Below are 56,333 nucleotides of genomic sequence, written 5' to 3' on the forward strand. Positions count from 1 at the left end.
GGTCATGATCAACTCCGAGGTTCTCCGTGACGGCGTGCCGCTCTTCGCCGGCCATGATGATGAGAGTGCTGTGCTCATCTCACCGCACACAGCCTGGGGGCCTCTTTTTGACCTGGGGGTGGACATCATCCAGACAGACTGGCCATGGGTGCTCCGGGACTACCGAGCGTGGAGGGCCGATCATGCCGACTGAACTCTGGGGATCCCCCACGGTGGAAGACGTGGCCCGAGTGGCAGGCGTGTCGAAGTCGACCGTCTCGCGCGCACTCCTCGGCCGCGACCGAGTGTCTGAGGCCACTCAGCAGAAGGTGCGGGCCGCCGCCGCACGCCTGGGCTACGTTCCCAATGTGCTCGCCGCCGAACTCGCGAACCACACCTCCTCGACCGTGGGGCTGCTGCTGCGAGACGCCTCCAACCCCGCCTACGGGCTGATGTTCACCAGGCTGCATGAGGAGGCTCGTGCCGCAGGGCTTCGCATCCTCTCCTCCACCATCCGACCCGGGCCGGAGGACCGTGCGGCGGAAGAGATCTCCACCCTGCACTGGATGATGGGGCTGAAGGTCTCCGGGCTGATCGTCGCCACCGGCGGGGTGGCCAGCGAAGAGCTCCGTCCCTTTCACGCCCAGATACCGATCATCCGGGCCGGCAGGCCTGAACCCACCGGTCAGGTGCACGCGGTCTCCTACGATGAGCGGCTCGCGGCTCGCGCGCTCACGGACCATGTCCTCGTCCATGGTCACCGTCAGGTCGCGGTCCTCACCCCACCGGAGGAGATCTCCTACCCCGAGCACGTGCGGGCGACGTCGATGACGGAGTTCCTGCGTGCGCACGGGGCGGCGGTCACTGTCATCCCCGTGGATCGACTGGAGCGCGGACTCACCCGCACGGTGCAGCTGGTGGGCGACCGTGACGTCAGCGCGGTGATGTGCCCTTCCGACATCCGCCAGCTGGAGGTGATCAGGGTCCTGGACGACGCCGGGTTCAGCGTGCCTGAGGACGCCTCGGTCACCGGGTGCGACGGCATCATGCCCGGACTCGACGTCACGGGACTCACCAGCTACCGAATCGGGGTGGAGGTGCTGGCCGAACGCGTCATCGCGAACCTGTCCCGCCTTCTGGAAGCAGGCGGGTGGTCGGCTGGAATCGAACCACGACGCGCCCTTGACGCCCGAGACACCAGTGGCGCACAGGACATACGCAGCCTGGACGCCCCCGAGAAGGTCCACGAGCTGATCCCCGGCGCGCTGATCCCCGGCCGCACCGTGGCGGCTCCCCTGAGCAGGTGAGCGCTGCGGGAACCACGCCTCCCCTGTCCACCGCCCTTGTCCACCGCCCCTGTCCACCGCCCCTGTCTGCCGAACACCGCTGAACAACTCCGTCTCCCTCTCAACGCCTCCCGTGAAAGGTCTCACCATGTCACTGCGCGCCGCCGAGTACCCGCACCCGCACCACACCTTGGTCCATCTCTCGGACACCCACTTCGTCACGCCTGGGGAGCTGCTCTCCGGCACCGGTCATCCGCGCGACCGACTGGAGGAGATCCTGACCTCGCTCGTCGCCGCGGAGATCAGGCCCGCAGCGCTGATCATCACCGGAGACTTGGCGGATCGCGGTGAAGCTTCCGCCTACCGGGAGTTGAGATCGGTTCTCACTCCGGCAGCCGAGCAGATAGGAACCGAGATCGCGTGGGTCATGGGAAACCACGATCACCGGGAGACCGTTCGGCGAGAGCTGCTCGACGCACCGGCCAGCGACGCACCGTATGACACCACGGTGATGATCGGGGGGCTGCGCCTGATCATTCTCGATTCCACCGTCCCGGGGAAGCATCACGGGGAGCTCAGCGAGGAGCAGCTGGTGTGGCTCGCAGAGGTCCTGCGTGAGCCGGCGCCCGAGGGAAGCATCCTCGCCATGCATCACCCGCCGCTGCCGTGTGTGCAGGACCTCGCCGTCACAGTGGAGCTGCGCGAGCAGCAGCTGTTGGCCGAGGTCGTGCGGGGCACCGATCTTCGAGCGATCCTGGCCGGTCACCTGCACTATTCGACCACCGCGACGTTCGCCGGGATCCCGGTGTCTGTGGCCGGGGCGACGTCGTGCACCCAGGACCTCTTCACGCCCCGCCGCGGCACTCGCGCTCGTGACGCCGCCCAGGGGCTGAACCTCGTCCATGTGTATGACCACACGATCATGCATACCGTGGTGCCCATGGCCGGTGGGGTCACGGTGGGTCGCGACGTCGACGCAGCAGGCACCGCCCGGCTGTTGGCGGAGGATGAGGTCTATATCCCGTCACGGGCCCGGTGAGCAGGACCGCGCACGAAGACGGGGCTCCCTCGCATCTCGGGGGGGCCGGCCGGCTCGCAGAATCAGTCCCGCGCGATCCCAGTCAGGTCGAGAGACTCGCTGAAGTGGCAGGCGGCGCGGCGGCCGGCGTCGGGCTCTCCCAGCTCCGGACGCTGGGAGGTGCAGGGCTCGGCCTGGGCATGCGGGCACCGGGTGACGAACAGGCACCCGTCGGGGGCGTCCTTCGGGTACGGCACCTCGTCGCTGGTGGCACGCTCTGTCGTCCGCCGGACGAAGGTGGGGTCCGGGACGGGCACCGAGTGCAGCAGGGTCTGGGTGTAGGGATGCTTCGGCTGACGGTAGAGCTCCGCAGTCTCCGCCTCCTCGGCGATGCGTCCCAGGTACATGACGTTGACCCGGTCGGCCACGTGCTCCACCACCGAGAGGTCGTGCGAGACGAACAGGTAGGTCAGACCCAGCTCCTCCTGCAGGTCCACCAAGAGGTTGAGGATCTGCGCCCGGACGGAGACGTCCAGGGCGGAGACGGGCTCATCGGCGATGACCAGCCGGGGGTCCGTGATCAGCGCCCGGGCGATGTTCAGCCGCTGCCGCTGGCCGCCGGAGAACGCGTGGGGGTACCGGGGCATGTATTCCGGGCGGATCCCCACCTTCTTCAGCATCTCAGCGACCCGGTCCTCCAGCGTGCTGCCTGAGGCGAGACCGTTCACCAGCAGCGGCTCCCCGACGATCTGCTTCACCGTCATCCGGGGGTTCAGCGAGGAGAACGGGTCCTGGAAGATGGTGCGGATCTGGGTGCGATACTTCCGCAGTCGCTTGCCCGTGATCTGCGCCAGATCGGTCTGGCTGCCGTCCACCTCCCGGAAGAGGATCTGCCCGTCGGTGGGGTCCGCCAGCCGCGCGATGCAGCGGCCCAGCGTGGTCTTGCCGCAGCCGGACTCCCCCACCAGCCCCAGGGTCTGCCCCGCAGGGATGTCCAGGTCGACGCCGTCCACTGCACGGACCTCCCCAGTCGCTCGGCGAAACATCCCTCCGCCGATCGGGAAATGCTTGGTGAGACCCCGGACCTGCAGCAGCGGGCCCGTCGCGGCTCCCGTCCCGACGTCCTCGCCCGGTCGAGACTGGATCTCCACCGGCACCCGCGTACGGACGCCGGACCGCGCCACTGCGTCTGCCGAGACGTCGGCGGCGGACGGCGCCTCCTCCACGGCGTCAGGGATCCCTCCCGGGCCGTCAGCGTGGCTGTAGAGGTGGCAGCGCACCTCCTGGCCTTCCCCCACGACGCTGGAGTCCGGCATGTCGACGTCGCAGACCCCGGGCATCGCGAAGTCGCAACGCGTCCGGAACCGACACCCGGAAGGCATGTTCTGCGGGTGCGGCACCATGCCACGCACGGTCCGCAGCCGCGGGCGCTCCCCGCCGTCGCGCAGCTTCGGGATCGAGTCCAGCAGCGCCCGGGTGTAGGGGTGCCGCGGGGCGGAGAAGATCTGCTCCACCGTGCCGCGCTCCACCACCTGGCCCAGGTACATGACGACGACGTCGTCGGCCATCTCCGCCACCACCCCGAGATCATGGGTGATGAACATCATCGCCATCTGGTTCTCCGCCTGCACGTCCTTCAGCAGGTCGAGGATGCGGGCCTGGGTGGTGACGTCCAGGGCGGTGGTGGGCTCATCGGCGATGAGCAGGGCCGGGTCGCAGGACAGCGCGATGGCGACCATCACCCGCTGACACATCCCGCCGGAGAGCTGGAACGGGTAGACGTCCATCCGCTGCTCGGGCTGCGGGATGCCCACCCGGCGCAGCAGCTCCAAGGCCATCTTCCGCGCCTCATCCTTGGGGACCTCCCGGTGCAGCCTGATCGCCTCGATCAGGTGCGCCCCGACGGTGTACATCGGGGACAGCGAGGACATCGGCTCCTGGAAGATCATGCCGATCTGCCCGCCGCGCACCTGCCGGATCGGCTCCCCGTCAGGGTCGAGCGCGGCGAGGTCCACCGACTCCGCACCCTGGGGGCGCCAATGCATCTCCCCCTCGACGATCCGGCCCGGCGGGTCGATCAGCTGCATCACCGACCGTGCGGTCATCGACTTGCCGCAGCCCGACTCGCCCACCACGCACAGGGTACGTCCGGGGTGGACCTCCAGGTCGACGCCGTCCACAGCCTTGACCGTGCCGTCCGGGGTCTCGAACTGGGTGCGCAGCCCGCTGATCTCGAGCAGCGGGAGGTCACCGTGAGGCGGCCCATCCTCCTCGAGGTCACGCTGATCAGCTGGGGCGATGGTCTGACTCATGGTCTGTGCCTCCTGGTCGCTCCCGCCGCCCCGGGCCGAGGGCCCGACGGCGAGAGGCGTCAGTTCTTGTACGGGTCGGCGGCGTCACGGAGACCGTCACCGAAGAAGTTCATCGCCAGCACGGTCACCACCACCGGGATCCCGGGGATCAGGATCCACGGGGCCGTGGAGACCGCGCGGATGTTCTGTGCCTCCTGCAGCAGCACGCCCCAGGACACGGTCGGCGGCTGCAGCCCCAGTCCGATGAAGGACAGCGCCGTCTCCGCCAGGATGATCGTCGGGATCGACAGGGACAGGTTGGCGATGATGTGGCTGGTGAAGGACGGCAGCATATGTCGGAACATCACCCGCCCGCCGCCGGCCCCGTCGGCGATCGCCGCGGTGACGTAGTCCTCGTTGCGCACTGCGAAGAACTTCCCGCGCACTTCTCGGGCCATGCCCACCCAGCCCACCAGGGAGATCACCACCGTCAGGGCGAAGTATCGCTGGACCGGTGACCACGAGTCCGGCACAGCGGCGAAGAGCGCCATCCATAGCGGGATCGTGGGGATGGACATGATCAGTTCGATCAGCCGCTGGATCGCGTTGTCGATGCGTCCGCCGAAGTAGCCGGAGATCCCTCCCAGCACCACGCCGAGACCCAGGGACAGCAGCACCCCGACCAGGCCGATGGACATCGAGATCGTGGTGCCGTGGATGATGCGGGAGAGCACGTCTCGGCCGTTGGCGTCCGCTCCCATGAGGTACATCGGCGGCCCGTCGGCGTCCACCGGGCCGATCAGGTGCCGGTCCCAGGGGATGAACCCGAGCAGCTCATACTCCTCGCCCCGGACGAACATTCCGATCGGGACGTGCTGCTCCTCGTCGAGCTCGAAGGTCAGGGCCAGGGTGTCCGGATCCTGCTCCAGGCTGTAGCCGTGCACATGCGGGCTGAAGGACCCCTCGTCGAAGAGCTGGACGGTCTGCGGCGGCGCGTAGGTGTAGTCGGAGTTGTGGTAGGTCCCGGAGTAGGGAGCCAGGAAAGGGGCGAAGACCGCCACCAGGTAGATCAGCAGCGTGATGCCGCCGCAGAACATGGCCAGCTTGTGGCGCTTGAAACCCCACCAGATGAGCTTCCACTGCGAAGCCAGAGCGACGTCGGGAGTGTCGGTGTCGGGCCGGTCCGTCTCCTGCGCCGTCGTGGCGGGTGCGGGGAGCTTGCTCTCCCCGCCGGGTGAGAACGGCTGGGTCATCGCGTCCTCGCTTCCTGGTCGGAGGGGTTCAGCGGTGTGGTCTGTGGCAGCATGACGGCCTCCTGATCAGTACCGGAGCCGGACGCGGGGATCTAGCCAGGCCAGTGCGAGGTCGGAGATCAACGTCCCGATGACCACCAGGACGGCGGAGATGAGCAGCACCGAGCCGGCCAGGTACATGTCCTGGGCCATCAGGGCCCGCAGCATCATCGGGCCGGTGGTGTTGAGGTTGAGCACCTGTGAGGTGATCGCGTCGGCCGCGATGAGCCCGGGCAGGATCCACCCGATCGTGGAGAAGAAGGGGTTCATCGCCACCCGCACGGGGTACTTGATGGTCAGCCAGCGTCGCGGCAGTCCGCGGGCTCGTGCGGCCACCACATAGGGCTTGCGCAGCTCATCGAGCAGGTTGGCGCGCAGGATACGGATGTTTCCCGCCGTGCCTGCCGTGCCCCAGATGACGATCGGGATCCACAGATGGGCCAGCAGGTCCATGGTCCGTCCGAAGCTCCACGGGGCGTCCCGATACTCCGGCGAGAACAGCCCGCCGACGCTCTGTCCGAAGACGGTCAGAGAGACCCACATCAGCACCAGAGCGATCAGGAAGTTGGGGATCGCCAATCCCAGGTACCCGAGGAAGGTGAACGTGTAGTCCCCCACGGAGTACTGCTTCATGGCGGAGTAGACGCCGATGGGGAAGGACACCGCCCAGATGAACAGCAGCGTCAGCACCGACAGCAGCAGCGTCAGCGGCAGGCGCTCGGCCAGCAGGTCGGCCACCGGCCGGCCATAGTCGAAGGACTCGCCGAAGTCCCCCTGGAAGACGATGCTGGAGATCCACATCCAATACTGGACCCAGACCGACTCGTCCAGACCGTAGCGGGCTCGCAGGCGGTCCATCTCCCGGGCGGCGAGGGAGCCGTCACCCTGCTCGGCGAGCTGGGCCTGCACAGTGGTGAGGTAGTCGCCGGGCGGCAGCTGGATCACCACGAAGCAGATCACCGAGATCAGCCACAGTGTGGGGATGAGGATGAGGATCCGACGGGTGAGGTACCTCAGCATGGCTGACACCTCCGGAGGGGCGCTCGATCACGACTCACATCTGCTCCCTGGCGCTCAGCGGTCGAAGAACCAGGTCGGGATGTCCACCGGCCCCGGGGTGAGGTGCAGCCAGGAGTCGGGGAAGCTCTCGACGACGTTGCGCAGATCGTTCTTCACGATGCCGTAGCCGTCAGTCGGCAGCGCGATGCCGATCGCGTAGAACTCCTCCTTGGCGATCTCGAGGATCTCCCGGAAGATCTCTTTCTGCTCCTCCTCATCCGGCTCCAGGGGGATCTCCCTGGCCAGCTCCATCTGACGTTTGGTGGCCTCCGGAGGCTCCTCCGCCGAATCCCCCTCGCCGCGGCTCTCGTACCAGTCCGCCCACCGCACCGCATAGTTCGACTCGTTCCCGTTCGGGAAGTACCAGCGCGGCTCGAGCATCTCCACATGCAGCCCGCCGTCTCCGGCCCAGATGCTGGCGTCGAACTCGTTGGCCTCAGGAGTCTTGCGGTCGTAGAAGAGGGTCCGCTCGAGCGTGTTCACCCGGGCGTCGACTCCCACGTCCTCCCAGAACCGGGTGACCATGTCTGCGGCGGAGGTCCACTCCGGGAACAACGTGGTGACGTCGATGGTGAACCGCAGCCGCTCGCCGCTCGGGAGGAGGCGGAAGCCGTCGGAGTCGCGCTCGGTGAGGCCGGCGTCGTCGAGGTGCTGCTCGGCCAGGTCGACGTCGAATTCGGTGTACTGGGTGGCGAACTCCTCGTCGTAGAACTCGGAGTCGGGGTGCGGGGCGGCCTGCCAGGGCTCCCCCTGCCGTTGGTAGACGGTGTCGATGATCTCCTGCCGGTCGATCGCATGCGACAGACCGATCCGGAAGTCCTTGTTCTGGAAGACCTCGCGCAGCTCCTCATCACTGTGGTTGAGGTTCAGCGCGATGATCATCCGGTTCATGGCGGTGGACTCCACCGTCACGAAGTCGAAGCCGCCCTCCTCCCGCGCCTCGGCGAGCACAGGTCGGTTGGCGTCCTGATTGAAGTGCCGGGAGTGGAAGTCCAGCTCTCCGTTGACCGCCTTGAGCAGCATGACCTCCTCCTCCTGGACGACCTCGAACTCCAGCCGGTCGATGAAGGGCAGCTGGGCGCCGTCGCTGTCGACCTTCCAGTAGTAGGGGTTGCGCTCGGCGACCACCACGTTGCCCTCGTTGAGCTGGTTGGTGACAACCCAGGCGTAGAGGACGGGCTTCTCCGGGTTGTTCCACCAGTGGAGGCGGTCCTCCCAGTGGTCGATCCAGGAGCCGAAGCCGGCCTCGTCGGCGAGCTCCTCGGCCCCGTCGTTGAGGTGGGGCAGGAAGTCCTCGAGGTAGTGCTTGGGGAAGAACAGCAGGTTGGTGGCCCACCAGGTGGCCGAGCGGGAGGCTTCCTCGATGACGCCGCCCTTCGGCTCGGGGTAGGTGAGCCTGACGGTGTAGTCGTCGATCCGCTCGGCCACGCAGGGCTCGTTGTCCACGGCGAGCCAGCCGGGCGGGTTCGCGTTGAGCTCCTCGTTGAAGTAGACGTCCTCGAGGGCGAACATGACGTCGTCGGAGGTCACGGGCTCACCGTCCGACCAGCGCATGCCCTGCCGCATGTGGATGGTGTACTCGTCGCCGGCGTCGTTCATCTCGATGTCCTTGAACGTCCCCGGAAGTCCGCTCTCGGCCAGGCTGGCGTCCACCCGCAGCATCGGCTCGAAGGCGATCATCCGCTCAAGCCAGGGGTCATCACCCTGACCCAGCACCGCCCCCTGATAGATGCCCCCGTAGACACCGAACTCCGGGGCCTCGACGACGAGCCGGTCCGCCTCGATCGGCAGCCTCTCCTCCAACGGAGGCAGCTCGCCGTTCTCGACCATCTCAGTGAGCATCGGGGCTTCCTTGGGGCGACCTTCGGGAGGAGTGGAGTAGTCGGTGTCACCGTCGGTGCCGGTGTCGGCATCGGCACCGCAGGCGGCCAGCGACAGGGTCAGCAGACCGGCTCCGCCCCCGGTGATCAGCAGCGAACGGCGAGAGACCCCTTGCACCTCAGGGGATTCGTGGGTGATGGACATTCCGGACTCCTCTCCAACGGGGTGGGATGGACCCCGACAGCGAAGCCGGGAACACCCGCAATGCGTGTGATGCACGTCTCATTAGACCGATTTATCGCCAAATGTAACATGGATCACACGTTTATGCGTGTTGGAATCTGTGGAAATGTCAGGAAATTGACAGGTGAGACTCAGGCGAACTCCAGGCGGCCGAGGAGGCAGTCATGGTCAGAACGTGACAGCATGCCGATATGGGAGTCCCCGACACGTCCGCCGAGATACTCGTCCGCGAGGTGCGCGGAGACGACCTCCCCGCGTTCCTGGCCGCCCGCCCGGACGCACCGAGCATGGGACCGTATCTGCTGCGACAGAGAACCAACGGAATCGGCACCGGGCTCGTCGCGCTCGACGGCGAGACCCTGGTGGGCTCGCTGGAGCTGTGCTGGACCTGGCCGCCCGAGGTGCGGAACCTGCACGTCGTGGAAGCACGGCGCGTGCAGGGCATCGGCACCGCGCTGCTGGCTGCCGCCGAGGCGGCCGTGCGGCACCGCGGCTCCCAGGAGGGCGAGGAGGAGCTGGTCCTCCAGCTGCACGTGGGGGAGGGCAATCCCTCGGCCCGGCGGCTCTACGAGCGTCTGGGCTATCGGCCCACCGGCCAACGCACCTCCACCAGGTATTCGTCCCTTGACGACGACGGCACAGCTCGCACTGCCACGGAGATCGACGAACTGATGGTCACACACCTCGGCCGCTGAGCGTGCCGTGCACGTCAGCGGCCGAGGCACATGCGGGCAGGTTCAGTTCCTGTTCTCGACCCGATGCGTGTAGGGGTTGTACTGAGGCCTCTGATAGGCGAGCTCGCCACCCTGACGTCCACCGAACGGACGCCCGTGATCAGCGAACTCCGCCCGGATGTACACCAGACGCCAGGGGCCCATATCGATCCTCGACCCCGTGCGAAGAGTCACCGGAGCTCCGTGGGACCCGCTCACACTGCCGCCGGCGGCGCCACGACGCGAGAGCAGGTACTCGTCGAACTCATCATGGATGACTTCGGCATGAAAGGGCTCGAGCCCGGCCAGCCGCAGGTCACAGGTCTCGTCGCTGCCGATGACGGTCCTGTCACCGACGAGGTTGAACTCCATCAGGGGGCCGGGGCCGGAACCGTCGTCCTTGACCATCACGAGCCGGGGACGGCCGGAACCGGGGGCGCTGTGGGTGGTGGTCACGCGTCGCCGGATCCTCCGGCTGAACGTGGGGACCGGCGGCCACGGGGTCGCCGGGGGCAGCATCGCCGGCGATGCGCTGCCGGTCGGCGGGCTGGAGAGCATGCTCTTCGCCGCGGCGGTCAAGGAACCCAGGCGGATGTGCCTGGATCTGGTCACCACGCGCTGCAGCACGGGGGCATCGACGTCCCCGATGCTCAGAAGCTCACCGTCCGGACCGGAGATGGTGGCCGAGACACCCATCTCGGCCAGCTCATCGGCGAAGGCCTTCAGCATCCGCACGGCCCCGGGGGTCGGCTTCTCCAGCAGTCCGGGCGCATCGGTGTGGACCTGCACGTGAGTGCCGTCGGCGGTCACCGTGCCGCTGAGCGAGCTGCTTTCGACGCCGTCTTGATCGACCTCGCGGCAGCTGAAGCTGATGTCTATGTCGAGATGCATCACATCACCTGTCCCGGTGCGGCCGGTTCAGCGATTCTCGTCATCACTGGTGGTGACGCGCAGAGTCCCGTTGAACTTCCAGATGGCACGAGGGGCGTCCGGGCCGATGTCCCGGGGCACCTCGACCGTCATGTCCACGAGCTCATAGTTCACCGCGGCACCGCGTCCGGTCAGATAGGCCCACATCTCCTGGCCCAGATCTGCCCAGTTGCCGATCTCCTGCGGTTCGTTGCCCTGCGGGTTCGGCTCCTGTGACGTCGTGGGGTCTGCCATGGAATTCTCCTCGCTGGTCAAGAACGGCTCCGTCGGCCCGGAATGAGATTCGGATGACCGGTTCTGTAGTCCAGACAATACTCAACCCGTGATGACATGGGAATACCCTGACGTCGCTCATCGCCGGGAGCGAGTGAAGGCGGAGAGCCCAGTGATCTCGCGTCCGACGATCAGCGCCTGCATGGAGTCGGTCCCCTCATAGGTGGAGACCACTTCCATGTCGGTCAGGTGCCGGGCGATCTCATTCTCGAGCAGGAGCCCGTTGCCCGCGAGGATGTCGCGGGCCGTCCGGCACATGCTCAACGCCTTGCGCGACGTCGTCATCTTCACCAGCGAGGCCTGCGGGCCGGTCAGCCGGCCGTCCTCCGCCAGGTCGGCCATGCGCAGGCACATCAGCTGTATGGAGACCAAGTCGGAGAGCATGGTGGCAAGCTTCTCCTGGACCAGCTGGTACCCCCCGATCGGCCCCCCGAACTGCTCACGCTCCTGGGCGTAGCGGGCAGCGATCTCGAAGGCCGCCATCCCGTGCCCGAGAGCCTCCCAGGAAGCGCCGCCGCGCGTCGCGGCGAGCACCCGGTTCACCCCCGAGAAGTCCTCACAGTGCTCCAGGCGGTTCTCCTCCGGCACGCGCAGATCCTCGATGACGATGTCGGCCTGGTTGATGGCACGCTTGCCGATCTTGCCCGTGATGACCTCCGGCCGATAGCCGGAGGGCCAGCTGCCGTCCTCCTGCCGCTCGACCACGAAGGCCTTGACCTGACCATCCCCCTCGTCCCTGGCGTAGACCACGACGACGTCGGCGGCGTGCCCGTTGCCGATCCAGCGTTTGTGTCCGTTCAACAGCCAGCCACCCCCCTCACGCCGAGCACGGGTCTCCAGGGACACCGAGTCCGAGCCGTGCGCGGGCTCAGTGAGAGCGAACGCCCCGGTACGTTCCAGCCGGGCCATCAAGGGCAGCCACCGGTCGTGCTGCTCCTGGTTGCCGAGCATGTAGATGCTGCCCATGCACAAGGAGGAATGGACGCCGAGGAAGGTGTTCACGGAGCCGTCGATGCGTCCCATCTCGCGCGCGACGAGGCCGGCCGCCCGGCGGGAGAGCCCCGGGCATCCGTGACCCTGGATGAATCCTCCGACCACCCCGAGGTCGGCCAGGCCGGGAAGCACCGAGACCGGGAACTCGGCCCGCTCCCAGTGCTCGTCGATCACCGGGGCGATCTCCCGCAGCCCGAAATCCCGGACCCTGTCGCGGAGGGCGAGCTCCTCGGTCGCGAAGTCACGATCGAGATCGAAGAAGTCCAGAGCGGCCGGGACATCGATCGCGCTGCGCTGAGTCATGGTGTCAGTCATAGAGGAAGCTCCTTCGGTGTGCGGTCACCCTGCTGCGGGGGTCGGGGACGTCGCGCCGTCGTCGGCGGAATTCTCGTCAGGGATCAGCGCGGCAGCGAGCGCCTCCCGCATCTCGGGGCCGATCGGCGTCGGCTGACCGGTCTCGGCGTCGACATGGACCATCACGGAGCGGCCCGTGGCACACGCCTGCCCGCGCTGAAGAAGGTCATGGTGGACCACGAACGAGGTACGCCCGATCCGCGAGATCCAGACGTGGGCGGTCGTCGCCTCCCCATAGAGCAGGGGGTGCAGGTAGTCCACAGTCAGGGACCGCACCAGGCGAGGACCCTGAGGCGCCTGGCGGAACCACACGGCCGAGGCCTGGAGCCGCGCCTCCTCGAACAGGGTGACGACCTTTGCATTGTTCACGTGGGCGTTGAGGTCCTGGTCCGACCACCGCAGCGGCATCGGGCAGACGAACGCTCTGCCAGGTCGCGTCACGACTCTCCCGCAGGCTTCCCAGGAAGCCCGGGGTTCTCCGGAGCATGCCCGTGCTGCTCCCGCCGTTCGGCCAGCCAGGCCAGGACTGACTCGTGGTCCTCCCCCAGCGTGGGCGGCTGCTTGGGGTAGCTCGCGGGGGTCCGGCTGTAGCTCACCGGGTGTCTGATCGTGGGCACCGCAGCGTCGCCGCGTCCGGTCTCGACCACGGGTTCCAGGCCCAGGGAGGCCGCGAATTCGACACCTTCGTCGATGCCGAGGATCGGCGAGCACGGCACACCCTCTGCCTGGAGAGCATCGAACCACTCCTGGGCGGTCCCCTCGGCGAGCGCCTTGACGAGCTGGGGACGCAGCTCGTCACGGTGGCGGTTCCGGGCCTCCATCGTCGCGAATCGGGGGTCGGCTGCGAGCTCAGGGAGCCCCAGTCGGGAGACCAGCCGGGAGAACTGTCGGTCGTTGCCGATGCAGACGATCAGTTCACGGTCCTTCGCGGGGAACGGCCCGTAGGGGTAGAGGCTGGGATGGTCGTTTCCGAGCCTGCGCGGCACGTTTCCGCAGGCGACATAGCCGGTGGTCTGGTTGACCAGCCCGGAGAGCGCCGATGACAGCAGGTCGAGCGCGAGATGCTGACCCACCCCTGACACCTCCCGCTCGCGGAGCGCCCCGAGGATGCCCACCGCGGCATGGAGCCCGGTGATGACGTCGAACATCGCCACTCCGGCACGCTGAGGGCTGCCCTCGGGATCTCCGGTGACAGACATGAATCCGGAGACCCCCTGGGCGAGGAGGTCGTAGCCGGGCATCGTCCGTCCGCCCTCCGTGCCGAAGCCAGTGATGCTCACGTGGACCAGCTCGGGCCAGCGCCGGGCCACGGTCTCGGCGTCGAGGCCGAACTTCTCCAGGCCGCCGGGCTTGAAGTTCTCCACGAACACGTCTGCGGCGGAGAGGAGCTCCTGGGCGGTGCGCAGATCCTCGGCGTCCTTGAGGTCCAGGACGAGGGAGTGCTTGTTCCGGTTCACGGCCAGGTAGTAGGTGCTGACGCCGTCGCGGTGCGGCGGAATCCACTGACGAGTGTCATCCCCGCCGGGACCCTCCACCTTGATGACGGTCGCACCCATGTCGGCCAGCAGCATGGTGCAGTACGGCCCGGCCAGCACTCGGGAGAAGTCGGCGATGACGACACCCGCGAGCGGCCCTGTCGGCGTGGACTGTGACATCGGCCAGCTCGACGGCTCCGGCTGGCGCGGATCATGCTGACCCGAGTCATGTGCGCCCGCCTCGATGTCTTCAGCAGAGAGTGTCATCGTGTCTCCCGGTCCTCGGAGTTCTGTGTTTTGCACCACACAATCACGCCGATTATGCTTTGTCCAAGACAAATTCTTCGCACCTCTCATACCAATGCCGCAATAATCGTGGTCTCGGCGACCAGGAGGAGGGACCATGGAGGTCCATCAGGCGCGGGCGTTCCTCACAGTCGCCGAGGAGCTGCACTTCGGCCGGGCGGCGTCCCGGCTGAAGATGGCTCAACCGCCGCTGAGCCGGCTCATCAAACAGCTCGAGCGGTCACTGGGGACCGAGCTCTTCGAGCGCAGCACCCGCCATGTGGCCCTGTCCTCTGCCGGCCGGGCCCTCCTCGAGCCAGCCCGCAGGCTCGTCGAGGCCTCGGAGGAGGCCGAGCAGGCGGTGCGCAATGCACTCACCGGGGAGACCGGCCGGGTCCGGGTGGGTTTCGCCGGGGCCTCTATCAACAGGAAGGTCGGCGAGCTGGCGCGGCAGGTCCGCGCAGCCCGACCCGGGCTGATGCTGGAGCTCTACAGCTCCCAGTTCTCCCACCTGGGGCTGGAGCGGGTGCTGGACGGCTCCCTGGACCTGGTGATCGGCCGGTGGGACTTCCTGCCCGCCGAGGTCGACTCTGCCGTCATCGCCCTGGAGGAGGTGATGGTCGTCCTGCCGGCCTCGCACCCGCTGGCCTCCCAGTCCGCGGTGGACATGAAGGACCTCTCCGATGAACCGTGGATCACCCTTCCGGGGGGCGTGGGGGCCGCGCTGCAGAACCGCCTGAACTCCCTCGCCATGGCCGCAGGCTTCGTCCCTCGGGTGGTCCAGACCGCCCCCGACTCCTGGACCCAGGTGGTGCTCGTCGGCGCCCAGATGGGGTGCGGGATCAGCCTCGACTCCGTGCGTGACAACGTCTCCTCGGACGGCGTCGCGTTCTCCTCCATCACCTCGGAGGACCGCCCACTCGAAGTGCGGATGATCTGGCGTCACGCGGACGACAACCCCGCCCTGCGCGCCGTCATCGAGATCGCCGAGGCGATGTTCCCCGACCCCCGCGCGGAGGGACCCCCCAGCACGCAGCCGTGAGGGCTCATGGGTAGCTGTACCAGCCGCGGCCGCTCTTCCTGCCGTACCGGCCGGCTTCATAGAGCTCGGTGATCATCGGGTGGGGCAGGCTCTCAGGGTCTCCTGTCTGTTCGTACTCCGCCTGCCGGATCATGTGCACCACATCGACGCCCACCAGGTCCATGAGCTCGAAGGGGCCCATGGGGTGGCGCAGTGCGGTGCGTGCCGCGGCGTCGATGTCCTCGAAGTCGGCCACACCCTGGTCCAGCAGGCTCAGCGCCTCCTGACGGATGGCGTTCAGCAGCCGGTTCGCGACGAAGCCGGGGATCTCCTTCCGCAGCGTCACCAGCGTCTTGCCCAGGGCCCGCGTGAACGCGGCGGCGCGCTCCATGGTCTCCGGCGACGTCTGCGGGTGCGGGACCAGCTCCACACACTCCATCACCAGCGCGGGGTTGAAGAAGTGCAGGTTGCAGACCCTCTCGGGGTGCTCCACGGCATCAGCCACCCGGGAGGAGACGATGTTGGAGGAGTTCGTCGCCAGGATGGTGCCGGGGCCACAGACGGCGTCCAGTTCGCTGAAGATGCGGCGCTTGATCGTCAGGTCCTCCACGGCGGCCTCGATGACGATGTCGCTCGCGGCCGCGGCGGCATCGCGGTCCGTCGTGGTCCCGAGCCGCTCCCAGGCCGCGGAGACCTGCGCCCGGGAGCGCCTCCCCTTCTCGACATCGCGGTCGAAGCGTCCGCGGAGCTGCTCGGCGGCGGCGTCGAGCTGCTCCTGAGCGATGTCGACCAGGTGCGTGCGGAAGCCGGCCAGCGCGGCGACCGCCGCGATCTGGGACCCCATGGTGCCGGCCCCCACCACGGTGACCGCCTGGATCCCTGCGGCGTCGGCCGGCGTCGTGCTCTCCTCGGTGCTGCTCTTTTGGGTCTGTGCTCTCACGTCTGGTCTCCTCCTCGGTCTTCTCGGCCCTTCGAGGCCGGTCGTGCTGGCTGCACCACGTGATGCGTGGTGTAGTCCGGGCGACGCTTCTCCTGGAAGGCGGAGGTGCCTTCGGCACGTTCCCCGGTGCTGTAGAGCACGGACTGGGCGAGCCGCTCCAGAAGCATGCCGGTGGCGGCGTCGGCGTCGAGGCCGTGCCGGATGATCGTGGTGGCCAGCTGGACGGCGAGCGGACCCCGGGCCATGATCTGCTCCGCCACGCTGCGGGCCTCGTCCAGCAGCGCCTCCGGAGCGACGACGCCGGTCACCAGGCCCGCTTGCAGGGCCTGGTCCGCGTCCAGCCGCCGCCCGGTGAGGATCATCTCGGTGGCGCGGCCGGCGCCGATGAGACGAGCCAGCCGCTGGGTGCCTCCCGCGGCCGGAATGATCCCCAGTCCCGTCTCGGGAAGGGCGAAGCGGGCCGCAGTGGAGGCCACCCGGATGTCGCAGGCGAGGGCGAGCTCGAGACCGCCCCCGAACGCGTAGCCGTTGACGGCGGCGATCGTCGGCTTCTCGACGGCCTCCACCGCGTCATAGAGGCGCTGCATCGCCGCGCGCAGACCGTCCTCCGGCACACGGCGGGCAAGCTCCCTGATGTCGGCGCCGGCGACGAAGGCCTTGTCCCCGGCACCGGTGAAGATGATGGTCCGGACGGAGTCGTCCCACCGAAGCTCCTCCAGCGCGTCCGCCAGCTGAGCCAGCACGTCGCTGTCGAGAGCGTTGCGCACCTCGGGGCGGTCCACGGTGATGGTGCCGATCCCGCCGTCGATTCTCAGCGTCAGGGCGCCGCCGCGGCGGGGCTCATCGGGCCTGCTCTGGTGATCCATGGATGATTCCCTCTGCTCCCTGGTGTCGACGTCAGTGTGCTGCGAAGTCATCGTGCTCCTTCCGTGAAGGTCTCGGGCCCACCGTGGCGAGGCGTGTCGTCTTCGGGGTTCTGGTCGGCCTCAGGGTTCTGGCCGGCCGGCGGGGTCAGTTGGTCCTGCCGGCGGCGGAGGTGCGCCACCGTGACGACCCCGACGACGACGGCGAGTCCCGGAAGGGCGAGCGCACTGTCACTCAGGAAGAGCATGAACCCGCCCGCGCCCAGCAGCAGCCGCACCGGCAGGCTGATCCGGCGCTCGACCCCGACCAGCCATCCGCCGATCGCGCAGGCGATGGCGTAGACGGCCACCAAGCTGGCCAGCAGGGCCAGGGCGACGTCCACGAAGCCTGCCTGAGCCACCAGTGCCGGGTTCAGCACGAAGCCGAACGGGACCACGTATTTCACCGCGCCGAGCTTCATCGCAGAGATGCAGGTGGCCATGGGGCTGGACCGGGCGATCCCCGCCGCGGCGAACGCGGCGAGCCCCACCGGAGGCGTGATGTAGGAGACGGAGGCCCAGTAAATGACGAACAGGTGGGCCGCGATGGGGTCCACCCCCAGGGCGGTGACCGCGGGGACCATGACGATGGCCAGGAACACGTACGCGGCGGAGATCGTGAGCCCCATGCCCAGGATGAAGCAGACCACAGCGCTGGCGATGAGGATCAGCAGCAGGTTGTCACCGACCACGGCCACCAGGTCACGGGAGAGCGAGAGAGCCACTCCGGTGGCGGAGAGACCTCCGAGGAACAATCCGACGCCGGCGATGATGGCGATGATCTGGGCCAGCGTCTTGCCGACGTCGAGGACCATCGCCAGCCATTCGCGAGGTCCGAAGCTCAGCCCGGGCTTGATGAGGGCGATGATCAGGAGCACGCCCACCACCCAGTAAGGCACCTGGGACTCGGAGCCGGAGGTGAACAGCATCAGAGTGAGCAGTCCGAGCGCACCCAGGTACGGCCAGCCGGCCAGCAGCGATGCTCCCAGGCGTGGCAGCAGGTTCCGCGGGGTGCCCGTCAGCCCCTGCTGGGCGGCGTAGCCGTCGATCTGCAGGAAGATCCCGAAGAAGTACAGCAGCGCCGGGATGGAAGCGGCGATCAGGATCTCCGTGTAGGGGACCCCCACGAAGGACACCATGAGGAAGGCAGCGGTGCCCATGATCGGCGGGGTGATGGACCCGCCTGAGGAGGCGGTGGCCTCGATGCCTCCAGCCATGCGTGCGCTGAACCCGGCGCGCTTCATCGCCGGGATGGTCATCGGCCCGGTGGTGAGGACGTTCGAGACGGCAGAGCCGCTCATCATACCCATGGCCGCGGAGCTGGCCACCGTCACCTTCGCCGATCCACCGCGGTAGCGGCCGAAGAGCGCCATGGAGAGCCCATGGAAGAAGTCAGCGCCGCCGGTGTGCTGCAGCACGACGCCGAACAGCAGGAATCCCACGAGTATGGAGCCTGCCGTCTGCAGCGGCAGTCCCAGGATGCTCTCGGCCCCCATGGCGTGGATCTGCGCGATGGTCGGCAGGTCGTAGGCGATGCCTTGAAGGATGCCGACGGGGATCCCCTCAGCGACCAGCGGGTAGAGGGAGAACGCGAGGGCCAGCACGGCGACGATCCATCCGGCCGCTCGGCGCAGGGCCTCCAGGACGATCCCCCAGAGCACGAAGCTCAGGACGGTGGCCGTCGTCGGGGCCACGAACTCCCACCCGTACTCGTGGATGTCGACACCGTGATAGGCGAACCACAGGCAGCAGGCGGCGAAGACGCCCAGCACGATGACGTCGTACCAGGGCACGCCCGCCCTGGCCTCCGACTCTGATCCGGTCTGGGCCGGGCGTGCTGCACGGGCGGGCCAGAGGATGAAGACGATGGGCAGGAAGCAGGCGATCAGCAGGTAGAGGAACGCGTTGGTCAGGACCGCGAGGCCTCCGACGTTCCAGAAGAACACCTGGTTCATGGTCAGCAGGATTCCGGCCAGGGTCAGCAGGGTCACGACGACGGTCCACGGGGGCGTCAGCCGCGGGTTGCGACGCACGGCGCTGAGGACGCTGCGCGCATCCAGCGCGCCCGCCTCCCGCTGCGACTCGTCCACGGCACGGCTGTCGAGATTCGTGGTGGTCATGCCTGGCCTCCCTCGTCGATGTCCTGGACCTCCGGGAGGGCCGGCAGGTTCTCGCGCTTCCAGTCCTTCCAGCGACGGGCAACATCGTCGTCGCCTGCGTGGCGCTCCCAGAAACTGGGCCACGCGTCGGTGAGCAGGCCCTCGCGGTCCAGCAGCGCCTGGTTGCGCCGCTGGAGATCCTCGGTCCAGCGGCCGATGTCTCGGAAGTATTCGACGGAGCCCTCATGGAAGGGCACCACGAGCGGGTCCAGGAGCACGTTCTCCGGGCCGAAGCTCTCCGCATCCGGCGTGGCGTCACGGAAATGCTCGAAGTGCTCGTCGATGCCGCGGACCAGCTCCGAGACCTCCTCGGCGGGACGGTCCGCCAGGGTCGTGAGCGGGATGGAGTACTCCATGTTGACCGCCGTCTCCCCGTCCTCCATGCCTGCCCCGGTGAACTCCCCGGGCCGAACCATGGGGGCCAGCTCCTCCCAGGTCTCATAGCGAGAGGAGTCGTCTCCACCGAGGTCCAGCCATCTCACCTCGTGCTGTGAGGCGAGCTCCTCGATGTTGGAGCCGACGACGTTCTGGTACAGCGCATCGAGGTGTCCGGTGCGCAGCGCGTCGATCTGCTCGCCGTAGGTGAGATCCACCGGCACCACATCGCTTCCGGTCAGACCGCCGTAGTTCAGGATCGCCTCCAGCTTGCGGTTCATGGAGGTGCTCGCGACCAGCCGCGGGTATCGCGCCCCCTCAAGATCACTGACGGTCTCGATCCCACTGTCGGCAAGCACCAGGACGCCGTAGTTCCCCGGCGGTGACCACACCTGCCGGATCGGCTGGGGTCCCCACTGCTCTGAGGCGAACTCATCGTCCCCCTCGAAGGCGTAGTAGTACTCGTCTCCTGCCCTGGCGTACTGGGCCGTCCCGTTGATGACCGGCGCCAGGCGACCGATTCCGGTGTCGGAGGTCATCAGGCGCACCTGCACGCCCATATGGCCGGTGAGCGTGTTCGCCACGGCGGCGAGATCGTTGTACGTGCCGGTGCCGACGCCGTAGGTGGACCAGACCAGCTGGCGCGGAAGGCGGGAAGCCCGGGCAGGCGGAGTAGCGCATCCGCTCAGAGCGGTCAGGGCGGCCATGCCGGAGGCGGCGGTGGCGGCGGACATGAAGCTGCGGCGGGTCAACCTGGTCGGCATGTGACCTCCTGAAGATGGCGTGTGCTGGCGGGTGACCGACGCGAGGTCGCTGGGGAACGGCGCCAGGAGAGAAGGGGCGGGCGGGGTGGAGCCGGACTCGACGAGCCGCGAGGCTCATCGGCGGTGCGTCCCTCCATTCATACCTGCACTGTGTGATCTCCGACACTCTCGAGGCTCTTTATTCCTCTATTCGCATGAGTCGGGATCGATGCACGCAACGCGTCGGGAAAACCGCGCCAGATCAACGCCCAGCGGGCTCCCTCCTGCGGCCGGGGACCCGGCAGCGCAGCATCGGGCGTGCAGACGCCGCGCACGCACGTTGCCAAACGGACGCCGGGCTGGTTACGTGTTCCGAGTCACGGCGCAGTGGGAAGGAGCCCCATGTTCAACCTCGCACTGGCGGCCTCCCACGCCGCCACGGTCCATCCGGGCCGGACCGCCGTCGTGACGCCGAACGGTTCGCTGACGTTTGCCGAGCTCGACGCGCAGATCAGTCGTGCGGCTCGTGGGCTCCAGTCCGCCGGCATGCGACCAGGCGACACGGTGGCTCTGCACCTGCCCACCTCGGCGGAGTTCGTCATCTGCTTCTACGCCGCACTGCGGGCCGGCCTGATCGCGGCCCCCGTGGCCCCCTACGCGGCACCCCGAGAGCTGCGACATGCCCTGGAGATCTCCGCGTCCCAAGCACTGATCACCGCCTCCGCGGACCCGCCCGAAGGCTGCGACGGCGTTCCCGTCATGGACTGCGAAACGCTGGTGGCCCGAGGATCCGACGGACGCTCGGATCCGCTCGTCGCCCGCTCCCCCGAGGACGTGGCCGCAGTGATCTTCACCTCCGGGACGACCGGAGCCGCCAAGGCGGCGAAGCTGACGCATTGGAACCTGTGGATGAGCTGCACGGCCCTGTCGGCGCGCACCTCACCCACCTCGGAGGACGTCGTGCTCGCATGCCTTCCGCTGCACCACGTGTTCGGCATGTCCGGCCTGATGAACGCGTCGTTGGCCTGGGGCATGACCCTGGTGCTGATGCCGCGGTTCGACGCGGCAGAGGCCCTGGACCTCATCGCGAAGCACCGGGTCACCCGGTTCTCCGGGGTTCCCACGATGTTCATGGACATGATCCGGGAGGGCGCCCAGGGGCGGGACCTCTCCAGCCTGCGCCATGTGACCTCCGGCGGCGCGGCCCTGCCGCCCGGGGTGCTGGGGGACTTCGAGGAGATGATCCCCAGCGCGACTCTGCTGGAAGGCTACGGCGCCTCCGAGACGACGTCGTCGATCTGCGTGAACTCCAGCCGGGAACGCCGCCGTCCCGGCTCCGTGGGGACGCCCTCCTGGGGGACCCGAGTCCGAGTCGTCGCTGAGGACGGCGCTGCGCTGCCGGCGGGACCCGAACACATCGGTGAGCTCCACGTGTCGGGGCCGACCGTCTTCGCCGGCTACGCCGACGACCCCGAGGCGACCGCGGCGGCCTTCGACGGCGAGTGGCTGCGCACCGGCGACGTCGCCTGGATCGATGAAGACCAGTACGTCCATCTGGTGGACCGACGCTCCAGCCTGATCATCCGCGGCGGGCTGAACGTCTATCCCGCCGAGGTGGAGCAGGTGCTCGCCCAGCACACCGAGGTTCAGGAGGCCGTGGTGCTCGGCCAGCCGCATGAGAGGCTCGGCGAGGAGATCGCGGCACTGATCGTCCCCGGCAGGCCGCTCGGCGAGCTCACCGGGGAGCACCGTGCGCAGCTCGTGGAGCATCTCGACCACCACGCGCGCGAGCACCTGGCCGCCTACAAGCGGCCGCGCCTCATCCGCTTCGTCGACTCGCTGCCTCGCACCCCCTCCGGAAAGATCCTTCGCCCCGCCGCCCGAGATCTGCTCACCGAGCAGCTCTCTGACGTCGGCTGACCTTCACTGACTCGCACCCATCCCTCGACAAGGAGACCCCATGCCCGCTGAGCAGCCGACCCCCACCCGACGCCGCACCGACCTGATGGCGATCGAGAGCCAGCTCTCGGCCGAGGAGATCGGCATCCGGGACCGGGTCGCGGAGTTCGTGGATCGCCGCATCCGGCCGCACATCGCCCGCTGGTACGAGGACGCGGTGCTGCCCACAGAGCTGTTCGGGGAGATGGCTGAGCTGGGGCTGTTCGGGATGCACCTGACCGGCTACGGCTGTGCCGGTCGCAGCGCCACGGAGTACGGGCTGGCCATGCAGGAGCTGGAGGCTGGGGACTCGGGGATCCGCACGGTGGTCTCGGTGCAGGGCTCGCTGGCGATGTCGGCCATCCACAAGCACGGCTCCGAAGAGCAGAAGCAGCAGTGGCTGCCAGGCATGGCCGCCGGGGAGATGATCGGCTGCTTCGGACTGACGGAGCCGACCGCAGGCTCGGACCCGGGCGGCATGGCCACCCGGGCCCGCCGGGAGGGGGACGAGTGGGTGCTGACCGGCTCCAAGCGCTGGATCGGTCTGGCCACCATCGCTGATGTGGCGATCATCTGGGCCAAGGTCGCGGCCGCTGAATCCGAGGCCGCCGTCGAGGGTGAGCACCGCACCCGCCCCGACGATGCCGGTGAGGTGGTGCGCGGCTTCATCGTCCCTACCGACACCCTCGGGTTCCGGGCCGAGGCCATCGAGCGGAAGCTCTCCATGCGGGCCTCGCTGCAGTGCGACATCACCCTCGAGGAGGTCCGGCTGCCCGCCGAGGCGATCCTCCCGAAGAATCCCGGGCTGCGCGGCCCCTTCGGCTGCCTCTCGGAGGCACGGTACGGCATTGCCTGGGGCGCGATGGGCGCCGCCCGAGACGCCCTGGAGGCCGCGCTGGACTACGCCGCAGAGCGCCAGCAGTTCGGACGCCCGCTCTCCGGCTACCAGCTGACCCAGAAGAAGTTCACGGACATGGCCCTGGAGCTCACCAAGGGGCAGCTGCTGGCCCTGCAGCTGGGCCGGGCGAAGGACGCCGGCACCTTGGAGAACCACATGATCTCGGTGGGCAAGCTGAACAACTGCCGGGCCGCCATCGAGATCTGCCGAGAGGCCCGCACCATCTTCGGCGGCAACGGCATCACCGCCGAGCACTCCCCGCTGCGGCACGCCAACAACCTGGAGTCGGTCCGCACCTATGAGGGCACCGACGAGGTCCACACGCTGATCATCGGGCAGCGGCTCACCGGGGAGGCCGCCTTCCGCTGAGCGACGCGGGGCAGCGGCTGGCCTGCTCGGTCCGCCATGACCCGTCAGCTCCGGAGGAAGTCCTCGACCGTGGCGGCTAGGAGGTAGGCTCCCTCGATCACGGCTCGATCTGCGGCCGGGGACACCGCTGCCTGCGCGAACTCCTTCTGATGGTTGACTGCGGGAAGGGAGTCGATGGACAGGTAGGGGTGTATCGCACGGGTGACCAGCGAGACGTTCCCCATGTCAGTGGAGGCGGTGTTCATGCCGCCTCCCACCGATTCCTCGCGGTCCATGTCTCGTCCCACGGTCTGCGCGTTGACGGCGAAGAGGTCCGCGAGCTCGGCGTCATTGCGAAACTCGGAGTAGCGCGGGCTCGTCTCCACCACCTCCATGGAGGCTCCCGCGGCGAGCGCGCCTGCCTCGAAGCAGCCACGCACTCTCTCGAAGGTGGCCTCCAGCTCGTCGAGATCAGCGGCCCTGACATACCAGGAACCACGGCAATGGTCTGGGATCACGTTCGGAGCCGAACCAGCCTCTCGGACGATGCCATGCACTCTGGTGCTCGCGGGCAGCTGCTGCCGGAGCAGCCCGATCGCCACCTGTGCGACGGTCATCGCATCAGCAGCGTTCGTCCCCAGGTGAGGATAGGCCGCGGCATGTGCCGCGAAGCCCGTGTAGACGACGTCGAAGTGAGCCACTGCGAACGGGCGTGCGTACAAGGAGTTCGCCGGGCCGGGGTGCACCATGAGCGCCGCCTCGAGATGGTCGAAGGCCCCGTCCTCGATGAGATGGATCTTTCCTCCGCCACCCTCCTCGGCCGGCGTGCCGATCAATTCCACCGTCGCATCCAGCTCGCCGGCGAGGTCCCGCAGCGCCGCCGCGGCCCCGACCGCGGCGGCGGCGATGATGTTGTGCCCGCACGCGTGGCCGATCCCCTCGAGCGCGTCGTACTCGGCGATGAACCCCACATGGCGGCTCCCGGTCCCCAGCCGGGCACGGAAGGCGGTGTCCAGCTTCCCGAAGGGCATCTCGATCTGAAATCCCAGCTCGCGGAGCATCTCGGATATCCGCTCTGCTGAACGGAACTCCTGCCAGCGGATCTCCGGGGCGGCATGCAGGCCATGGCTCAGGCCCACCAGCTCCTTCCCGATCGCATTGACAGCGCGGGCCGTCTGCCGGCGAGCAGCCGGGAGCTCACCCTCCGGGATCTGGTGGAGCCTCTCGCCCGCACTCATCGCAGGTCTCCGGCCACGCCGAAGCCAGGAGCTTCATCAGGGTTCAGGGCCCGAGTCCTGTAGTCGTTCTTCACCGGTTCCCACAGGGACCAGAGACGCAGCAGCTCCGCGACCGGGTCGTCGGCGTCGTCGACCCGCAGGTCCGTCGTGGCCCATGAGACGTCGTCGATCACCTTGAGGCCCGCCGAGCGCACCGGACCAGCTTCTCCACCGGCCGCGAGCGCAGCCTGCAGCCCGGCCATCAGTCGGGCCTCGAGGCTGCTGCCGCGGCCTGCGTGGTACGCCTCCACCATGGCGTCGACGGTGTCGGCAGAGGCCAGCAGGTTCCCCGCCGCCACCGCAGCATCTGCCGATGCCCAATGGTTGATCCCCAGGGAGTTCTCACCTGAGTGATGAGCCGTCCGGCCCTCATCGTCCACCACGGAAAGCTGCCGATAGTCTGCGAACGGTTCCTCCTGAAGCGTCCTGCTCAGAGCATCCTCACTGCCGAGCCCCTGCTCAAGACGGTCGAGGATGGCGGGCCCCAACCCCGGGTTCGTCACGTTCTGACTGGCGACGACCCCCACCCCACGGCGCAGATGAATGCATCGGGAGGCGACAGCGGGCGACGAGGAACATACGACCATCCCGAATGAGCCGGACTCGGGGTCCCTTGCTGCAAGTGAAAACGTCATGGCATCTCCTGTGAAGAGTCGGTTCAGAGCACTGCGGTGGCGTCGATCTCCACGAGCCACTCGGGCCGGGCGAGGGCCTCGACCACCAGCCCGGTGGAGACGGGATGGACACCCCTCAGGTATCTGCCCATGACCCGGTAGACGCTCTCCCGGTACCGGATGTCCGTGAGGTAGACCGTCACCTTGACGATGTCTTCGATCGATCCGCCGGCTTCGGTCACCAGCAGCGAGATGTTCTCCATGGCCTGCACCGTCTGTGCTTCGACATCTCCGATGCCGACGGACTCCCTGGTCTCCAGGTCTTGCGCGACCTGGCCACGCAGGTAGACGACGCCGTTGGCGACGACGGCTTGGCAGAGATCGTTGTCCAGGTTCTGCTCTGGATAGGTGTCCTTGGTGTTGAACGGCCGAATTCGCGTGTGCTTCATCGCTGTCACTTCCTTCTCATGCTCTCTGTGAAAGGGCGGGGATCGGCAGGGGCACGGTCTATGTGGATCGCGGAGCGTCCTCGAGAAGAGCCGGCCGGAAGCCATCGACCGCGGTCTCATGGTCCAGGTAGCCCCGCTGGATCATGATGTGATCGGCGATGTGCTTGGCGTCATGCCAGACTCCCCAGATGAAGCTCGACCCTCTGCTCGACTGCCAGGGGAGACCCAGGAAGTAGATCCCTGGTTCCGCTGCGACTCCTCGCTGATGACGGGGCCTGCCGTCGTGGTCGAACGCATCGACCTTCAGCCAGCTGTAGTCGACGCGGAACCCGGTGGCCCACACCACGGAGGCGATGCCGGCGTCGTCGACCTCCAGCTCCAGGATCGGGTCTGTGAGGCATCCAGGCTCCGGGCGCAGCTCACGCGCCTCCGGCTCTTCGGGCAGATCGAGGCCGTTTCTCTCGACGTAGGCGTCGGCCTCATCGAGAAGGGAGAGGTAGTTGGCATCGCCATCGGCGATGTTGCTCCTCAGGTCCTCGGCGAAATGCAGTCGCCCCTCGGCGAACGATTGAGTCCGCCCGAGAAGCGTGATGCCGTCGGCGGCCAGAGCGCGGAAATCGACGGTCTGACCTCCGTGTGCACCGCTGACAGCGATCGTGACGTGCTCGGATCCGCTCGGTGGAGCGGAAGCCGCCCACTTGTTGAGCACGCCGAGCCACCAGACGAAGTCCCGCCCACGATAGCTCCGTGGGGGCCTGTCGTGCGGGCCGACGGACAGATAGACCTGACGTCCGGCTCTCCGGAGCTCATCGGCGATCTGCACACCTGATGACCCTGCCCCTACCACCAGCACCGCCCCCTCCGGCAGCTGCTCGGGGCGTCGATAGGAGCTGGAATGGAGCTGCTGCAGCCCCACGTCCGAGGGAAGGAGATCCGGAACGACGCCCTTCTGGAAGGGTCCGGTCGCAGCCACGACATGTCGGGCCTCGATCGCACCCTCGGAGGTCTGCACGTGAAAGCCGGGCCTCCCGACGTTCTTCCAGACCGAGGTGACCTCGACCCCGCACCGAACCGGCGCGTCGATCATGTCGGCATACGAGACGAAGTAGTCGGCCACCTGTTCCTTGGAAGCGAAGGCATCGCCGGAGATGCCGTCGAACTCCCGACCGGGAAAGCGGTCATGCCACGCCGGCCCGTTGGCCACCAGCGAGTCCCAGCGCTCGGAGCGCCAGCGCTCAGCGATGCGGCTCCTCTCCAGCACGAGATGAGGGATCCCCCGAGCACCCAGGTGCTCGCTGATGGCGATCCCCGCCTGCCCGGCGCCGACGACGAGCACCTCAGTCTGTTCGTATGACATCCCTCGCCCTCTCACTCTTGTGACACTGCCTGGTGAGACCCATCATCAGCGGGCGTCCGCATCACTTCAAACATCGAGAAGGCATGCACTGCATAAGATCAATGCAAGAATGGCGACCAGCCGCAGCTTTCCCGATCGCCCAGGGGGCACCCATGCCACGGCCGCAGAACGAACTGACGCTGTCGCAGATCCGGTACTTCGTGCGCGCCGCGGAACTCGGCTCCATGACGGAGGCCGCCGGAGAGCTGTTCGTCGCCCAGTCAGCCATCTCCACCGCGATCTCGCACCTGGAGGCGTCCCTGGGGTGCAAGCTGCTGGTGAGACAACGCTCCCGAGGGGTCGTGCTCACCGAGCAGGGACGAAGCTTCTACACCCGCGCCATGAGTGTCCTGCACGGGTTGGACGACGCGGTGGACTCGGTCCGCCCTGAGCAGCTCTCCGGCTGGCTCACCGCGGGATGCTTCACGACGCTTGCACCCTTCTGGCTGCCGGAGGTCTACGACTCGCTGACCTCCAAGTACTCCGACCTCACAGTCCGCATCAGGGAGGTCACAGCCGATCAGATCCACCCGCTCCTGCTGCGCAGAGAGCTGGAGATCGCGCTGACCTACAGCTTCGACTACGGCAGAGAGGTGACCTTCGAGCCCATCTGCGAGGCTCCGATTTACGCGGCCGTCGCCGACGCCTCCCCGCTCGCCGCACGCGAGAGCATCACCCTGGAGGAGCTGGCCGATGAGCCCCTCATCCTCCTCGACCTGGGGAAGAGCACCAACTACTTCCTCTCGATCTTTCGCGAAGCGCGCCTACAGCCACGGGTGCATCAACGCTTCGAGAGCTTCGAGGTCGTCCGCTCCATGGTGGCTCGGGGCCATGGGTACACCCTCCTGAACCAGCGCCCGGCCCATGACCTGACCAACGACGGCGGCCGAATCGCGCGACTCAGGATCGACGGCGCTCGATCCCTTCTGCAGATCGGACTGGCCTACCGGTCCGGTGAAGCACTCTCCAGGAAGGGCCAGGCCTTCGCGGACGAATGCAGGCGCATCTTCTCCGACGACTAGCGCGTGCACTGGGTGCGCTGCATCACGTCTCGTGATGCGCATCCTCGTTTTTCACTCATTGAATACCCTCCCTCATCGGTAAAGACTGGGCGCCATCCAGAACCACCGCTTGCACTGCGGCGCCGCTGACGGCACCTCAGCGTCCGATGAGGAGGATCGTGTGCGAACCAGACCCTACACACTCAAGACAAAAGTGATGTGGACACTTATCGTCACTTTGCTGGCGCTCTCCCAGTTTCCGGGGGTTCTCTTCTTCCATGATGTCGCCGAACCCAGAATCTTCGGCATGCCGTTCATCTATGGATACATCATCATCATCTGGGCGCTCCTCTGCGGCGTCCTCCTCTGGGCGTACCTGGCCCGCTGGGGCCGCCCCACACCCGCCGGAACGACCACCGACGACACTCAGAAGGGCGTGGATCGATGAATACCCAGGAGATTCTCGGAATCGCGGCCATCGGCGGCGCCCTGGCGATTCCGCTGGTCATCGGGCTGCTCGCCTCCCTGAAGGCGCGGCCCACGACCAGCGACTACTTCGTCCAGGGGCGGGCGATGGGACCGATCGCCCTCTTCTTCACCGTGCAGGCCACGTGGTGGAGCGCCTTCGCCTTCCTCGGCTCCAACGCGAACTTCTACCTCTACGGTCCGGCATACTGGACAGCCGTCATCTTCAATATCTTCTTCGGAATCATGTATTACTGGATCGGCAAGAAAGTCTGGTTCCACGGCAAACGAGGAAACTATCTCACGGCGCGCGATTTCTTCGTCGATCTCTATCGTTCACCGGGGCTGGCCACCTTCATCGCCGTGATCCTGCTGGTCTTCTCCCTGCCTCATCTCCAGATCCAGCTGACCGGCGGGGCCTACCTCATCGACGTGGCCTCTGGAGGGACCATCCCCTTCTGGGTGGGCGGCCTGCTCTTCTACACCGTCATCATCGCCTATGTCTGGGCAGGCGGGCTTCGCGCCATCGCCTGGACTGACATCTTCTACGGAGTCGGGATCTTCTTCGGACTCATCGCCGCGGGCGTATACATCCTGGGCGAGGTGGGCGGAATGGGCACCATGTTCGATCAGATCGAGCAGGTCCGCCCCGAGAATCTCATCCTCGGGGACGGGATGTGGATGTACTGGATCGCGTTGGCCATCATCACACCGATCGGTGCTCTGATGACGCCCCAGCTCTGGACACGCATGTATGCGGCGAAGAGCCCTCGCCCGTTCGACCTCATGCCGTTCCTGCTGGGTCTCGTGGCGATCGCCTACATCGGCGCCATGGTGATCGGCAATTCAGCGGTGCTCCTCGAGCCCGACGTCGAGCAGCCGGACCATGTGCTTCCGATCATGCTCCTGGAGCATGCGCCGCTGCTGCTCGCGCTGCTCGTCATCGCCGCCGGTGCCGGCGCCGCGATGTCCACGGCGAACTCACAGGTCCACGCCATGGCAGCCAGCTACACCATCGACTTCCACGGGCGGTACTTCCAGAAGGACCTGCCCGAACGAAAGCGCATCTGGGTCGGACGCTGGGCGATCCTGGCCTTCTGCGCCATCGCCTATGTGATGGCCCTCTACATTCCGGGCCTGCTGATCGCCATCGGCCTGGTCGCCTACGCCGGCCTGGCCCAGGTGATCGTCCCGACGGTGGGCGCACTCTTCTGGCGCCGCGCCAGCGTCGCGGGCGCGACCTCCGGTCTGATCGTGGGCATCACCACGCTCGTGCTGTTCACGATCTTCCCGGCGCTGGTCCCCGGGCCGTTCAGCGTCCACGGTGCCGGCCTGCTGTCTCTCCTGCTGAACGTGGTCGTCTTCATCAGCGTCAGCCTCCTGACGAAGCCGCGAAGCTCCGAGCTCCTCCTCAAGATCCGCCGTCGCCAGCAGGACTTCGAGGAGGAGCGCTGGGATGACGCCCCGGCGGCACCGGAGACGTCGTCAGCGGCAGACGTGAGCACCACCCGCTGACATGTCGCGCAGGGGCTTCCCCGGGCACCGCTCAGGGGAAGCCCCCGTGCCTCGTCCCCGCGACGGAGCCGAGGCCTGAGGCATGAGGACCGAAGAAGGGCGCAGTCATGCATACCACCCGAACAGAGCGGGACCTGCTGGGCACCCTGCCCATCCCCTCCCAGAACTACTACGGGGTGCACACCACCCGCGCAGCCGAGAACTTCCGGATCAGCGGCACCCCCATCTCCGCCTATCCGGGTCTCATCAACGCACTCGCGGCCGTGAAGCAGGCAGCTGCCCACGCGAATCGTTCCCTGGGGGTGCTCAGTCCGGAACGCGCCGACGCCATCTGGGACGCATGCTCCCAGATCCGGGACGGGAAGTTCCATGACCAGTTCATCGTGGACGTCTTCCAGGGTGGAGCGGGCACCTCGACCAATATGAACGCCAACGAGGTGATCGCCAATGTGGCCCTCGAACGGATGGGATTCAGCAAGGGCGCCTACGAGAACCTCCATCCCCTTGACCACGTGAACCTCGGCCAGAGCACCAATGACGTGTATCCCACTGCCCTGAAGATCGCCCTCCTGGGCGAGCTTCGCCTGCTCCGCCATGCCATGCAGGATCTCGTGGAGACCTTCCGCCGGAAGTCAGAGGAGTTCTCCCATGTGCTGAAGATGGGCAGGACCCAGCTGCAGGACGCCGTTCCGATGACCCTCGGACAGGAGTTCTTCACCTACGCCGTCATGCTCGAGGAAGACCGCAGCAGACTGGTGGAAGCCATGGACCTGCTCACCGAGATCAATCTGGGCGGAACCGCCATCGGGACCGGCCTCAACACCCATCCCGCCTATGCAGAGCTCGTGCGCTCGAAGCTCTCCGAGCTGCTGTCCACAGAACTCCGCACCGCAGAGAACCTCATCGAAGCCACCCAGGACGCCGGCGCCTTCGTCCAGCTCTCCGGTGTGCTGAAGCGGGTCGCCGTCAAGCTCTCGAAGACCTGCAGCGACCTTCGCCTGACCTCATCAGGCCCCCGAGCGGGGCTGAACGAGATCAACCTTCCCCCCGTGCAGGCGGGATCCAGCATCATGCCGGGAAAGGTCAATCCGGTGATACCTGAGGTCGTCAACCAGGTGGCCTACGAGGTCATCGGCAACGATGTGACGGTGACCCTGGCGGCAGAGGGCGGGCAGCTCCAGCTCAACGCCTTCGAGCCGGTGATCGCGATCAGCCTGCTCCGTTCGCTGACGCATCTCACAGCGGCCTGCCGGACCCTCGATGAGAAGTGCGTGCAGGGGATCACGGCCAACCAGGAGGAGCTCCACGACACGGTCCATCGATCGATCGGACTCGTGACAGTCCTGTGCCCGTACATCGGGTACGCCGAGGCGTCGCTCGTCGCCCAGGAGGCCCTGCTCTCCGGGCGCACCATCACGGAGACGGTCCTCGACAAGGGCCTGATGAGCAGAGAGGCCCTCGACGAGCTGCTCGTTCCGCGGAATCTCACCGGCCCGTTCACCGATCACGATCTCATCCCCGCTTCAGCACCGCCAGCGGAATCCGCCACCGGTAGCGCAGCGCCAGGAGCCGCAGGGTGAGCACCAGCATCGCCACCGCCACGGCACTGACGGCGTTGAAGAGGCCGACCTCCAGCAGCAGGGCGGTCGCCCCGGCGCCCAGGAACGCCGGGGCGGCGTAGACACCGTGGGGGTTGAAGATCTGCGGCACCTCGTTGGCGACGACGTCGCGCAGAGCTCCTCCGCCGACGGCGGTGGTGACCCCCAGAAGCACGGTGGCGATCGGATTCAGCCCAGCCTCATTGGCGATGCTCGCTCCCATGACACAGAACAGCGAGAGGCCCAGCGCGTCGAAGACCAGCAGCGTCCGACGCAGCCTGTCCTCATGGATGAGCCGCACGAAGACCGCCAGCACGGCCAGCGCCACGGGCACCAGGTATTGCGGGGCAGCGAAGGCGTTGGGAACCCCAGTGTTCAGCACCAGGTCCCGGATGACGCCGCCGCCGAGTCCAGCGAGGCTGGCCAGCAGCAGGGAGCCGACCAGGTCGAAGCCCTTCCGCACAGCCAGCAGCGCCCCAGAGACGGCGAAGGCGAAGGTGCCCACCAGCTCCAGGACCAGGACCACCGTGGTCATCGACATCCGTAGCTCCTGTCCGTCCCCGCCCCGCTCAGCTGCGGCGGGCCTGACGCTCGCGGTGCTGGTCCCGGCTGGTCTGGGCATGGTCGACCACCAGGCGCCCCACAAGCTCTTCGTCTCGGGAGGCGAGCGCCTCGAACAGGCCGCGGTGCTCCTGGGTGACCACCAGCAGGTCGTCGTGCTGGCTGAGCATCCAGCGGACTCGGCTCTGGATAGTGCCCCACAGCTCCTGGAGGTGGGTGTTGTCGGCCAGCTCCACCACGGTGGAGTGGAAGGCAGCGGCCGAGCGGTGGGCGGTCACGGCGTCGCCGGCCTGGGCCGCGGCCTCGCCGTCGACGAGGACGCGTTCGAGCCGCGCAAGCCCGGCGGCGTCGTGGCGCCGGGCCGCCGACGTGAAGGCGAGAGTGTCCAGGGAGGTGCGCACCTCCTCAAGTTCGCGGACGTCTCTCTCGGTGAACTCGCGCACGATGGCCCAGGTCCTGGGACGAGGCGTGATGAGACCCTCGGCGGCCAACAGGCGCAGGCCCTCCCGGACAGGCACGCGGCTCACGCCGAGCTCTGCGGCGAGATCGCGCTCGACGAGCCTGCTTCCGGGCGGCCGTTCACCGTCGATGATCTGCTCGCGCAGCCGCGTGGCCACGCGCGTCGTCTCGGACTCTCTGTTCTCTGGCTCGGCCATGGGTCTCATTGTTCCACTCCCCGTCTGCGGAGCCCGTCTCCGGGATGCTCGCCTCCGCGCTGGTCGTGATCCCCTCTGACTCACCCGGTGGCGGCCCGTCGGGGAGCACCTCGTCGTCCAGGGAGTCGGGCGAGGACGCCCACCAGGCGACGACGGCCATGGCCAGGGCCAGCACGATCAGTCCGACCAGCGGCACGGTCCAGGTGGCAGTGCGCTCCAGGACCACCCCGATGGCCAAGGGGCCGAGAGCGGCGAAGACGTAGCCGCCGGACTGGATGAAGCCCGAGGCCCGGGCAGTGACCTCCGGGTCCCGGGTGCGAGCGGTGATCAGCGCCAGCGCCGAGGGGAAGGAGAATCCGCCGATCGCCAGGAAGATCGCCCACAGCCACGGCGTGGTGGTGGGAGCGACCAGCAGTCCGGTGTAGCCGACGGCGGATATCAGCCCGTAGCCGATGAGCACGCTGCGCACATGCCACCGGCGCACCACGATCTGCGGGGCGATGAAGCCTCCCGGGATGCCTCCGGCGACGATGATCGCCACCATGGCGCCGGCAGCGACCGGGTCCAGGCCGGCGTCGCGGTAGATCCGGGCCAGCCAGCCGAAGTGCGTATAGGCGTGGAGGGACTGCAGCCCGAAGTAGAGCAACAGGATCCAGGCACCGGACGAGGCCGTGATGCGGCCGACGGCCCTGGAGGCGCCGTGGTTCTGGGTGGAGGCAGCCGGCACGCCGCCCAGGTGCCGCAGGGCGGCCCAGATGATGAGGGCGATGAGCGGCAGCCCCGCCCACACTCCCAGGCCCAGACGCCAGCCGCCGACGTGCTCGGCCAGGGGTGCGGTGAGCAGAGCCGGCACGGAGGCGCCGAGTCCCAACCCCACCATGAAGACGGTCACTGAGACTGCCTGGCGGTCAGGGAAACGCACTTTGGCAAAGACGGGGAGCACCACGTTTCCCATGGCCATGCCGGCGAGCGAGAGCGTGGTGAAACCCGCGAAGCCCCACCAGCTGTCCACCAGCACCCGCAGCCCCAGCCCGGTGCCGATGGCCGCCGCACAGATGGCCAGCGACCAGAACAGCCCCAGCCGGCGCAGCAGCAGGAAGGAGATCGCACCGAAGACCACGAAAGCGGCCCCGGGCAGCGCGGTGAGCAGCCCTGACTGCCACCCCTGGAGCGCGAAGGCCGCTTCGACGTCGGCCAGCACGGGGCCCAGTGACGTCGCGGCGGGGCGCAGACACACGGCCAGCAGCGCCAGGGCGAGGACGGCGAGGGCCGTCGCGCCCCGTCCGGGCTGCGCGTCAGTTCTCATGCCCGCCTCCTGATCCTGTCACCTCAATATCGTGCCACCTCTGTTTGGTATACCATAATACCTGGACGTGATTTCTCCCACTCCCCCGGCAGGTCGCCCGAGACTGACTCTGTCAGCTCCACCGACGCCGTCGATGCCCGATATCACCCGACCATCCAGGAGACTGCGGATGACCACCCGATTCACCGACGTCAGACTCTTTCCGCGCACCCCCGACGAACCCGCCGTCGACCTCACCGTCCAGGACGGGCGCATCGCGGCGATCACCCCGGCCGGGACCACCCCCACCCCTGACGGCGCGGAGATCGTCGACGGCGGTGGCCGTGTGCTGCTTCCCGCCCTGGGAGACGTCCACTCCCACCTGGACTCGAACCGCCTCGGGCAGACCTTCCTGCCCCACACAGCGGACGGCACGCTGCACGGCTACATCATGAACGACCGCCGCAAGTGGCGCGACGGCGAGCGCAGCGTAGCCGACCAGGCCTCCTACGCGCTGGCACAGATCATCGCCTCCGGCGGGGTGCGCGTCCGTTCCCACGCCCAGGTGGACTCCGACTGCGGCCTGGAGCGGTTCCACGGCGTGCAGGAGGGGCTGTCCCGGTATGCCGACATCATCGACCATCAGATCGTGGCCTTTCCCCAGGCCGGCATCCAGCGGGAGGCCGGCGTCGTCGACCTGCTCGACCAGGCACTGGCCGAGGGCGGGGACCTGGTGGGCGGGTTGGACCCCGTCCTCTACGACCGTGACCCGGCCTCTCACCTCAACGTGGTGTTCGGGCTGTGCGAGAAGCACGGCGTGGGCGCGGACATCCATCTGCACGAGTCCGGCACCGCCGGCATCTTCTCGATGGAGGAGATCGCCCGCCGGACCCAGGAGCTGGGCCTGCAGGGCAAGGTGACCATCTCCCACGCCTTCGCCCTGCACACCAATCCGGAGAAGGAGGTGGCCCGCGTGGTGGAGCTGCTCGCCGAGGCAGGCGTCTCACTGACCACGGTTGCGCCCTCCATCGGCTCCCTGCCCCAGGGTCTGTTGCGTGAGCACCGGATGGCGATCGGCCTGGGCGAGGACGGGCAGCGCGACCACTGGAGCCCCTATGGCGACGGCGACCTGCTGCGCCGGACCTGGCAGCTGTCCTTCACCAACGGCTTCCGGCGAGACGCCGACGTCGAGGCCTGCGTGGACATCGCTTCCCGCGGCGGGGCGATGGTCATGGCCGGACAGCGCCCCGAGGGCGTGGGCCTGCTCGACGACGCCGAGTTCGGCCTCGCCGTCGGAGCGCCCGCCCACTTCATCCTGCTTCCGGCGGACACGGTCACCGCCGCCGTGATGGACTGCCCGACCGCACGAGACGTCTATTCCGCCGGTCGGCTGGTGGCCTCCGGCGGCGACCTGGTCGGAGGAGTCCGCTGATGATCACCCGCATCCGCGCCCGCTTCGTCATCGGCTACGCCGAAGGCGACCACTGCCTGATACCCGACGGCGAGCTCGTCCACGACGACGCCGAGATCCTCTTCGTGGGCCGCGACTGGCCCGGCACACCCGACCGGGAGATCGACGCCGGCCACGCCGTCATCTCCCCCGGCTTCATCGACCTCAACGCGCTGGCCGACATCGACCACGCCCTGTTCGACTGCTGGCCCGACGCCTCTCGGCTGCTGGGCCTGGCCTGGTCCGAGCAGTACCTGCACGATCACGGGCCGCGCTTCACTCGGGCCCAGGAGAAGTTCCGGCGCGAATTCGCGATCAGCCAGCTGATCCGCAACGGCATCACCACGATGATGCCGATCGCCGCCGAGACCTACAAGGAATGGTGTGAGGACTTCCAGGACATGGCCGACACCGCTGAGGCGGTGGAGGCGCTGGGCATCCGTGCCTATTTGGGGCCCAGCTACCGGACCCATGTGCCCTACACCGACGGCACGCAGATGCTGCTGCACCGGGACGAGCGGAAGGGCCTGGAGGGACTGGACGACGCCGTGCGGTTCATCCAGGACTACGACGGCGCTGCAGGCGGGCTGATCCGCGGGGCGCTGCTGCCGGCACGCATCGAGACTCAGACGGAGCAGACGCTGCGGCTCACCCGGCAGGCGGCCGATGATCTGGACGTGCCGATCCGCCTGCACGCCGCCCAGGGCCTGCAGGAGAACCGGGAGATGATCGCCCGGACGTCGCGCCGCTCACTGCCGCACCTGGCAGAGATCGGCTTCCTCGGCGAGCGCACGTTCATTCCGCATGCCTGGACCCTCCCGGGACACCTGCACATGCCTGACGAGCTCTGCCGACCCGAGCACGGCCTCGGAGGGGACAGCGTCGATGATCTGGCGCTGCTGGCCGAGTCCGGGACCTCGGTGATCTTCTGCCCGATCCCCAGCGGGCACTACGGCTCCGCGATGGACAGCTACGAGTCCTACCGGGAGCGGGGTGTGCGAGTGGTGATCGGCACCGATTCGGCGCCGCCGAACATGATCCGAGCCCTGGATCTGGCGATGACCATGACCAAGACGCTGACCGGCCGAGGCCCAGCCGGCCAGCCGCATGACCTGTTCCGCTCGGCCACCTTGGATCCCGCTCGAGCACTCGGCCGGGAGGACCTCGGTCGGCTCGCCCCGGGTGCGCAGGCGGACTACTTCGTCATGGATCTGACCGGCACCCATGTGGGGCCCCATGCGGATCCGGTCCGCACCCTGGTGATGAACGGCGACGGCCGGGACATCACCCGCGTGGTGGTGGCCGGGCGGACGATCGTCGAGGACGAGGAGATCCTCACCGTCGACGACGGCGACTATCGGCCCCGCGCTCAGGAGTTCCTGGATCAGTACATCGCCTCCCACACGGTCAGCGACCATGCTGGGCGGAGCCTGGAGGAGCTGCAGCCCCCGAGCTTCCCCATCCGATGAGCCGGCGGGCGGCTGACCCAGCCGCGGACAGGGCCACCGGCAGCCCTCACCTTCTCACTCTGTGAAACGCCTCACAGCAGCTATTGACGTACATCACACCGCTCCCTATTGTTTTGGTATACCAATTCACGCGGGAGGCTTGAATGCAGACCACTGGGCACACCACCGAGGCGGCATCGGAGGCCGCCGCCGTCGACCCTCCGCACCAGCGGCACTCGCGCCGCTCCTGGATGTGGGCCATGGGACTCGGCGTCGGCGTCTCCGCCGCAGCCGTGCTGATCGGCACCTACGAGCTCACCATCGGCCTCGCCGCCATCGTGCTGTTCCCCCTGCTGTGGGCAGTGCTGATCGGCGCCGTCGTCGGACTCCAGCCCTGGCGCCCGGTCACCGGACCCACACGAGCCGTCAGCGAACTGCTGATCCGTGTCGGCATCGTCGTCTTCCTCGCCCTGCTGGGAACCGGCATCGGACCGTCCCTGCCGGACCTGGTGGACATCGGCCCCGCCATCGCCCTGCAGGAGCTGGGCAACGCGTTCGGCACCGTCATCATCGGCATCCCGGTGGCCGTAGCCATGGGCATGGGACGCGTGGCCATCGGCGCGACCTGGTCGGCCAACCGTGAGTCCTACCTGGCCTACGCGATCGACAAGTGGGGCGTCCGGGCGCCGGAGTACCAGGGCGTGTTCGGCGTCTGGCTGCTGGGCACCGTCTTCGGTGCGGCCTTCATCTCACTGATCGCCGGCATCACCGGCGGCCTGGAGATCTTCGACCCCCGCGCTCTCGCCCTGGCCTGCGGCCTCGGCTCAGCGTCCATGATGCTCGGCGGCGCCGGCTCGCTGACCGTGCTCTACCCCGAGATGGCTGGCGAGATCATGGCCCTGGCCGCGATCTCCAACCTGGTCACCAACATCGTGGGCTTCTACATGGGTGTCTACGTGGTGCTGCCCTTCGCCCGCTGGTTCTACCGGGTCTGGGTGAAGATCCTCCGCAAGGAGGAGGCCGACGCGCGCAGCATCGCCGCCGATCCGGTCCCCGTCGCGGAGGAGGGCTCCGCGCGGACGAAGAAGCCGCAGGACCCGCCTCCTCCGAAGACCATCGCCGCCTGGGTGGCCGCCTTCATCTTCACCGGCGTGGCCGGCCTGCTGATCAACTGGCAGGGCACCGGCGAGCTGAGCCTGACCGGCATCATCGGCATCACGATGGTCACCGGACTCTCTGTGCTGGCCTTCCTCCTGGCCCGCGTCGTGCGGGCGGTCCCGGCCAGCATCTGGGTGCTGGCCATGGCGACCCTGGCTTCCGCGCCGTTCTTCCCCGGTTCGGAATTTCTGGTCGGGATGACGGAGAACCTGAACGTGCTGCTGGTGGGTCTTCCGCAGATCGCCCTGCTGGGGCTGAGCCTGGGTCGCGACATCGACGGCCTGAAGAGGATGAGCTGGAAGGTCGTGCTGATCGGCTTCCTCACTTTGGCCTCGGCCTATCTCGCGGCCGCCGTCGTCGCGCAGCTCGTCCTCCCGGGAGTCTGACCCGGCAGCAGGTCACCCCTCCCCTGACCCATCAGGCACCCAGAGACATCGACTGGGCGATATGACCGGAGAGCGGGCCTTTCGGCCCGGGAGATCCCGTCATATCGCCCAGTCGATGTGTTGAGGGGGTGAGTCCTCGACTCAGAGATGAGTCTCGACGTCGGCATCCTCGCGGAGGTCCTCGACGTGGGCCTGGGCGGCCTCATTCTGCTTCTGGGTGGTGAGCTCCTGCTCGAGCTCGTCGCGCACTTCCTCGAACTCCGGCATCTCGGCCTCTTCACCCTCAGCGCCCTCAGGGGCCTGCTGGGCGGAAGCCTCGTCGTAGAAGTCGCGGAGCTCCTCCTCGGAGGGCTCCTCGACGTCGAGGTCCTCGAGCCGCTGGTCGATGAGCACCTGGTCGTGGGCATCCTCGCGGAGCTTCTCCTCGCTCATGCCCTGCTCCTCATAGGCCTGGATGAGGTCCTCCACCGACTCCATGCCGCCGGTCTCGGCGGTGGTCTCGAGCAGCTCCTCGACGTCGTCCTCACCGGCCTCGAAACCGGCGTCCTCGGCGTCCTGGATCAGCAGCTCGTTGGCGATCATGGACTCCAGGGACTGCTCCTTCAGCGCGTCCTCGTCCACCTCCTCGCCCGACATCTGGGACTGCATGGCCATCTGCTGGAACTGGTTCTCATAGAGGGTGGTGAACTCCTCACCGGAGAGCTCCTCCCCGTTGACCTCGGCGACCACCTCGGGGATGTCGGACGTGTCGGGCTCGGGCATCTCACCCTCGGGCCCAGCCTCTCCCTCGGCCCCGCCATCACCTTCGGCTCCCTGCTCAGCGTCGGCGGGGTTCTCCGTCTCGGCGCCATCCGCGCCCTCCTCGGGCGCATCGCCGCAGCCGGCGACACCGAGCAGCACGCCGGCCAGGGCAAAGCTTGTCAGCAGTTTCTTAGACATGACAAGCACCTCCTAATTCGTGGACGAGCGCGCAACGTAGCACACGGCCCACAACAGGAGGACCAGTCCTCGTACAGCTCGCGCTCAGGCCCAGAGCACCGCGACCACGCCCAGCACACCCAGCGCCAGGACGGCGCCGGTGGTGGAGAACACCGCGAGGACGTCGGCCTCCACCTGCTCGGCCTCCACTCCCAGGGACTGGCGCCGGTAGCGGACCCGCTGGGTGAAGTAGATGCCGGCCGCCACGGCCGCGCAGACCAGTGTCAGCAGCATCGTCCACAGGCCGTAGTGCGGCATCCAGCGCAGGAAGACGGCACCGACCAGGGCGAAGAGCATCATGGTGCGCCCCCAGGAGAGCACGGTCCGTTCCGGCTGGAGACCTGGGTCGCCGTGCAGCGCAGCGGTGGTCCGAGCCATCAGCTGAAGACCACCAGGAGGATCACCACCGCCATCGCCACCCCGGAGGCGAAGCTCAGCACCGGGATGATCAGCGGCATAGGCAGCGGGCGGCGGAGCCGCAGGCTGCGCTCCACATGCAGCCAGCGGGCGGCCGCACCGAGGCTGATCAGCAGCCCCACCCCGATGGTGAGGACCGAGATGATGGTCCGGTAAGGGTCCGCGAAGACGTCGGCAGCGAAGGCCTCGAGCGCGATCCCACCGGCCAGGAACGCCAGCGCGGTGCGGATCCAGGCCAAGAACGTCCGCTCATTGGCCAGGGTGAACCGAGGGTCGGGCTCCTCGCCCTGCGCCAGCAGCTTCGAGGCCACCCACCCGCGATCAGCAGACTCCGCCATACGCTCCTCCTCTGCGCCGATGCCGGCTCCTGTCACAACGCCACGAGTCTGCCATGTCGGCGGCTCTGCCGTTCCACCGTAGCCTCCGGAGCCCACACGAGGTTCAGCCTCCGCGGATGCGCCGGCCCCGGGCGACCAGCACTCCGGAGAGGACCACACAGCCGGTGTAGGTGCTGGCCGCAGCGATCCACCCGGCATGGAACCCGCCGGTCGCGCCGATGAGCAGCCCCATCACCAAAGGGCCCAGGGTGAAGCCGGCGAACATCCCTGCCGTGGCGATCCCGCTGGCCGAGGCCATCCTCTCCGCAGGGATGCTGCGCAGCAGCGCCCCCATGATCACCACGGAGACCCCGAGCGCGGAGGCCCCATGCAGGGCGACAGCGAGCCAGAGCAGCACCGCCCAGCCGGTGATGCCGGCGGCCAGGAAGGTCCCGGCCCCGGTGAGCGCCATCATCGACAGCACCAGCAGCAGCTTCGGAGCGGAGGCGCCCATGGACATGACGCGGCCCCAGCCCACTCGTGCGGCCACGCCGATCGCTCCGGCCGCGGCAGCCGTCAGCCCTCCGGCCAGCAGGCTGAACTCCAGCTCTCGGACCGCGAAGAGCGGCAGGTACACGTTGGTGGCCTGCACCCCGAGACCGTTGAGGAAGCCGAAGAACGTCAACGCCCAGACGACCCCGGGCAATCGGGGGTGCGACATCGGCGTCGCGGACTCCTTCTGCGGGCCAGGCCCCGGCCCCGGCGACGTGTCCATCGTCCGGTCCGTGGCCGGCGACACGGCCAGCGGAGGGACCTGGCGCAGCACGTGCAGCGTGAGCGCCATCAGCCCCAGGGCGAGCAGCACGCCCAGCAGAGAGGCTCCGCGCCAGCCGATCCACACCGCCACTGCGGGGAAGGCCAGGCTGGCGGTGAGCTGGCTGGCCTGAACCCCGGACTGTTTGATGCCGGCCCAGCCGATCCGCCGCCGGGCAGGCACCCGCTGGAGCAGGATCCTGTTGGTCACCCCGTTGGGGAAGGACTGTGCGAGCCCGGAGATCCCGGCGGCCACCAGCACCAGCATGTAGCCGCCGGGGACCGCAGCCAGGCCCAGTGCGGCGGCGGCGAGCAGGAAGATCAGGCACATCAGCACCCGGTCGGACAGCCGGTCGGAGAGTCTTGCCAGGGACGCGTTGCCCACGGCCGCGGAGGCGAAACAGACGGTGGCGAAGAGCCCGAACTGGGCCTCGGTGATCCCGAGGTCGGCGATCACCAGATCGCTGGTGGCGCTGAGTCCGTAGATCAGCACCGGCCCGATGCCCACGGCACCCAACAGGGCGGCCAGCAGCCCGGCCCCCGGGCCTCTGCCCTGCGGCCTTGCGCCGGCCTCCTGCTCGCGCCCGCTCACGCGCACCTCCTGAGACGTCTTCGCACCTGATCAGGGTACGCCGGACCGCGTCAGGACGATCACTCAGACTCCGCGGCGCCTCAGAACGGGTATCGGGCGATCTCCGGGCGCAGGGTCAGCCACTGGAGCTCTGTGAAGGACTCGATGTTCGCGGCCGCGCCTCCCACCCGGCTCCCGTTGCCCGAGTCGCCGACGCCGCCGAAGGGGGCATAGGCCTCATCGGAGACGGTCTGCTCGTTGATGTGGATCTTTCCGGAGGCGAGCTGGTCGGCGATCCGCATGGCCGCGCCGACGTCGCCCAGGATGGAGGCGGAGAGCCCGTAGGCGCTGCCGTTGGCCAGGGAGACGGCCTCCTCCTCGGTGCGGAACCGCATCACCGGGGCCACGGGCCCGAAGATCTCCTGCGCCCAGGCGGGGCTCTCCTCGGTCAGGTCGGTGAGCACTGTGGGCCGGTAGAACGGTCCGTCATGGGTGCCGCCCGCCACCACGCGGCCGCCGTCGAGCACCGTCTCCTGGACGATGGAGTCCACCCGCTTGAGCTGGTTCTCATCGATGATCGGTCCCAGGGCCACCTGCTCCCGGGCCGGGTCGCCCACCGGCAGTCCGTCGGCCTTCGCGGCGAGCCGCTCCAGGTAGTCGTCGTGGATGTTCTCATGGACCAGGTGCCGCCCGGTGGTCATGCAGATCTGCCCCTGGTGCATGAAGGAGCCGAAGGCCGCCGCGGAGACCGCCCGGTCCAAGTCCGCCTCGGGCAGCACGATCATCGCGTTGTTGCCGCCCAGCTCCAGATGCGGCCGCTTCAGCAGCCGGGCGCAGGTCTCCCCGATGCTGCGGCCGGCCTCCGTGGATCCGGTGAAGGCCACCACGCGCACCTCCGGGGCCTCGACGACGGCGGCTCCGGTCTCGCGACCCCCGGGCAGCAGGTGCAGCAGGCCCTCGGGAAGTCCGGCCTCCTCGAAGATGCGGGCCAGCACCACGCCCCCCGAGACGGAGGTGCGCGGGTCGGGCTTGAGCAGCACGGCGTTGCCCAGCGCCAACGCCGGCGCCACGGACCGGATGGAGAGGATCAGCGGGAAGTTGAACGGCGCGATCACGGAGACCACCCCGGCGGGCCGGCGTCGGGCTTGGGACCAGCGGTCCTCGTCGGTGGCCAGCACCTCGCCGTGCGGGTGGGTGGGCAGGGCGGCCGCCTCGTGGCACTCGTCAGCCGCGATCTTGGCCTCCAGCCCGCCCTTGGGCGGGATGGCGCCGGTCTCTGAGACGATCCAGGAGCGGATCTCCTCGGCGTGCTCCTCGAAGAGCCGTCCGGCCCGGCGCAGCACGGCGGCCCGCTCCCGCGGGGGTCGGGCGGCCCAGTCCTTCTGCGCGGCGGCGGCCGCGCGTGAGGCGGCCAGCACATCCTCGCGGGAGGCGGCACCCACGGCCCCGAGGGTCTCGCCGGTGGCGGGCTCTCGGACGGTGATCGTGCCGTCGGAGCCCTCCGTCCAGCGTGTGGAATGGATCTTGCCCGTCCAGGTGGTGGAGTCCAGCAGCGTCATCGATGCCTCTCTCGTGGTGGTCTGTCCGGTGGTGGGTTCTCTGGTGGTCAGGTCGTCAGGCCTCGGCCCAGCCGGTGTACGAGTCGGCGAAGTAGGACTGCCCGTGGACTGATCCGGTGATGGCCTGGAACTCTCCGCGGCGTCGCTGGTGGGCGAAGGCGTCTTCACCGGGCCGGCGGTGCAGCAGGTTGGTGGCCCACCAGGAGAAGTTCTGGGCCTTCCACACCCGGTCCAGCGCGGTCTTCGAATAGCGGCGCAGAGGTTCGGTGACAGTCTCCGGGTCGACGTCGGCGGCGCCCTCGACGCCCTGCCTCAGGCCGGTGAGGAACTCCTCGATGCGCGGCACCAGAGCCCGCACGTCGGAAAAGGCGAGGTTGAGCCCCTTGGCACCGGTGGGCGGCACGGTGTGCCCGGCGTCGCCGGCCAAGACGAGCCGCCCGTAGGTCAGCGGGTCGCACACATAGGAGCGGAAGGGCAGCACCGTCTTGTCGATGATCCGTCCGCGTTTCAGCGCCACCACGTCCTCGCCGCCGAGGACCTGCTGGATGTGCTCGAAGATGGCGTCGTCGCTCCAGTCCTCGGGGTCGGTGTCGGGGTCGCACTGGAAGTACATGCGCGTGATGTCCTCATTGCGCTGGGAGATCAGCGCGAAGCCGACTTCGGAGTTCGCATAGATCAGCTCCGGGGCGGTGGGCGGGGCCTCACAGAGGATCCCGAACCAGGCGAACGGATAGCTGGTGAAGTAGTCGGTGCGGACGTCGTCGGGGATGAGCTTCCGGCTCATGGACCGGGATCCGTCGGCGCCGACGATCAGCTCCGCCTCGATCCGCCGCGGCTCGCCGGCGGCATCCGCGAAGGTGATCGCCGGGGAGTCGCCCTCGAGCCCCTCGACGGCGACGTCGTCCACCTCCCAGTGGATCTCGCCGCCCTCGGCCTGCCAGGCGGTCGCCAGATCATGGAAGACCTCATTCTGCGGGTAGAGCCACACCGAACGGCCCACCAGGGCCTGGAAGTCGATGCGGTGCTGGACCCCGTCGAAGCTGAGCACCGTGCCCTCGTGCTCGTGACCCTCGGTCAGCACCCGGGAGCCGATCTCGGTGTCGACCAGCATGTCCACCGTGGGGGCCTCGAGGATGCCCGCCCGCTGGGTGGCCCGGATGGTCTCCTGGCTGCGGCGTTCGACGACGGCGGCGCTGATCCCGCGGCGCTTGAGCAGCAGCGCCGTCATCAGGCCGGCTGGCCCGCCGCCCACGATGCCGACGTCGACTCGGCTGGTGTGCTCGGTCATCTGATCTCCTCCGGCGGCGTGACGGTCCTCCTGCACCAGTGTGTCGCCGGTCATGCGCCGACTCCATGCTCATGTCATTGAATGGGAATCACCAGGGGTACGAGCTACGCTCACACTCATGGCCAACTCTCCCAGCGGCGACGCCGTCCTGGACCGCGTGATGCGGCTGTTCGCCGCCCTGGAGGAGCAGCCGTCCCAGACCCCCGGCGACCTCGTCGCCGCCGCACGCCTGCCCCGGACCACCGGATACCGGCTCATCCGGGAGCTGCGCACTCGCGGTCTGCTGGCGCTGACCGACGGCGGGGAGATCGTCGTCGGTCGCCGGGTGTGGGAGATCGCCCAGCACGCCCCCATCCACCGGGAGCTGCGCACCGCGGCGCTGCCGTACATGCAGGACGTCAACGCGGTGGTCCGGCAGACCACCCAGCTCTCGGTCCTCGCCGACGACGGTGCACTGATCGTGGAGCGGCTCTCTCGACACGGTGCCGTGGCCAACCCGGCGGAGGTGGCGACCACCATGCCGGCGCATCTGACCTCCATGGGACACGTGCTGCTGGCCTTCGCACCTCAGCGCACCGCCGAGCGCTGGTGGGCCGAGCACGGGGACCGCGCGGAGGCGGCCCGGCCGGAGCTGCGCCGGGAGCTCGCCGAGGCCCGCCGGCGGGGTCATGGCCTCCTCGTGGGCGTCATCAACACCGAGACCGCAGGGCTCTCCGTGCCGGTGCTGGATCCTCGCGGACGCGCACTGGCCGCGCTGACCGTCGTCGTACCGCGGGACTCGCCCGAGATCCCGCAGTTCCTCATGGCGCTGCAGACCGCCGCCCGCGGCATCAGCCGGGCCATGCCCCAGCCGACCGTGCCATTGAATGAGACACCCGTAGTGCGGTCCCCGCAGAGCCCCGCAGACTGAGGACGCACCCGTCCCCACCGGCATCCTGAGGGAGCGTCCGGTCTCACCTGCGAAGGAGCGGATCCATGGCGGAGAAGCCCACCGATCCGGATGCGGCGGCGGCCTCCCAGGAGGAGATCGACGCCGAGATCGCCCAGGTCCACCGCGACTACGAGTCGCGCAAGGCCACTGACGGGGAGGAGACCAGCGCCCGGCTGAACTTTCCGCCCTACCGCAGCTCACTACTGCGCCACCCCACCAAGTCTCTGCACCACGCCGACCCCGAGGAGATCGAGCTCCACAGCCCGGCCTTCGGTCACCAGGACGTCTCCCCGCTGGAAGCGGACCTGACCATCCAGCACCACGGTGAGCCCATCGGCGAGCGCATCGTCGTCACCGGACGGGTGCTCGACGGCGACGGTCGCCCGGTGGCGAACCAGCTGATCGAGATGTGGCAGGCCAATGCGGCCGGCCGCTATATGCACAAGAGGGACCAGCACCCCGCCCCGCTGGACCCCAACTTCACGGGAGTCGGACGTGCGCTGACCGGCCCGAACGGCGAGTACACGTTCACCACCATCAAGCCCGCGCCCTACCCGTGGAAGAACCACCACAACGCCTGGCGCTCGGCGCATCTGCACTTCTCGATGTTCGGCACCGACTTCACCCAGCGGATCGTCACGCAGATGTACTTCCCCGGGGACCCGATCTTCGACCTAGACCCCATCTACCAGTCCATCACCGACCCCAAGGCCCGCGACCGTCTGGTGGCCGAGTACGACCACTCGGTGTCTCAGCACGAGTGGAACACCGGCTACCGGTGGGACATCGTCCTCTCCGGCAGCAACCGCACCTGGTCCGAGCAGGAGGAGCACTGACCATGGCCCGCACCCCCGGCGACCTCACCCCCATCCCCGCCCAGACGGTGGGCCCCTTCTTCGGCTTCGCGCTGCCCTACGAGGGCGGGCCGGACTTGGTGGACCGCTCCCACCCGCAGGCGGTGCGGCTGCACGGCACCGTCTACGACGGCGATGGCGTCCCCGTCCCGGACGCGCTGATCGAGATCTGGCAGCCCGACGGCGAGGGCCGTATCCCCGCTGAACCGGGCTCCCTGCACCGTGACGGCCACACCTTCACCGGGTGGGGCCGGGCCGCCGTGGACGCAGTGGGTCACTACAGCTTCACCACTGTGGAGCCGGGCCCGACGTCGGCCGGTGCGGCACCGTTCATCCTGGTCACGGTCTTCGCCCGCGGACTGATGGACCGACTCTTCACCCGCGCGTACCTGCCGGAGCACACCGAAGCCCTGGCCGCCGACCCCCTGCTGGCCTCCGTGCCGGAGGACCGACGCCACACCCTGATCGCCGCCCGCGACGACGACGGCGGCCTGCGTTTCGACATCCGGTTCCAGGGCCAGGACGAGACGGTCTTCCTGAGCTACCCGAATACCCCGCAGGTCACCGGCCCGGTGGACTGAGCCGAGACGCGGCCTGAACCACGACGCAGACTGAGACGATGGTGTCCATGACCTCCCCTCCCGAGCACCTTCCTGCGGCTCCGACCGGGCAGCACGGCCTGCTGAACCCCGCCTGGGCCGGGACCGCCGCGGCGTCGATGACCTCCGATGCCGCCGTCGTCGCCGCGCTGTTGGAGGTGGAGGCCGCCTGGGGAGAGGTGCTGGCCGAGGCGGAACTCGCTCCTGCGCAGAGCGCGGAGGCACTGCGGGAACTGAGCCGGAATGAGGCAGCACATCCGGACCCGGCCGCGCTGGCCGAGGCCGCCACCGGCGGCGGCAATCCGGTGATCCCGCTGCTGGCCGAGCTGCGCCGACTGCTGGCCGAGCGCGGGATCTCGGATGCCGCGCTGCATCGCGGGGCCACGAGCCAGGACGTGCTCGACACCGCCCTGATGCTGGTGGTGCGCCGGGTGATCGACCAGGTCATGACGGATCTTCTGCGTACCGGAGAGGCGCTGAGCCGGGCTGCGGACGCCCACCGGGAGACGCTCGCCGTCGCCCGGTCGCTGACCCAGCCCGCTGTGCCCACCGTCTTCGGACTGCGCGCCGCCCAATGGCTGGAGGCGCTCACCGACGCCGCCGAGAGCCTGCACGCCGCCGCCGGCGCCGCACCCCTGCAGTGGGGCGGGGCCGTCGGGACCCAGGCCGCGCTGGTGGAGCTCGCCGACTCTCCCGCCCGGGCCGAGGCGCTGACCGCCCGGCTGGCCGAGACCCTGGGCCTGGCGCTCCCGGCGATGCCCTGGCACACCCGACGTCGCCCGGTGCTGCAGGCGGCCACCGCCGCCGCCGAGGCCCTGGCCGCGCTGGGCACGCTGGCCTCCGACGTGCTCACCCTGCAGCGCCCGGAGATCGGAGAGCTGCGTGAGCCCACCGCCCCGGGGCGGGGAGGCTCCTCGGCGATGCCCCAGAAGCAGAATCCGGTGCTCTCGGTGCTGATCCGCTCCGCCGCGCTGGCCGGGCCCGGACACCTGGCCACACTCCACCAGGCCGCCGGCGCCGCAGTGGACGAACGGCCCGACGGCGCCTGGCACGCCGAATGGCCAGCCCTGACCGAGCTGCTGCGCCTCACCGGGGGTGCCGCCGCCCGGGCCGCAGAGCTGTGCGAGGGCCTTCAGGTCTTCCCCGCGGCGATGCGTCAGAATCTGGACACCGCGGGCCCGGGAGTGCTCGGCGAACGCCTCCTGGCCCGACTGGGCGGAGCCCACCCGGGTGGACCGGCCGGACTGAAGGCGCTGCTGGCGGAGGCAGGACACGGCGAGATCGACCTGACCGCCCGGCTGCGGCAGGAGCTCCCGGCCGAGACGATCAGCGACGACGAGCTGACCGAGACGCTGGACCCCCACCGATACGTGGGCCGCTCGGCCCAGCTCATCGACGCCGCGCGGGCCCGGTTCGCCGAGCTGCGAGCGGGGCTCGCCCCCTGACGCCTCTGTCCCTGACGCCTCGCCCCCGATGTCTCGGCGTCGCACCCCCTGCCACACACCACTGACCAACCAGCCACCACAGGAAGAGTCGATGACGCAGACCCAGGGATCCCTCACCCTCACTCCGACCCTGCTTGCCGGCCGCATCGAGGACCTGGCCTCCGGCGAGCGCCCGCTGCTGCTGGTGGGACCTTCGCTGGGCACGAGCGTCTCGGCGCTCTGGGGCCCTGCCCTGCCGTGGCTGGGTGAGCGGTTCGTCGTCATCGGCTGGGACCTGCCGGGCCACGGGGAGGGACGGCCCTCCGACGGTCCGTTCACCCTTCAGGATCTGGCCGACGGCGTGGAGGAGGCCCTGGCGGGAGTGGTCGCTGAGCACGCCCTGCCGACGTCGACCCCGGTGCTGGCCGCCGGGGTGTCCATCGGCGGGGCCACCTCGCTGACGCTGGCCCAGCGGCCGGAGACCCGCATCGACCGGATGGCCGCGATCTGCACCGCGGCCCGCATCGGCACCCCGCAGAGCTGGGCCGAGCGGGCCGCGCTCGTGGCCCAGGCGGGCACCCCCACGATCGTGGAGGGCTCGGCCCAGCGATGGTTCGCCCCTGGGTTCATGGCCGAGCACCCCCGGGTGGCCACCAGCCTGCTGCAGTCCCTGCAGCACGCCGATCGCCACAGTTACGCCCACGCCTGCCACGCCCTGGGCACCCATGACCTCACCGGCCGTCTGGACCGATTCGCCCGTCCTCTGCTGGTGATCAACGGCGCCGAGGACACCGTGTGTCCCCCGGCGGCTGCCGCGGCGATCGCCGACGGCGCGGCGGCAGGCTCCGTGCCGGTGCGGGCGGTGACGCTCGAGGGAGTCGCACACCTGGCCCCCGCCGAGGCCCCCGAGGCCACGGCCCGACTTCTGGAGGAGCTGCTCGATGACTGACCCCCGCCCCACGCCCCCTGAAGACCCTTATGCCGCCGGTATGGAGGTGCGCCGCGAGGTCCTCTCCGATGCACATGTGGACCGCGCCGAGGCGAAGAAGGACGCCTTCACCGAAGACTTCCAGGAGCTCATCACCCGCTATGCCTGGGGCGGCATCTGGACCCGCCCGGGCCTACCGCGCACCACACGTTCGGCCATCACGCTGACCGCCATGATCGCCGGCGGTTACTGGGAGGAGCTGGAGATGCACATCCGCGCCGCCCTGCGCAACGGCATGACCGCCGACGAGATCAAGGAGGTCTTCCTGCAGGCGGCCATCTACTGCTCCGTGCCGGCGGCCAACGTCGCCTTCGGCATCGGCCAGCGGGTCATCGCCGAGGAGCTCGGCGCGGACTGAGCATCGAGTGGCCACGAATCCCGCCATCTGCCCGATGCCACGCCGACGAGTACCCTGAGATACCGACATTCACGGCCACTCGATGACGGCCGCCTCAGGCGTGGAGCTCGCGCAGGGCGGGCTTGCGGATCTTCCCGGAGGCGGTGCGCGGCATGTCCTCCACGAACACCACTGACTTGGGGATCTTGTAGCGGGCCAGTCGGCCATGCAGGTGTTGGATGATCTCCTCCGCTGTGATCCCGTGTCCCTCGCGGACCACGACGACGGCGCGGGGCACCTCGCCCCAGCGGGCGTCCTCGACCCCGATGACCGCCACCGCGGCGACGGCGTCGAGCTGGGCGATCTCCTGCTCCACCTGGGCGGGGTAGATGTTTTCCCCGCCGGAGATGATCATGTCCTTCAGCCGATCGGTGACATACAGGAACCCCTCCTCGTCCAGGCGCCCCATGTCCCCGGTGTGGAGCCAGGTGCCCTCGTCGGTGTGGTCCAGGGCGGCCGCGGTGGCTTCGGGCCGGTTCCAGTAGCCGGCGACCACGTGGGGGCCCTGCACCAGGATCTCCCCGACTTCCCCGGGGGCGCACCGCTCGCCGTCGGGTCGGACCACCCTGACGTCGGTGTGGAAGTGCGGCAGCCCCGCGGAGCCCTGCTTGGCCCGCGAGTGGGAGGGCGGCAGCATCGTAGCCCCGGGAGCAGTCTCGGTGAGCCCGTAACCCATGGTGAATGCCATGCCGCGGTCCTCATAGGCGTCGAGCACCCGCGCCGGCACCCCCGATCCGCCACAGGTCAGCGTGCGCAGCGAGGACAGGTCGGTGGACTCCCAGTCCGGATGTTCGCAGAGCATCTGATAGGTGGTGGGCACCCCGGACATGTTGGTCACCCCGAGCTCCTCGATCAGCCGCAGGGCACGGCCAGGATCGAACCGGGCCTCCAGGATGACGGCGCCACCCTTGAGCAGCACCGGCAGGGTCCCCTGGCTGAGGGCGGCCACGTGGAACAGCGGGGAGATCATCAGCGCCACGTCCCGACTGGTGATGTCGTAGTCGGTGATCACGTTCAGCGCGTTCCAGTGCAGGTTCCCGTGGCTGAGCATCGCACCCTTGGGCCGCCCCGTGGTGCCCGAGGTGTACAGGATGACTGCCAGGTCGTCCTGGGCGACGGGCACCTGGGGCCGCTCGTCAGCACCGGAGACCAGGACGGGCTCATAGGCCTCCAGCACCGGCCGCGCGGAGTCCTCGGCACCCAGATGCTCGACGGCCAGGTCCTCCAGCTCGGCGGGCACGGTCTCCCCGCCGACGATCAGCACCCGCTCCACCAGGGTCTCCGGGCAGCTGACCAGACCCTGTCGCCTAAGCTCGGCGGAGCAGACCAGCGCCCGCGCCCCAGAGTCCCGCAGCTGGAAGGCCAGCTCTGGGGGCGCCAGCCGAGTGTTCAGCGGCACGAACACCGCCCCCAGGCTGCCCGCGGCGAAGAGGCACTCGAGCACCGAGGGGGCGTTCTCCCCCAGGTAGGCCACCCGGTCTCCGGGCCGCACTCCCCGCTGGGCCAAGGCCTGAGCCAGCCGGTCGATGCGGGAGGCCAGCTCCCCGTAGGTGAGGTCGCCGGCGGTGCTGAGCAGCGCCGGCCGGTCGGCCATCCGGACCCGACGTCGGTGGATCCAGTCCCCCAGACCGTGGTTGATCATGTGTGGCTCCTCCTCAGTCGACGAAGTAGATCTCCGACATCTCCGGCACCTCGCTGATGAATCCGTACTTGACCATCAGTTCGGCGACCTCGTCGATCTCCTCAGTACGGATCTCGGCCTCGAACTCCTCCATGGCGATGCTCATCGCAGCCTCTTCCGGCATGTCGATGAAGTCCACGAGCAGCTCACGGGCGCCCTCTTCGTCGGCCTGAGCCGCAGAGAGCGCCTCGCGCATCGCGTCATGGAAGGCCTGGGCGACCTCCGGGTTCTGGTCCACGTAGTCCCCGGAGCTGAAAGCCACCATGGTGGGCATCCCCGGGACGGCGTCCTGGAAGGAGTGGCCCACCAGGTGGTTGGCGTCGTCGCTGAGCGTCTGGGACATGAACGGCTCCGGCACCCAGATGGCGTCGATGTTGTCCAGGTCCAGCTGCGCGGGCATGTCCGGGAAGGGCATCTCGGTGAAGGAGACGGCCTCCGGGTCGCCGCCGGCGTTCTCCACCGACTCCATGATGGTCAGGTCGCCCTGGGTCTGCAGCGCGTTGATCGCCACGGAGGCGCCCTCCAGGTCGGTCCAGTCCTCGATGCCGCTGTCGGCCTTGGCGATGACTCCGGCGACGTCGTCGCCCTCCGCCCAGGAGTTCGTGTAACCGGAGACGATCCGGATGTCCAGACCCTGGTCCGCGGCATTGAGCACGGAGTTCGGGTTGCCGATGCCGAACTCGTACTGCTGAGTGCTCACCGCCGGGAGCATCGCGGCGCCGCCGTCGGCGTACTCGAGCTCGACGTCGAGCCCGTGCTCCTCGAAGATGCCGTGCTCGATGCCGTAGTAGATCCCCACCGACGGGGCGATCGGCAGCACGCCGACGGTGACGTCGACGAGTTCTCCCTCGGGAATCCCCTCCTCGGAGGCGGTGTCGTCGTCTCCTCCGCAGGCGCTGAGCGCGAGCAGGCCGACGACGGCGGCGCCCAGGGCACGGGAGCGGCGAGTGGTGGTGGTGCGGACGGTGGTCATGACTTCTCCTCAGGTGTGCTCACGGGAACGGCCGTGCTCAGGCATAGAAGCGGGCCAGGAATCGGGCGACCAGCGCGGGACGCTCCTGCCCCTCGATCTCGAAGGTGGCGTCCACGGTCAGGTGCAGCCCGCCGCCGGGGAGGACGGCGACGTCGGCGACAGTGCCGTGCATCCGCACCCGGGAGCCGACCCGCACGGGGGCGGTGAATCGAACCTTGTCCAGCCCGTAGTTGACCTTGGTGGTCACCCCGGTGACGTCGAGCAGCTCCCCCCAACAGGGGATGATCAGCGCCAGGGTGAGGAAACCGTGGGCGATGGTTCCGCCGAAGGGACCTTCGGCGGCGCGCTCGGGGTCCACGTGGATCCACTGGTGGTCCTCGGTGGCGTCGGCGAAGGTGTCGACCATCTCTTGGGTGATCGTGCGCCACGCGGTGGTGCCGAGGTCGGTGCCTGCCAGGTCGGCGGCCTCCTCGAAGGACACCACGGTCTGCGATGCGGTGGTGGTCATGTGCTCTCCTTGCTGTGGACGTGATGTGGGGTGCTGTGGGCCACGCGGAGCGGGGTTCGGGCAGGACACGCTGCGGGCCGTTCAGACGAAGGCGCTGTGCCCGGTGACCGCCCGTCCCACCAGCAGCGCGTTGATCTCATGGGTGCCTTCATAGGAGTAGACGGCCTCCGCGTCGGCGTGGAAGCGGGCGACGTCGGTCTCCAGGGTGATGCCGTCGCCCCCGCAGACCTCCCGGGCCAGGGCGACCACCTCCCGGAGCGCCAGGGCGGTCTGCATCTTCGCCAGGGCGGAGCTCTCCTCCCGGTAGATGCCGTCCTGCTGCTGCTCGGTCAGCCGGACCACCAGCGCCAAGGAGCCGGTGAGCTGGCCGAGCATCCGCGCGAACTTCTCCTGGATGAGCTGAAAGCCCGCCAGCGGCCGGCCGAACTGCTCGCGAGCACCGACCTGCCGCAGCGCCGCTTCGTAGGCGCCGGCCATGGCGCCGACCGCCATCCAAGCGACGTCGGAGCGCATCTGGCGCAGGCACCGCGAGACGTCGGCGAAGCCGTCGATGCCGGGAAGCCGCGCGGCGTCGGAGACCTCGACCCCCTCATAGCGAATCTCCGCATTCTGCATGATGCGCAGGGAGGCCTTGTGCCCGATCACCCGGACACCGACCCCCGGCGCCTCGCGCGGCACCAGGAAGCAGCGGATCCGACCGTCCTCGGCTTCCCGGGCGAAGGTGGCCAACACGTCGGCCCGATCGGCTCCACCGATCCAGCGCTTGGCGCCCTCGAGGACCCAGCCCGCACCGTCGGGGGTGCGGGTGGCCGTGGTGGTCAGTCCGCGGGCCACGTCGGAGCCGTGCCCCGGCTCGGTGAGGGCGAAGACGCCGGTGAGCTCATAGGCGCGGATCCGCTGATCCAGCTCTGCGGCGTTCTCAGGGTCAGCGCCGATCCGGCACAGGGTACGGAACAGGCTGGCCTGGGCGTTGAACCAGGTGGCCATGGAGAGGTCGCAGCGGGCGATCTCGAAGCTGATGAATCCCCGCATGAGCTGCCGCAGTGGCTCCCCGGCCCGGGTCAGGACCGGCGGATCCATGAGGCGCAGACGGACCAGCGGCGTGGTGATCGCCTCCGGGAGCCGGGCGGCGTCCCAAGCCTCGAGCAGCCGGGGCCGGACCTCGGCCTGAAGCACGGTATGGAGCTCCTCCAGGACGGCCTGCTCGGCCTCGGTGAGCCGCTCGGCGAAGCCGTACAGGTCGGCGGCGAGGCCTGCCGCGTAGCCTCCGGGGGCATCGCCGGGCCGGCGGCCGTGCTGACGGTGGGACTGACGGTCAGGGCTCATGAGGGGCTCCCTGCGGCAGCTCCGGCGGCCCCCAGCCTCAGCAGCGTCACCGCGTTCTCCTTGAGGATCAGCGGGCGGACTTCGTCCTTGATGGGCAGCTCCGCGAAGTTCCGCAGCCACTTCTCCGGGGTGATGAGCGGGAAATCGGTGCCGAAGAGCAGCTTCTCGGCCAGCACGGTGCTGGCCAGCCGCACCAGGGACTCGGGGAAGTAGCGGGGGGACCAGCCGGAGAGGTCGATGAACACGTTGGCCTTATGGGTGGCGATCGAGTTGGCCTCCTCCTGCCAGGGCACCGAGGGGTGGGCCATGATGATGGTCAGCCCCGGGTGGTCGGCGGCGACCTCGTCCAGCAGCAGCGGGTTGGAGTGTTTGAGCTTGATGCCCCCTCCGCCGGGGAGCCCTGCGCCCATCCCGTTCTGCCCGGTGTGGAAGACCGCCGGCAGTCCGATGTCCTCCAGCTCCGCCCAGAGCGGAGAGAAGGTCTCCTCGGAGGGGTCGAAGCCCTGGACGGAGGGGTGGAACTTGAATCCTCGGACCCCGAGCTCCTCGGCCTGGCGGCGGGCCTCGACGACGGCGGCTCTGCCCTGGCGCGGGTCGACGGAGCCGAAGGGGATCAGTGTGTCCCGGTTCCGCAGGCAGCCGGCGACGAGATCGTCGATGGAGTTGGGCGGGTGGCCCAGCGCGGTGGTGGCGTCCACGGTGAACACCACTGCAGCCATGCGGGCCTGGCGGTAGATCTCGGCGATCTGATCGATCGACGGGGTCCGCTCGGTGGTCTTGAAGTACTTCGCGGAGGCGTCGAAGAACTTCTCCGGCATGGAGCGATGTCCGCAGGCGTCCACTTCGAGGTGGACGTGCATGTCAATGGCTTCGACGGCTTCGGGGTCTACCCCGCATTCGTAGCGCATGTGCTCGCCTCCGGCCCTCAGCCCTGCTCCGGCCTCAACTCGGCAGGGAGTTCGGGCAGCTTCTCCCCGACCGTCTGCAGATGCTCCTCGATGAGCCTGCGCCCCTCGCCCTGGAGCGCCTCGACATCCCATCCGCCCGCATGCAGCGCCTCAGCAGCCGCCTGGGGGTGGTTCCAGACCTGCAGCCGGTCCCCTCCGGCGCCGATGACCTGACCGGTGATCTCGGCCGCGTCGTCGGAGGCCAGGAAGGCCACCAGCCCGGCGACGTCGTCCGCCGTTCCGAAGCCGAGGGTCTTCCGGAAGAAGTCCGGCATCGGTTCGCCACGGTCATCGGCCTCGACCGCCTTCTGGAAATAGGGGACGGTCTTGGTCATCGCGGTGGCGGCCACCGGGATGACCGCATTGACGCAGACCTCGCTCCGCCGCATCTCCAGCGCCCAGGTGCGTACCATCCCGACGATGCCGGCCTTGGCGGCCGCGTAGTTGGTCTGCCCGAAGGTGCCGCGCTGGCCGGTGGGTGAGCCGATGCAGATGATCCGCCCGGGCACCTGGTGGGATTTGAAGTGGGCGAAGGCCGCGCGCACGGCGGTGAAGGTGCCGCGCAGGTGGACGCCGATGACGGCGTCGAAGTCCTCATCAGTCATCTTCAGCAGCGAGCGGTCCCGCAGAATGCCGGCATTCGTGACCAGGATGTCCAGGCCGCCGAACTCCTCCACCGCGGTGGAGACCAGCTGCTCGGCAGCCTCGGTACTGCCCACCGGCGCCACACAAGCGGCCGCCCGGCCGCCCTCAGACCGGATGCTCGCCACCGCGGACTCCGCGGCCTCGGCGTCGACGTCGTTGACCACGACGGCCGCGCCATGACGCGCGAGCTCCTGCGCATAGGCCAGGCCCAGTCCAGCGCCGGATCCGGTGACGATCGCCGTCTTTCCCTCAAGCAGCACATCGGCTCCTCTCGTATCCTTCGACAGGCAGGCTCCCCCTGCCACGTGGGATACATCACAACCGATACCATTGATAAAGTCAATGGTTGTCGATCACCACATGTCCGACTCGTCCCAGAGAGGCCCGATGAGCCCCGAGAAGCCCAGCCCCGAGAACTCCAGCCCGGTGAAGATCCCCGGACCTGCCGCCACCGAAGCGGAGGCCAGCCGCCGGCGCGACGACATCACGCGCTTCCATGACACGCCCTTGGCCCAGGAGGCG

53 protein-coding genes (2 of these 53 running past the window's edge) are annotated in these 56,333 nt (G+C 68.6%); 21 read left to right on the plus strand and 32 right to left on the minus strand.

Going from position 1 to position 56,333, the window contains the following annotated elements; all coding sequences use genetic code 11:
* From ODE13_RS06775 to ODE13_RS06785, 3 genes are all read left to right on the plus strand, one after another.
* Positions 1-193, plus strand: partial view of a glycerophosphodiester phosphodiesterase family protein gene (locus ODE13_RS06775; protein ID WP_322478582.1) — the 3' portion only. Its footprint begins 650 nt before the window's first position; 193 of the gene's 843 nt are visible here — the last part of the coding sequence; the start codon falls outside the window, past its left edge; it ends in the stop codon at positions 191-193.
* Entirely contained in the window at positions 183-1,286 is a 1,104-nt protein-coding gene (locus ODE13_RS06780) for a LacI family DNA-binding transcriptional regulator (protein WP_322478583.1), read from the plus strand. Before ODE13_RS06775 ends, ODE13_RS06780 begins: the two co-directional genes overlap by 11 nt.
* 127 nt (positions 1,287-1,413) lie before the next feature.
* A complete protein-coding gene (locus ODE13_RS06785; RefSeq protein WP_322478584.1) occupies positions 1,414-2,304 on the plus strand; it encodes a metallophosphoesterase in 891 nt (296 codons plus the stop codon).
* Positions 2,305-2,366: 62 nt separating this feature from the next.
* On the opposite strand, the gene ODE13_RS06790 is transcribed toward ODE13_RS06785, so the two are convergent.
* The 4 genes from ODE13_RS06790 to ODE13_RS06805 all read right to left on the minus strand — a co-directional run bounded on the left by ODE13_RS06790 (position 2,367) and on the right by ODE13_RS06805 (position 8,950).
* Positions 2,367-4,595 carry an ABC transporter ATP-binding protein gene (locus ODE13_RS06790; RefSeq protein WP_322478585.1) on the minus strand — a complete coding sequence of 743 codons (2,229 nt, stop codon included), beginning with the start codon at positions 4,593-4,595 and terminating at the stop codon, positions 2,367-2,369.
* Positions 4,596-4,654: 59 nt separating this feature from the next.
* Positions 4,655-5,827, minus strand: a complete 1,173-nt coding sequence (locus tag ODE13_RS06795; RefSeq protein WP_322478586.1) for an ABC transporter permease — start codon at positions 5,825-5,827, stop codon at positions 4,655-4,657.
* Between the two features lie 66 nt (positions 5,828-5,893).
* A complete protein-coding gene (locus tag ODE13_RS06800) occupies positions 5,894-6,886 on the minus strand; it encodes an ABC transporter permease (RefSeq protein WP_322478587.1) in 993 nt (330 codons plus the stop codon).
* A 54-nt stretch (positions 6,887-6,940) separates the two neighbouring features.
* Entirely contained in the window at positions 6,941-8,950 is a 2,010-nt protein-coding gene (locus ODE13_RS06805; RefSeq protein WP_322478588.1) for an ABC transporter substrate-binding protein, read from the minus strand.
* A 230-nt stretch (positions 8,951-9,180) separates the two neighbouring features.
* Here ODE13_RS06805 and ODE13_RS06810 point away from each other — a divergent pair, with 230 nt between their 5' ends.
* Complete coding sequence (locus tag ODE13_RS06810; protein ID WP_322478589.1) at positions 9,181-9,684, plus strand: GNAT family N-acetyltransferase; 504 nt, start codon at positions 9,181-9,183, stop codon at positions 9,682-9,684.
* A gap of 42 nt (positions 9,685-9,726) precedes the next feature.
* Here the strand turns inward: ODE13_RS06810 and ODE13_RS06815 are convergent, their stop codons facing one another.
* The 5 genes from ODE13_RS06815 to ODE13_RS06835 form a co-directional block, all read right to left on the minus strand.
* Positions 9,727-10,593, minus strand: coding sequence for an FHA domain-containing protein (locus ODE13_RS06815; RefSeq protein ID WP_322478590.1), 867 nt, complete (start codon positions 10,591-10,593; stop codon positions 9,727-9,729).
* 27 nt (positions 10,594-10,620) lie between these two features.
* On the minus strand, positions 10,621-10,866 hold the full coding sequence (locus tag ODE13_RS06820) for a hypothetical protein (RefSeq protein WP_322478591.1): 246 nt from the start codon (positions 10,864-10,866) through the stop codon (positions 10,621-10,623).
* A 117-nt stretch (positions 10,867-10,983) separates the two neighbouring features.
* Entirely contained in the window at positions 10,984-12,213 is a 1,230-nt protein-coding gene (locus tag ODE13_RS06825; RefSeq protein WP_322478592.1) for an acyl-CoA dehydrogenase family protein, read from the minus strand.
* 24 nt (positions 12,214-12,237) lie between these two features.
* On the minus strand, positions 12,238-12,693 hold the full coding sequence (locus ODE13_RS06830; RefSeq protein WP_322478593.1) for a thioesterase family protein: 456 nt from the start codon (positions 12,691-12,693) through the stop codon (positions 12,238-12,240).
* Entirely contained in the window at positions 12,690-13,994 is a 1,305-nt protein-coding gene (locus ODE13_RS06835) for a CoA transferase (RefSeq protein ID WP_322478594.1), read from the minus strand. Before ODE13_RS06835 ends, ODE13_RS06830 begins: the two co-directional genes overlap by 4 nt.
* Positions 13,995-14,130: 136 nt before the next feature.
* Here ODE13_RS06835 and ODE13_RS06840 point away from each other — a divergent pair, with 136 nt between their 5' ends.
* Positions 14,131-15,054: a LysR substrate-binding domain-containing protein gene (locus ODE13_RS06840; RefSeq protein WP_322478595.1), complete on the plus strand. Its 924-nt coding sequence runs from the start codon at positions 14,131-14,133 to the stop codon at positions 15,052-15,054.
* A 4-nt stretch (positions 15,055-15,058) separates the two neighbouring features.
* On the opposite strand, the gene ODE13_RS06845 is transcribed toward ODE13_RS06840, so the two are convergent.
* The 4 genes from ODE13_RS06845 to ODE13_RS06860 are packed head-to-tail and all read right to left on the minus strand — an operon-like array spanning position 15,059 to position 20,173.
* Positions 15,059-15,973 carry a 3-hydroxyacyl-CoA dehydrogenase family protein gene (locus ODE13_RS06845; protein WP_322478596.1) on the minus strand — a complete coding sequence of 305 codons (915 nt, stop codon included), beginning with the start codon at positions 15,971-15,973 and terminating at the stop codon, positions 15,059-15,061.
* A complete protein-coding gene (locus ODE13_RS06850) occupies positions 15,970-16,890 on the minus strand; it encodes an enoyl-CoA hydratase/isomerase family protein (protein WP_322478597.1) in 921 nt (306 codons plus the stop codon). The genes ODE13_RS06845 and ODE13_RS06850 overlap by 4 nt, the downstream gene beginning before the upstream one ends.
* On the minus strand, positions 16,887-18,995 hold the full coding sequence (locus tag ODE13_RS06855; RefSeq protein ID WP_322478598.1) for a TRAP transporter permease: 2,109 nt from the start codon (positions 18,993-18,995) through the stop codon (positions 16,887-16,889). The genes ODE13_RS06850 and ODE13_RS06855 overlap by 4 nt, the downstream gene beginning before the upstream one ends.
* Positions 18,992-20,173 carry a TAXI family TRAP transporter solute-binding subunit gene (locus ODE13_RS06860; RefSeq protein WP_322478599.1) on the minus strand — a complete coding sequence of 394 codons (1,182 nt, stop codon included), beginning with the start codon at positions 20,171-20,173 and terminating at the stop codon, positions 18,992-18,994. The genes ODE13_RS06855 and ODE13_RS06860 overlap by 4 nt, the downstream gene beginning before the upstream one ends.
* 381 nt (positions 20,174-20,554) lie before the next feature.
* Between ODE13_RS06860 and ODE13_RS06865 the strand changes: the two genes are divergently transcribed.
* Positions 20,555-22,072, plus strand: a complete 1,518-nt coding sequence (locus ODE13_RS06865) for a class I adenylate-forming enzyme family protein (protein WP_322478600.1) — start codon at positions 20,555-20,557, stop codon at positions 22,070-22,072.
* Between the two features lie 40 nt (positions 22,073-22,112).
* Complete coding sequence (locus ODE13_RS06870; RefSeq protein WP_322478601.1) at positions 22,113-23,357, plus strand: acyl-CoA dehydrogenase family protein; 1,245 nt, start codon at positions 22,113-22,115, stop codon at positions 23,355-23,357.
* Between the two features lie 44 nt (positions 23,358-23,401).
* On the opposite strand, the gene ODE13_RS06875 is transcribed toward ODE13_RS06870, so the two are convergent.
* The 4 genes from ODE13_RS06875 to ODE13_RS06890 are packed head-to-tail and all read right to left on the minus strand — an operon-like array spanning position 23,402 to position 27,033.
* On the minus strand, positions 23,402-24,574 hold the full coding sequence (locus tag ODE13_RS06875) for a M20 family metallopeptidase (RefSeq protein ID WP_322478602.1): 1,173 nt from the start codon (positions 24,572-24,574) through the stop codon (positions 23,402-23,404).
* Positions 24,571-25,248, minus strand: coding sequence for a DUF1028 domain-containing protein (locus ODE13_RS06880; protein WP_322478603.1), 678 nt, complete (start codon positions 25,246-25,248; stop codon positions 24,571-24,573). Before ODE13_RS06880 ends, ODE13_RS06875 begins: the two co-directional genes overlap by 4 nt.
* A 23-nt stretch (positions 25,249-25,271) precedes the next feature.
* Complete coding sequence (locus ODE13_RS06885; protein WP_322478604.1) at positions 25,272-25,676, minus strand: RidA family protein; 405 nt, start codon at positions 25,674-25,676, stop codon at positions 25,272-25,274.
* 58 nt (positions 25,677-25,734) lie between these two features.
* Entirely contained in the window at positions 25,735-27,033 is a 1,299-nt protein-coding gene (locus ODE13_RS06890; RefSeq protein WP_322478605.1) for an NAD(P)/FAD-dependent oxidoreductase, read from the minus strand.
* Positions 27,034-27,185: 152 nt separating this feature from the next.
* Between ODE13_RS06890 and ODE13_RS06895 the strand changes: the two genes are divergently transcribed.
* From ODE13_RS06895 to ODE13_RS06910, 4 genes are all read left to right on the plus strand, one after another.
* Positions 27,186-28,094, plus strand: coding sequence for a LysR family transcriptional regulator (locus ODE13_RS06895; RefSeq protein ID WP_322478606.1), 909 nt, complete (start codon positions 27,186-27,188; stop codon positions 28,092-28,094).
* A 193-nt stretch (positions 28,095-28,287) separates the two neighbouring features.
* The gene (locus ODE13_RS06900; RefSeq protein ID WP_179541338.1) at positions 28,288-28,521 is read left to right on the plus strand and encodes a hypothetical protein; all 234 of its coding nucleotides are present in this window, start codon (positions 28,288-28,290) and stop codon (positions 28,519-28,521) included.
* Entirely contained in the window at positions 28,518-30,053 is a 1,536-nt protein-coding gene (locus ODE13_RS06905; RefSeq protein WP_322478607.1) for a sodium:solute symporter family protein, read from the plus strand. Before ODE13_RS06900 ends, ODE13_RS06905 begins: the two co-directional genes overlap by 4 nt.
* A 107-nt stretch (positions 30,054-30,160) precedes the next feature.
* Positions 30,161-31,633 carry an aspartate ammonia-lyase gene (locus ODE13_RS06910; RefSeq protein WP_322478608.1) on the plus strand — a complete coding sequence of 491 codons (1,473 nt, stop codon included), beginning with the start codon at positions 30,161-30,163 and terminating at the stop codon, positions 31,631-31,633.
* On the opposite strand, the gene ODE13_RS06915 is transcribed toward ODE13_RS06910, so the two are convergent.
* Genes ODE13_RS06915 through ODE13_RS06925 form a run of 3 tightly spaced genes read right to left on the minus strand, consistent with a single transcriptional unit; the run spans position 31,566 to position 34,174 of the window.
* Complete coding sequence (locus tag ODE13_RS06915) at positions 31,566-32,192, minus strand: trimeric intracellular cation channel family protein (RefSeq protein WP_322478609.1); 627 nt, start codon at positions 32,190-32,192, stop codon at positions 31,566-31,568. The genes ODE13_RS06910 and ODE13_RS06915 overlap by 68 nt on opposite strands.
* 28 nt (positions 32,193-32,220) lie before the next feature.
* Positions 32,221-32,868 (minus strand): GntR family transcriptional regulator, encoded by a 648-nt coding sequence (locus ODE13_RS06920; RefSeq protein ID WP_322478610.1) that lies wholly within the window; start codon positions 32,866-32,868, stop codon positions 32,221-32,223.
* Positions 32,792-34,174, minus strand: coding sequence for a CynX/NimT family MFS transporter (locus ODE13_RS06925; RefSeq protein WP_322478611.1), 1,383 nt, complete (start codon positions 34,172-34,174; stop codon positions 32,792-32,794). The genes ODE13_RS06920 and ODE13_RS06925 overlap by 77 nt, the downstream gene beginning before the upstream one ends.
* A 169-nt stretch (positions 34,175-34,343) precedes the next feature.
* On the opposite strand from ODE13_RS06925, the gene ODE13_RS06930 reads away from it, so the two are divergent.
* From ODE13_RS06930 to ODE13_RS06940, 3 genes are all read left to right on the plus strand, one after another.
* Complete coding sequence (locus ODE13_RS06930) at positions 34,344-35,585, plus strand: amidohydrolase family protein (protein ID WP_322478612.1); 1,242 nt, start codon at positions 34,344-34,346, stop codon at positions 35,583-35,585.
* Positions 35,585-37,072, plus strand: a complete 1,488-nt coding sequence (locus tag ODE13_RS06935) for a chlorohydrolase family protein (protein WP_322478613.1) — start codon at positions 35,585-35,587, stop codon at positions 37,070-37,072. The genes ODE13_RS06930 and ODE13_RS06935 overlap by 1 nt, the downstream gene beginning before the upstream one ends.
* Before the next feature lie 143 nt (positions 37,073-37,215).
* Positions 37,216-38,595, plus strand: coding sequence for a DUF3100 domain-containing protein (locus tag ODE13_RS06940; RefSeq protein WP_322478614.1), 1,380 nt, complete (start codon positions 37,216-37,218; stop codon positions 38,593-38,595).
* Between the two features lie 141 nt (positions 38,596-38,736).
* Here ODE13_RS06940 and ODE13_RS06945 read toward each other — a convergent pair whose 3' ends face one another.
* The 6 genes from ODE13_RS06945 to ODE13_RS06970 form a co-directional block, all read right to left on the minus strand.
* Positions 38,737-39,534 (minus strand): SurA N-terminal domain-containing protein, encoded by a 798-nt coding sequence (locus tag ODE13_RS06945; RefSeq protein ID WP_322478615.1) that lies wholly within the window; start codon positions 39,532-39,534, stop codon positions 38,737-38,739.
* Positions 39,535-39,618: 84 nt separating this feature from the next.
* Positions 39,619-39,951: a DUF202 domain-containing protein gene (locus ODE13_RS06950; protein ID WP_179541351.1), complete on the minus strand. Its 333-nt coding sequence runs from the start codon at positions 39,949-39,951 to the stop codon at positions 39,619-39,621.
* Positions 39,951-40,328, minus strand: coding sequence for a YidH family protein (locus tag ODE13_RS06955; RefSeq protein WP_179541352.1), 378 nt, complete (start codon positions 40,326-40,328; stop codon positions 39,951-39,953). Before ODE13_RS06955 ends, ODE13_RS06950 begins: the two co-directional genes overlap by 1 nt.
* 103 nt (positions 40,329-40,431) lie before the next feature.
* The gene (locus tag ODE13_RS06960; RefSeq protein WP_322478616.1) at positions 40,432-41,712 is read right to left on the minus strand and encodes an MFS transporter; all 1,281 of its coding nucleotides are present in this window, start codon (positions 41,710-41,712) and stop codon (positions 40,432-40,434) included.
* Between the two features lie 80 nt (positions 41,713-41,792).
* Positions 41,793-43,250, minus strand: a complete 1,458-nt coding sequence (locus ODE13_RS06965) for a benzaldehyde dehydrogenase (protein ID WP_322478617.1) — start codon at positions 43,248-43,250, stop codon at positions 41,793-41,795.
* Between the two features lie 55 nt (positions 43,251-43,305).
* The gene (locus tag ODE13_RS06970) at positions 43,306-44,592 is read right to left on the minus strand and encodes a 4-hydroxybenzoate 3-monooxygenase (RefSeq protein ID WP_322478618.1); all 1,287 of its coding nucleotides are present in this window, start codon (positions 44,590-44,592) and stop codon (positions 43,306-43,308) included.
* A gap of 64 nt (positions 44,593-44,656) precedes the next feature.
* On the opposite strand from ODE13_RS06970, the gene ODE13_RS06975 reads away from it, so the two are divergent.
* The 6 genes from ODE13_RS06975 to pcaC all read left to right on the plus strand — a co-directional run bounded on the left by ODE13_RS06975 (position 44,657) and on the right by pcaC (position 49,692).
* Entirely contained in the window at positions 44,657-45,448 is a 792-nt protein-coding gene (locus ODE13_RS06975; protein WP_179541356.1) for an IclR family transcriptional regulator, read from the plus strand.
* A 65-nt stretch (positions 45,449-45,513) separates the two neighbouring features.
* The gene (gene pcaH, locus ODE13_RS06980) at positions 45,514-46,305 is read left to right on the plus strand and encodes a protocatechuate 3,4-dioxygenase subunit beta (protein WP_179541357.1); all 792 of its coding nucleotides are present in this window, start codon (positions 45,514-45,516) and stop codon (positions 46,303-46,305) included.
* Between the two features lie 2 nt (positions 46,306-46,307).
* Complete coding sequence (gene pcaG, locus ODE13_RS06985; protein ID WP_322478619.1) at positions 46,308-46,904, plus strand: protocatechuate 3,4-dioxygenase subunit alpha; 597 nt, start codon at positions 46,308-46,310, stop codon at positions 46,902-46,904.
* Positions 46,905-46,951: 47 nt separating this feature from the next.
* Positions 46,952-48,367, plus strand: a complete 1,416-nt coding sequence (locus ODE13_RS06990) for a lyase family protein (RefSeq protein ID WP_322478620.1) — start codon at positions 46,952-46,954, stop codon at positions 48,365-48,367.
* A 91-nt stretch (positions 48,368-48,458) separates the two neighbouring features.
* The gene (locus ODE13_RS06995) at positions 48,459-49,295 is read left to right on the plus strand and encodes an alpha/beta fold hydrolase (RefSeq protein WP_322478621.1); all 837 of its coding nucleotides are present in this window, start codon (positions 48,459-48,461) and stop codon (positions 49,293-49,295) included.
* A complete protein-coding gene (pcaC, locus tag ODE13_RS07000; protein WP_322478622.1) occupies positions 49,288-49,692 on the plus strand; it encodes a 4-carboxymuconolactone decarboxylase in 405 nt (134 codons plus the stop codon). Before ODE13_RS06995 ends, pcaC begins: the two co-directional genes overlap by 8 nt.
* Positions 49,693-49,786: 94 nt before the next feature.
* Here the strand turns inward: pcaC and ODE13_RS07005 are convergent, their stop codons facing one another.
* The 6 genes from ODE13_RS07005 to ODE13_RS07030 form a co-directional block, all read right to left on the minus strand.
* A complete protein-coding gene (locus ODE13_RS07005; protein WP_322478623.1) occupies positions 49,787-51,373 on the minus strand; it encodes a long-chain-fatty-acid--CoA ligase in 1,587 nt (528 codons plus the stop codon).
* A 13-nt stretch (positions 51,374-51,386) separates the two neighbouring features.
* The gene (locus ODE13_RS07010) at positions 51,387-52,385 is read right to left on the minus strand and encodes an ABC transporter substrate-binding protein (RefSeq protein WP_322478624.1); all 999 of its coding nucleotides are present in this window, start codon (positions 52,383-52,385) and stop codon (positions 51,387-51,389) included.
* A gap of 37 nt (positions 52,386-52,422) precedes the next feature.
* Entirely contained in the window at positions 52,423-52,893 is a 471-nt protein-coding gene (locus ODE13_RS07015) for a MaoC family dehydratase (RefSeq protein ID WP_322478625.1), read from the minus strand.
* Positions 52,894-52,974: 81 nt separating this feature from the next.
* Positions 52,975-54,219 carry an acyl-CoA dehydrogenase family protein gene (locus tag ODE13_RS07020; protein ID WP_322478626.1) on the minus strand — a complete coding sequence of 415 codons (1,245 nt, stop codon included), beginning with the start codon at positions 54,217-54,219 and terminating at the stop codon, positions 52,975-52,977.
* Positions 54,216-55,127: an amidohydrolase family protein gene (locus tag ODE13_RS07025; RefSeq protein WP_322478627.1), complete on the minus strand. Its 912-nt coding sequence runs from the start codon at positions 55,125-55,127 to the stop codon at positions 54,216-54,218. Before ODE13_RS07025 ends, ODE13_RS07020 begins: the two co-directional genes overlap by 4 nt.
* A gap of 17 nt (positions 55,128-55,144) precedes the next feature.
* The gene (locus ODE13_RS07030) at positions 55,145-56,071 is read right to left on the minus strand and encodes an SDR family NAD(P)-dependent oxidoreductase (protein ID WP_322478628.1); all 927 of its coding nucleotides are present in this window, start codon (positions 56,069-56,071) and stop codon (positions 55,145-55,147) included.
* A 127-nt stretch (positions 56,072-56,198) separates the two neighbouring features.
* Between ODE13_RS07030 and ODE13_RS07035 the strand changes: the two genes are divergently transcribed.
* Positions 56,199-56,333, plus strand: the beginning of a protein-coding gene (locus tag ODE13_RS07035) for a MarR family transcriptional regulator (RefSeq protein ID WP_322478629.1). Its footprint extends 411 nt past the window's final position; only the first 135 of its 546 coding nucleotides appear in the window; the start codon lies at positions 56,199-56,201; its stop codon lies off the right edge, out of view.

The sequence above is a fragment of the Nesterenkonia sp. HG001 genome, assembly GCF_034438835.1.
GTDB classification, from domain to species: domain Bacteria; phylum Actinomycetota; class Actinomycetes; order Actinomycetales; family Micrococcaceae; genus Nesterenkonia; species Nesterenkonia xinjiangensis.

Coding starts and splice junctions, on each gene's coding strand:
- ODE13_RS06820 (WP_322478591.1), bottom strand. CDS start 10,866: ATGGCAGACCCCACGACGTCACAGGAGCCGAACCCGCAGGGCAACGAA.
- ODE13_RS06855 (WP_322478598.1), bottom strand. CDS start 18,995: ATGACCACCACGAATCTCGACAGCCGTGCCGTGGACGAGTCGCAGCGG.
- ODE13_RS06890 (WP_322478605.1), bottom strand. CDS start 27,033: ATGTCATACGAACAGACTGAGGTGCTCGTCGTCGGCGCCGGGCAGGCG.
- ODE13_RS06935 (WP_322478613.1), top strand. CDS start 35,585: ATGATCACCCGCATCCGCGCCCGCTTCGTCATCGGCTACGCCGAAGGC.
- ODE13_RS06970 (WP_322478618.1), bottom strand. CDS start 44,592: ATGACCGGCGACACACTGGTGCAGGAGGACCGTCACGCCGCCGGAGGA.
- ODE13_RS06905 (WP_322478607.1), top strand. CDS start 28,518: ATGAATACCCAGGAGATTCTCGGAATCGCGGCCATCGGCGGCGCCCTG.
- ODE13_RS06835 (WP_322478594.1), bottom strand. CDS start 13,994: ATGACACTCTCTGCTGAAGACATCGAGGCGGGCGCACATGACTCGGGT.
- ODE13_RS06780 (WP_322478583.1), top strand. CDS start 183: ATGCCGACTGAACTCTGGGGATCCCCCACGGTGGAAGACGTGGCCCGA.
- ODE13_RS06925 (WP_322478611.1), bottom strand. CDS start 34,174: ATGAGAACTGACGCGCAGCCCGGACGGGGCGCGACGGCCCTCGCCGTC.
- ODE13_RS06930 (WP_322478612.1), top strand. CDS start 34,344: ATGACCACCCGATTCACCGACGTCAGACTCTTTCCGCGCACCCCCGAC.
- ODE13_RS06870 (WP_322478601.1), top strand. CDS start 22,113: ATGCCCGCTGAGCAGCCGACCCCCACCCGACGCCGCACCGACCTGATG.
- ODE13_RS06940 (WP_322478614.1), top strand. CDS start 37,216: ATGCAGACCACTGGGCACACCACCGAGGCGGCATCGGAGGCCGCCGCC.
- ODE13_RS06850 (WP_322478597.1), bottom strand. CDS start 16,890: ATGACTTCGCAGCACACTGACGTCGACACCAGGGAGCAGAGGGAATCA.
- ODE13_RS06955 (WP_179541352.1), bottom strand. CDS start 40,328: ATGGCGGAGTCTGCTGATCGCGGGTGGGTGGCCTCGAAGCTGCTGGCG.
- ODE13_RS06860 (WP_322478599.1), bottom strand. CDS start 20,173: ATGCCGACCAGGTTGACCCGCCGCAGCTTCATGTCCGCCGCCACCGCC.
- pcaG (WP_322478619.1), top strand. CDS start 46,308: ATGGCCCGCACCCCCGGCGACCTCACCCCCATCCCCGCCCAGACGGTG.
- pcaH (WP_179541357.1), top strand. CDS start 45,514: ATGGCGGAGAAGCCCACCGATCCGGATGCGGCGGCGGCCTCCCAGGAG.
- ODE13_RS06895 (WP_322478606.1), top strand. CDS start 27,186: ATGCCACGGCCGCAGAACGAACTGACGCTGTCGCAGATCCGGTACTTC.
- ODE13_RS06800 (WP_322478587.1), bottom strand. CDS start 6,886: ATGCTGAGGTACCTCACCCGTCGGATCCTCATCCTCATCCCCACACTG.
- pcaC (WP_322478622.1), top strand. CDS start 49,288: ATGACTGACCCCCGCCCCACGCCCCCTGAAGACCCTTATGCCGCCGGT.
- ODE13_RS07015 (WP_322478625.1), bottom strand. CDS start 52,893: ATGACCACCACCGCATCGCAGACCGTGGTGTCCTTCGAGGAGGCCGCC.
- ODE13_RS06880 (WP_322478603.1), bottom strand. CDS start 25,248: ATGACGTTTTCACTTGCAGCAAGGGACCCCGAGTCCGGCTCATTCGGG.
- ODE13_RS06875 (WP_322478602.1), bottom strand. CDS start 24,574: ATGAGTGCGGGCGAGAGGCTCCACCAGATCCCGGAGGGTGAGCTCCCG.
- ODE13_RS06995 (WP_322478621.1), top strand. CDS start 48,459: ATGACGCAGACCCAGGGATCCCTCACCCTCACTCCGACCCTGCTTGCC.
- ODE13_RS07010 (WP_322478624.1), bottom strand. CDS start 52,385: ATGACCACCGTCCGCACCACCACCACTCGCCGCTCCCGTGCCCTGGGC.
- ODE13_RS06815 (WP_322478590.1), bottom strand. CDS start 10,593: ATGCATCTCGACATAGACATCAGCTTCAGCTGCCGCGAGGTCGATCAA.
- ODE13_RS06840 (WP_322478595.1), top strand. CDS start 14,131: ATGGAGGTCCATCAGGCGCGGGCGTTCCTCACAGTCGCCGAGGAGCTG.
- ODE13_RS06785 (WP_322478584.1), top strand. CDS start 1,414: ATGTCACTGCGCGCCGCCGAGTACCCGCACCCGCACCACACCTTGGTC.
- ODE13_RS06945 (WP_322478615.1), bottom strand. CDS start 39,534: ATGTCTAAGAAACTGCTGACAAGCTTTGCCCTGGCCGGCGTGCTGCTC.
- ODE13_RS06805 (WP_322478588.1), bottom strand. CDS start 8,950: ATGTCCATCACCCACGAATCCCCTGAGGTGCAAGGGGTCTCTCGCCGT.
- ODE13_RS06975 (WP_179541356.1), top strand. CDS start 44,657: ATGGCCAACTCTCCCAGCGGCGACGCCGTCCTGGACCGCGTGATGCGG.
- ODE13_RS06865 (WP_322478600.1), top strand. CDS start 20,555: ATGTTCAACCTCGCACTGGCGGCCTCCCACGCCGCCACGGTCCATCCG.
- ODE13_RS06795 (WP_322478586.1), bottom strand. CDS start 5,827: ATGACCCAGCCGTTCTCACCCGGCGGGGAGAGCAAGCTCCCCGCACCC.
- ODE13_RS07020 (WP_322478626.1), bottom strand. CDS start 54,219: ATGAGCCCTGACCGTCAGTCCCACCGTCAGCACGGCCGCCGGCCCGGC.
- ODE13_RS06990 (WP_322478620.1), top strand. CDS start 46,952: ATGACCTCCCCTCCCGAGCACCTTCCTGCGGCTCCGACCGGGCAGCAC.
- ODE13_RS06910 (WP_322478608.1), top strand. CDS start 30,161: ATGCATACCACCCGAACAGAGCGGGACCTGCTGGGCACCCTGCCCATC.
- ODE13_RS07025 (WP_322478627.1), bottom strand. CDS start 55,127: ATGCGCTACGAATGCGGGGTAGACCCCGAAGCCGTCGAAGCCATTGAC.
- ODE13_RS07005 (WP_322478623.1), bottom strand. CDS start 51,373: ATGATCAACCACGGTCTGGGGGACTGGATCCACCGACGTCGGGTCCGG.
- ODE13_RS06920 (WP_322478610.1), bottom strand. CDS start 32,868: ATGGCCGAGCCAGAGAACAGAGAGTCCGAGACGACGCGCGTGGCCACG.
- ODE13_RS06810 (WP_322478589.1), top strand. CDS start 9,181: ATGGGAGTCCCCGACACGTCCGCCGAGATACTCGTCCGCGAGGTGCGC.
- ODE13_RS06790 (WP_322478585.1), bottom strand. CDS start 4,595: ATGAGTCAGACCATCGCCCCAGCTGATCAGCGTGACCTCGAGGAGGAT.
- ODE13_RS06965 (WP_322478617.1), bottom strand. CDS start 43,250: ATGACGCTGCTGGACTCCACCACCTGGACGGGCAAGATCCATTCCACA.
- ODE13_RS06885 (WP_322478604.1), bottom strand. CDS start 25,676: ATGAAGCACACGCGAATTCGGCCGTTCAACACCAAGGACACCTATCCA.
- ODE13_RS06950 (WP_179541351.1), bottom strand. CDS start 39,951: ATGGCTCGGACCACCGCTGCGCTGCACGGCGACCCAGGTCTCCAGCCG.
- ODE13_RS06915 (WP_322478609.1), bottom strand. CDS start 32,192: ATGTCGATGACCACGGTGGTCCTGGTCCTGGAGCTGGTGGGCACCTTC.
- ODE13_RS06825 (WP_322478592.1), bottom strand. CDS start 12,213: ATGACTGACACCATGACTCAGCGCAGCGCGATCGATGTCCCGGCCGCT.